General features: G+C 43.8%; 46 protein-coding genes. 3 read left to right on the top strand and 43 right to left on the bottom strand.

Annotated elements, in window-relative coordinates; all coding sequences use genetic code 11:
- Nucleotides 1-179: 179 nt before the first annotated feature.
- From AC25Y6_RS17040 to AC25Y6_RS17010, 7 genes are all read right to left on the bottom strand, one after another.
- Nucleotides 180-1397: a polysaccharide deacetylase family protein gene (locus AC25Y6_RS17040; protein WP_488143858.1), complete on the bottom strand. Its 1218-nt coding sequence runs from the start codon at nt 1395-1397 to the stop codon at nt 180-182.
- 88 nt (nt 1398-1485) lie between these two features.
- On the bottom strand, nt 1486-2103 hold the full coding sequence (locus AC25Y6_RS17035; RefSeq protein ID WP_488143857.1) for a 3'-5' exonuclease: 618 nt from the start codon (nt 2101-2103) through the stop codon (nt 1486-1488).
- Between the two features lie 450 nt (nt 2104-2553).
- Nucleotides 2554-6429 carry a S8 family serine peptidase gene (locus AC25Y6_RS17030; protein WP_488143856.1) on the bottom strand — a complete coding sequence of 1292 codons (3876 nt, stop codon included), beginning with the start codon at nt 6427-6429 and terminating at the stop codon, nt 2554-2556.
- 880 nt (nt 6430-7309) lie between these two features.
- A complete protein-coding gene (locus tag AC25Y6_RS17025) occupies nt 7310-7780 on the bottom strand; it encodes a general stress protein (protein WP_482104298.1) in 471 nt (156 codons plus the stop codon).
- A gap of 166 nt (nt 7781-7946) precedes the next feature.
- Entirely contained in the window at nt 7947-9245 is a 1299-nt protein-coding gene (locus AC25Y6_RS17020) for a permuted SH3 domain-containing protein (RefSeq protein ID WP_488143855.1), read from the bottom strand.
- Complete coding sequence (locus AC25Y6_RS17015) at nt 9238-9933, bottom strand: hypothetical protein (RefSeq protein ID WP_488139045.1); 696 nt, start codon at nt 9931-9933, stop codon at nt 9238-9240. Before AC25Y6_RS17015 ends, AC25Y6_RS17020 begins: the two co-directional genes overlap by 8 nt.
- A gap of 421 nt (nt 9934-10354) precedes the next feature.
- Nucleotides 10355-10810, bottom strand: coding sequence for a transcriptional regulator (locus AC25Y6_RS17010; RefSeq protein ID WP_482101096.1), 456 nt, complete (start codon nt 10808-10810; stop codon nt 10355-10357).
- Between the two features lie 377 nt (nt 10811-11187).
- Between AC25Y6_RS17010 and AC25Y6_RS17005 the strand changes: the two genes are divergently transcribed.
- The gene (locus AC25Y6_RS17005) at nt 11188-12768 is read left to right on the top strand and encodes an SWIM zinc finger family protein (protein ID WP_488143854.1); all 1581 of its coding nucleotides are present in this window, start codon (nt 11188-11190) and stop codon (nt 12766-12768) included.
- Complete coding sequence (locus tag AC25Y6_RS17000) at nt 12765-15509, top strand: DEAD/DEAH box helicase (protein ID WP_488143853.1); 2745 nt, start codon at nt 12765-12767, stop codon at nt 15507-15509. The genes AC25Y6_RS17005 and AC25Y6_RS17000 overlap by 4 nt, the downstream gene beginning before the upstream one ends.
- Nucleotides 15510-15566: 57 nt before the next feature.
- Here AC25Y6_RS17000 and AC25Y6_RS16995 read toward each other — a convergent pair whose 3' ends face one another.
- Both AC25Y6_RS16995 and AC25Y6_RS16990 read right to left on the bottom strand, forming a co-directional pair.
- On the bottom strand, nt 15567-15749 hold the full coding sequence (locus AC25Y6_RS16995; protein ID WP_482101099.1) for a hypothetical protein: 183 nt from the start codon (nt 15747-15749) through the stop codon (nt 15567-15569).
- Between the two features lie 395 nt (nt 15750-16144).
- Nucleotides 16145-16585: a single-stranded DNA-binding protein gene (locus AC25Y6_RS16990; RefSeq protein WP_488143852.1), complete on the bottom strand. Its 441-nt coding sequence runs from the start codon at nt 16583-16585 to the stop codon at nt 16145-16147.
- A 264-nt stretch (nt 16586-16849) separates the two neighbouring features.
- On the opposite strand from AC25Y6_RS16990, the gene AC25Y6_RS16985 reads away from it, so the two are divergent.
- Nucleotides 16850-17299: a YwpF family protein gene (locus AC25Y6_RS16985; RefSeq protein ID WP_488143862.1), complete on the top strand. Its 450-nt coding sequence runs from the start codon at nt 16850-16852 to the stop codon at nt 17297-17299.
- 160 nt (nt 17300-17459) lie between these two features.
- Here the strand turns inward: AC25Y6_RS16985 and AC25Y6_RS16980 are convergent, their stop codons facing one another.
- The 34 genes from AC25Y6_RS16980 to rpmE form a co-directional block, all read right to left on the bottom strand.
- On the bottom strand, nt 17460-17828 hold the full coding sequence (locus tag AC25Y6_RS16980; protein WP_488143851.1) for a hypothetical protein: 369 nt from the start codon (nt 17826-17828) through the stop codon (nt 17460-17462).
- A 94-nt stretch (nt 17829-17922) separates the two neighbouring features.
- The gene (locus tag AC25Y6_RS16975) at nt 17923-18312 is read right to left on the bottom strand and encodes a hypothetical protein (RefSeq protein ID WP_488143850.1); all 390 of its coding nucleotides are present in this window, start codon (nt 18310-18312) and stop codon (nt 17923-17925) included.
- A gap of 81 nt (nt 18313-18393) precedes the next feature.
- Complete coding sequence (fabZ, locus tag AC25Y6_RS16970; protein ID WP_488143861.1) at nt 18394-18840, bottom strand: 3-hydroxyacyl-ACP dehydratase FabZ; 447 nt, start codon at nt 18838-18840, stop codon at nt 18394-18396.
- 48 nt (nt 18841-18888) lie between these two features.
- A complete protein-coding gene (locus AC25Y6_RS16965) occupies nt 18889-19218 on the bottom strand; it encodes a DNA-directed RNA polymerase subunit beta (RefSeq protein ID WP_482101103.1) in 330 nt (109 codons plus the stop codon).
- Between the two features lie 51 nt (nt 19219-19269).
- Nucleotides 19270-20106, bottom strand: coding sequence for a flagellar hook-basal body protein (locus AC25Y6_RS16960; protein ID WP_488143849.1), 837 nt, complete (start codon nt 20104-20106; stop codon nt 19270-19272).
- A gap of 30 nt (nt 20107-20136) precedes the next feature.
- Complete coding sequence (locus tag AC25Y6_RS16955) at nt 20137-20976, bottom strand: flagellar hook-basal body protein (protein ID WP_488143848.1); 840 nt, start codon at nt 20974-20976, stop codon at nt 20137-20139.
- A 31-nt stretch (nt 20977-21007) separates the two neighbouring features.
- The gene (gene mreB / locus AC25Y6_RS16950; RefSeq protein ID WP_488143860.1) at nt 21008-22000 is read right to left on the bottom strand and encodes a rod shape-determining protein MreB; all 993 of its coding nucleotides are present in this window, start codon (nt 21998-22000) and stop codon (nt 21008-21010) included.
- A gap of 184 nt (nt 22001-22184) precedes the next feature.
- Nucleotides 22185-22454, bottom strand: coding sequence for a sporulation transcriptional regulator SpoIIID (locus AC25Y6_RS16945; protein WP_482101106.1), 270 nt, complete (start codon nt 22452-22454; stop codon nt 22185-22187).
- Nucleotides 22455-22820: 366 nt separating this feature from the next.
- Nucleotides 22821-23480 (bottom strand): peptidoglycan DD-metalloendopeptidase family protein, encoded by a 660-nt coding sequence (locus AC25Y6_RS16940; RefSeq protein WP_482104311.1) that lies wholly within the window; start codon nt 23478-23480, stop codon nt 22821-22823.
- 10 nt (nt 23481-23490) lie between these two features.
- Nucleotides 23491-24459 (bottom strand): stage II sporulation protein D, encoded by a 969-nt coding sequence (spoIID, locus tag AC25Y6_RS16935; protein WP_482101108.1) that lies wholly within the window; start codon nt 24457-24459, stop codon nt 23491-23493.
- A 144-nt stretch (nt 24460-24603) separates the two neighbouring features.
- Complete coding sequence (murA, locus tag AC25Y6_RS16930) at nt 24604-25902, bottom strand: UDP-N-acetylglucosamine 1-carboxyvinyltransferase (RefSeq protein ID WP_488143847.1); 1299 nt, start codon at nt 25900-25902, stop codon at nt 24604-24606.
- A gap of 392 nt (nt 25903-26294) precedes the next feature.
- Nucleotides 26295-26519: a DUF1146 family protein gene (locus AC25Y6_RS16925; protein WP_488139255.1), complete on the bottom strand. Its 225-nt coding sequence runs from the start codon at nt 26517-26519 to the stop codon at nt 26295-26297.
- An 82-nt stretch (nt 26520-26601) separates the two neighbouring features.
- A complete protein-coding gene (locus AC25Y6_RS16920) occupies nt 26602-27009 on the bottom strand; it encodes a F0F1 ATP synthase subunit epsilon (protein ID WP_488143846.1) in 408 nt (135 codons plus the stop codon).
- 150 nt (nt 27010-27159) lie between these two features.
- Complete coding sequence (gene atpD, locus AC25Y6_RS16915; RefSeq protein ID WP_488139057.1) at nt 27160-28575, bottom strand: F0F1 ATP synthase subunit beta; 1416 nt, start codon at nt 28573-28575, stop codon at nt 27160-27162.
- A gap of 44 nt (nt 28576-28619) precedes the next feature.
- Complete coding sequence (gene atpG, locus AC25Y6_RS16910) at nt 28620-29477, bottom strand: ATP synthase F1 subunit gamma (protein WP_488143845.1); 858 nt, start codon at nt 29475-29477, stop codon at nt 28620-28622.
- Nucleotides 29478-29520: 43 nt separating this feature from the next.
- Nucleotides 29521-31029, bottom strand: a complete 1509-nt coding sequence (gene atpA / locus AC25Y6_RS16905) for a F0F1 ATP synthase subunit alpha (protein WP_482104314.1) — start codon at nt 31027-31029, stop codon at nt 29521-29523.
- Between the two features lie 25 nt (nt 31030-31054).
- Complete coding sequence (locus AC25Y6_RS16900) at nt 31055-31594, bottom strand: F0F1 ATP synthase subunit delta (RefSeq protein WP_488143844.1); 540 nt, start codon at nt 31592-31594, stop codon at nt 31055-31057.
- Nucleotides 31591-32145 (bottom strand): F0F1 ATP synthase subunit B, encoded by a 555-nt coding sequence (gene atpF / locus AC25Y6_RS16895; RefSeq protein WP_482101115.1) that lies wholly within the window; start codon nt 32143-32145, stop codon nt 31591-31593. Before atpF ends, AC25Y6_RS16900 begins: the two co-directional genes overlap by 4 nt.
- Before the next feature lie 146 nt (nt 32146-32291).
- The gene (gene atpE, locus AC25Y6_RS16890) at nt 32292-32516 is read right to left on the bottom strand and encodes a F0F1 ATP synthase subunit C (RefSeq protein ID WP_149581150.1); all 225 of its coding nucleotides are present in this window, start codon (nt 32514-32516) and stop codon (nt 32292-32294) included.
- A 65-nt stretch (nt 32517-32581) separates the two neighbouring features.
- The gene (gene atpB / locus AC25Y6_RS16885) at nt 32582-33307 is read right to left on the bottom strand and encodes a F0F1 ATP synthase subunit A (protein WP_482104317.1); all 726 of its coding nucleotides are present in this window, start codon (nt 33305-33307) and stop codon (nt 32582-32584) included.
- A 139-nt stretch (nt 33308-33446) separates the two neighbouring features.
- Entirely contained in the window at nt 33447-33818 is a 372-nt protein-coding gene (locus tag AC25Y6_RS16880; protein WP_482104318.1) for an ATP synthase subunit I, read from the bottom strand.
- 596 nt (nt 33819-34414) lie between these two features.
- The gene (wecB, locus tag AC25Y6_RS16875) at nt 34415-35533 is read right to left on the bottom strand and encodes a non-hydrolyzing UDP-N-acetylglucosamine 2-epimerase (protein ID WP_488143859.1); all 1119 of its coding nucleotides are present in this window, start codon (nt 35531-35533) and stop codon (nt 34415-34417) included.
- A 19-nt stretch (nt 35534-35552) separates the two neighbouring features.
- A complete protein-coding gene (upp, locus tag AC25Y6_RS16870) occupies nt 35553-36182 on the bottom strand; it encodes a uracil phosphoribosyltransferase (RefSeq protein ID WP_488143843.1) in 630 nt (209 codons plus the stop codon).
- A gap of 211 nt (nt 36183-36393) precedes the next feature.
- Nucleotides 36394-37644 (bottom strand): serine hydroxymethyltransferase, encoded by a 1251-nt coding sequence (glyA, locus tag AC25Y6_RS16865; RefSeq protein ID WP_488139062.1) that lies wholly within the window; start codon nt 37642-37644, stop codon nt 36394-36396.
- A gap of 64 nt (nt 37645-37708) precedes the next feature.
- Nucleotides 37709-38254 (bottom strand): TIGR01440 family protein, encoded by a 546-nt coding sequence (locus AC25Y6_RS16860; RefSeq protein ID WP_488143842.1) that lies wholly within the window; start codon nt 38252-38254, stop codon nt 37709-37711.
- 317 nt (nt 38255-38571) lie between these two features.
- Entirely contained in the window at nt 38572-39009 is a 438-nt protein-coding gene (gene rpiB / locus AC25Y6_RS16855) for a ribose 5-phosphate isomerase B (RefSeq protein ID WP_482101123.1), read from the bottom strand.
- A 216-nt stretch (nt 39010-39225) separates the two neighbouring features.
- Nucleotides 39226-39666 (bottom strand): low molecular weight protein arginine phosphatase, encoded by a 441-nt coding sequence (locus AC25Y6_RS16850; protein ID WP_488143841.1) that lies wholly within the window; start codon nt 39664-39666, stop codon nt 39226-39228.
- A gap of 58 nt (nt 39667-39724) precedes the next feature.
- Nucleotides 39725-40228 carry a manganese efflux pump MntP gene (locus tag AC25Y6_RS16845; RefSeq protein WP_488143840.1) on the bottom strand — a complete coding sequence of 168 codons (504 nt, stop codon included), beginning with the start codon at nt 40226-40228 and terminating at the stop codon, nt 39725-39727.
- 68 nt (nt 40229-40296) lie between these two features.
- Nucleotides 40297-41325, bottom strand: a complete 1029-nt coding sequence (locus AC25Y6_RS16840; protein WP_488143839.1) for an L-threonylcarbamoyladenylate synthase — start codon at nt 41323-41325, stop codon at nt 40297-40299.
- A gap of 60 nt (nt 41326-41385) precedes the next feature.
- On the bottom strand, nt 41386-41970 hold the full coding sequence (locus tag AC25Y6_RS16835; protein WP_488143838.1) for a stage II sporulation protein R: 585 nt from the start codon (nt 41968-41970) through the stop codon (nt 41386-41388).
- Between the two features lie 44 nt (nt 41971-42014).
- Nucleotides 42015-42869: a peptide chain release factor N(5)-glutamine methyltransferase gene (prmC, locus tag AC25Y6_RS16830; RefSeq protein WP_488143837.1), complete on the bottom strand. Its 855-nt coding sequence runs from the start codon at nt 42867-42869 to the stop codon at nt 42015-42017.
- Nucleotides 42862-43938 (bottom strand): peptide chain release factor 1, encoded by a 1077-nt coding sequence (gene prfA / locus AC25Y6_RS16825; protein WP_488143836.1) that lies wholly within the window; start codon nt 43936-43938, stop codon nt 42862-42864. Before prfA ends, prmC begins: the two co-directional genes overlap by 8 nt.
- A gap of 388 nt (nt 43939-44326) precedes the next feature.
- Nucleotides 44327-44932 (bottom strand): thymidine kinase, encoded by a 606-nt coding sequence (locus AC25Y6_RS16820; protein WP_482104328.1) that lies wholly within the window; start codon nt 44930-44932, stop codon nt 44327-44329.
- 190 nt (nt 44933-45122) lie between these two features.
- The gene (gene rpmE, locus AC25Y6_RS16815; RefSeq protein ID WP_482101132.1) at nt 45123-45353 is read right to left on the bottom strand and encodes a 50S ribosomal protein L31; all 231 of its coding nucleotides are present in this window, start codon (nt 45351-45353) and stop codon (nt 45123-45125) included.
- Between the last annotated feature and the right edge of the window lie 289 nt (nt 45354-45642).

Raw genomic sequence — 45642 nt, 5'->3', positions numbered from 1 at the left:
TGTTCCTCAGACCGGAGGTTTGCCGCTCGCTTCCTTCAGATTCCACGTCGCCATGGACACCCTTGCGTTAAACTAACTGTTACTTCTGCCTTCACAGTTCGGGACTTGCACCCTACAGACTACGCCCATGCTGGGCGCACCCAAACAAACACCGCCTCGTGATGCGAGGCGGTGTTTGTTTAAAGTGATGTGTCTTGTAGGAAGTTTTGGATGATGTGGTGGTCGGGTTCGTATTTTTTCAGGGTGTAGCCTTCCTTTTTCAGCCATTCGATGATTTGCGGGAGTGCCTTTGTTGTTTGGCTGCGATCGTGCATTAAAATGATGATGTTGCGGTCGCCGGATTTATAGGCTTTTTCGACGCCGGTGCGGACGTTTTTGATGATGGTGTTTGTTTCTTTGTCTGTGTATTTCCAATCTAAGGAGTCGACGTCCCAGTCCCACATTTTGTATCCGAATTTGTTCAGTTGTTTTTGCATGGCGGGTGTGACGTGTGGTTTGCTGCCATATGGGACGCGGAGCAGTTTGGCATTGCGTCCGGTGATTTTGTGGATGAGTTTCGTGCCTTCGTTCATTTCACCGATGAATGCTTTTGGTGTTTTGTATACTTTTTTGGCGTCGTGCGTCATGCTGTGCGCGCCGATATAGTTTTCGTTTTTGGCGACGGCTTTAACAATGGTTTCATTGTCAATCATCTTTTTTCCTAGGAAGAAGAATGAACCTTGTGTGTTGTATTTTTTCAGTGTGGCGTTATTGATAGTGGTGAATTTGTTGGGGCCGTCGTCAAAGGTTAAGTAGACATTTGTTTCCGATTTTGCGGGTTGTTTGATAGGTGTTTTGACTACTGGCAATTTTACTGGTGGTTTACTTGGCGTTTTGACTACTGGCGGTTTTGCTGGTGGTTTGACTTTGTGTTTTTCATCCAACAACTTTTTAATGTGTATTTCGTAAGTTTCAGCGTTCATGTGCTTGTAGTCGTCTCGATAAATGCGCAGGGTCTGCAGGTTGGGGAAGTATTGTACTTTGAATCCAAATTCGCGGGCGATGTTTTTGACGCTGATGAAGAGCTCGCCGTCGACGTTTACAATGGGTGTAAATTTGAGTTCTATGCCGTTTTTCGTTGTTTTTTTCATGGTGTCGTCATAGCTGAGTTCGATGCCGTTCTTTCGGATGTGGGTGATGTCTGATTCTTGTTCCACTGTAAGATATAGCACTTTTGCGATGTCTTTCAGTGGTACTTTCATGTCATTGTCGATGACGCGGACGTCTTGAAAGTCGAGTAATCGGTCATGGAGTCCTACATGGCGGGTTGGCTTTTTGACTGCTGCCTCTCCCATAGGTATGCCGAAAACCAAACTCAACACGAGCGCTGTACAGATGGCAAATACAGTTTTTTTCATCGCACTGCCCCATTTCTTTATGCATATTTTCATCATAGCAAAACCTGCTAACCGTTATTGCTGATTTAGCAGATTATGCGGGGGATTATTATAAATGACTTTGCGTGCAGTATTGGTAGATTGCGGCGGTGGCGAGACAGTCGCCGATTGCGTCATGTGCATCGTGTTCGAGCTGCAAGAATTCGGTCAATGTTGTTAGTTTGTGGTTTTGTGTTTGTGTTATTTTTTTCCGGGCTAGTTTCACGGTATCGATGACGGTGAACGTCGGGATTGTGATGCCCTCTATGCTGTCTAGTGCATACAGGAAACCCATATCGAAAGAGGCATTGTGGGCGATAATCGGAAGGTCTCCGATGAATTCGAGCAGTTCGTCAATTGTTTGTTCTATGCTTGGCGCCCGTTGAACTGATTCATTTGAAATGCCTGTAAGGTGTGTAACTGCTAGTGGTATGTGGCGGTATGGATTAATGAATGTATTGAACATGTCTTTCATTTCATGATCAATGTATTTTATGGCGCCGATTTGAATGATTTTGTCCGCACCTGCTCTTAATCCTGTCGTTTCAAAGTCGAGTACGATGTAATTATTTACGGAGGCTGATGATGTTATATACTTCTTATCCTTTGCCGCTCTTCTAGCGCCCCAGTTTTGTTGTTTCGGCTTTCTTTCGAGTAATTCGAATGCTTTTGTATTCCAGTCAGCCATATAGGCACATCCTTTTCAGTAGTTTCCTTTTCTGATTAATAGTAATTCTACTTATACTACTTAATACCCTTTTTTTCAATGGTTACTCATTAATTTATTGGAAATAAAAAAGCGAGATTCCGATACGATGAATTGGAATCTCACTTTCTTAAAACGATATTGTAATAAGATGAATTTAAGAATTTAACCTATGATACGGGCTGTTGTTTCCGTTCCAGCACTCGCTTTCCGCGGGCGTTGCCTCAGCCTCCTCGTCGCTCATTACGTGCTCCCAACGCTAACGCTTTTGGTCGCAAAAGCCGTTCTGCGTTACGGCTTTTCCTGCGGGGTCTTCACCTAACGCTTTTCCCGCAGGAGTCTCGCGCTTGCACTCCAAGCAACTGCAGCTACTTAATTGGAAAGCATACAGCAAAGATTTATGTGCAATTCTTTGGAAGGTGTATTACATAGTTAGTCATTGACTACTACGAAGCTACCCGCACCTTTTGTTTCGAATTCGAGTTTATTGTTTTTGTATTTTGCTTTATATCTTTCATTCGAATTAAGGTTGAGGACAGCCACTTTGTTTGTCTTTTTCACTTTGGTTTCGTCGATTGGAAGGTTGATTTCGATTTTTTCATTGAAATGAGTCAATGCGAACCGATTCTCTCCGCTCCCGCCTTCTAGACCAAGTGTGAAGTTTTCGGATACTGCATCTGCGATTGATGACGCGTCAGCCGTGTTGAGTGTGATTGTCACGTCACCGCCAGCTTCTTTCCCTAGTTTTCCGATCGCTTTTTTCGATAATTTGTATGAAGCTTCGCCTTTTGTAATGACTAGGTTTTTACCGGATTTTTCAATCGTTTGCCAGATTGCAGCACTGAATTCGATTGTGGATTCCTGTTCGGACGGCGAAACTATAATTTGGATTTCTTTTGCCTTTTTATCATTTACTTGACCCGCGATTTCATCTTCCGTTACTAAGTGTTTTGGAACTTCCGTTAATGCCGCTACTTCAACAGCAATCGTTGCAGTAAATTCTTTGTAGCTGACTGTGATGTCTGTTGTACCTGCACCGATTGCTGTAACGATACCATTTTCGACGGTCGCTACGGTTTCATCGGCAGACGTGAATGTTGCACCTTGCGTGACGTCTTTGTCTTCTTTAGTTCCGTCCGGTTTTGTTGTCGTTTCAGTTACTGTTACTTGTTCCGTCGCACCGATTTCAAGTGCTAGGCTTTCTTTGTTGACAGCGACTGTGACTACATCAGATGTGACGCCGTCGAGCAGTTTTTCACCGCTATTTCCTGCTGCATCATTAATTACTACTTTAAGTGAATCTGTTGTCTCATTAAATGCAGGTACAGGGAATGAATACGACCCGTCTGCTGCCAGTTTGAATTCAACAGGCTCACCTGTTACGCCATTTTGAGTTAAGACATAAGATGCTTTTAGTTTTGTATTAATTTCATAGTTTAGACCATGTTTTGCGAGTTCCGGATTATAATCCAGGTATTTGTCCGTCACTTGCCCAGTTGCTAGTCCATTTGTAACCGAACCTGCAATTTCTGGATCAGTTGTTTTTACGACAATCGGTCCGACGTAACCGCCGACGGTAGGTGGTGTACCTGAAACCGTTAGTGCTGAGAAGTCAAATGTGTATAATCCATCGGGTATTTTTGTAAGCACTGCGCCCGGAGTCCAAGGCATATACTGCCCTTTCACTCCAAGCTGGTATGAACCTGCTGGTAGTGATGTCCCCGAATAGAGGTAACCGATATAACCGTCACCGTAAAAGCCGCCATTTGGATTCATGATATCCCAAATTTCTAGGTAGTTCGTTTTGAGATTGCCTGTTACGGTGAAGTAAAGCATTGCTTCATCTTGCACGCCGTCCCCGTCAAATGACAAGTCCGTTTCCGTAATTTCAAAGTCTTTGAATTCTACGGCAGCTACCCCGCTGAAGTCCGCTGCGAATGGCAATGACATTTCAGTGTCTCCGCCTGTGATCTGGATATAACCAAGCAGTTCAGAACCTGCTGTTGCATTTGCTTGTCGAGAAGCTGTCAATGTAACTGTCAGTAATTGCTCATTATTCAATGTGAATGAAGATTTGTCGACTGTTACTTGTGCATCTGCGAAGGATTTCGTAACATCTACTGCTACATTGTACGTTCCACTGCTGCCTTTCACGTCTTTCACAAGAATCTGTTTTGTCACGGAAATGTTGCCGTCTTTAATGGATTGAGGACCGAATGTGACTGTCCCTTTTTTGTTTTCGACCACTGCATTGCTATTGTCGAGTACCGCTGTATCAATTGCATAAGCAAGTGCAGATGGATGTGCTGCCGCGTAAGCGTCTACACGCCCCGCGCCTTGCGCCATGACATCATACTTAGCTGTGTCCAAAACTTTTGCTGTGTTGGATAAAGCAACTTTCACGTCAAACGCGTTCCAAGAAGGATTCGCTTGTTTAACTAGTGCTGCGATACCCGCGATATGCGGTGTTGCCATCGAAGTACCTGTTTTACGTGAAAATGCTTGGTCATAATTTGCTGTTGGGTTGTCGTCTTTGTACATTGGAATTGTTGACATGATATTCGTTCCAGGTGCACTGACGTCCGGTTTAATATCAAAGTTCGGCGTTGACGGACCACGTGAACTAGATGCGTTTACCTCGTCACCGATTGTCATGGTTTTATTGAAACCTGAGAATGTTACTGTGCCTTGTCCATTCGTAAGCGCAGCGCGAATTGCTTCGCCGTCTGTTTGGGACAAGTCATACGTTGGGATGAATTCAAATGCATCACCTAGGAATGTACCTGAAGCCTGTGGCGCATTTGAACCGCCTGTAAAGTTATGAATCAGGACTGCAATTGCACCTGCTTCTTTTGCTGCATCAATTTTGTCCACAAAGGCAATTTCTCCACGTGAGACAAGTGCTACTTTTCCTTTTACATCTAAGCCAGCATAATTGGCTTTTGTACCCATTCCGGGTATTCCTACGACTTCGTACTCATCTGCTAATTGCGAAGCTAGATCTACTTCGAATGTCGTTCCCATTAGGTTCATTGTTTTTGATAGTTTGTAGTCCCCAACAGTTACTGTTACATTGCTGTCGAAATGCGCTTCAGGATTTGTTGTATTGCCGACTGCAATTCCAAGTCGCGCTGTTGCAGGTGTCCCCATTGTCCCGCGATTCGGTCCAGAATTTCCTGTTGCGATTACTGAAATTGTTCCGGCCATCATTGCGTTATTGATGGCAAATGAGCCTGAATCTGTTTCAGAGTTTGCTCCGCCACCTAATGATAGATTGATAACATCCATCTCCTGAATCACTGCTTCTTCAATGGCTGCAACGATACCTGACGTAGATCCGCTCCCGTACGCACCCAGAACGCGGTATGCGTATAAATCTACTTTCGGTGCAATCCCTTTAACATTGTATGGATTGTCTCCGATTGCAGCAATTGTACCCGCTACGTGCGTACCGTGAGACGTATAGAAAGCGCTTCCATTCGCATTGAATTCAGGCGTTCCTGCAGGACGTTCAGACGGTAATGTTTCTGATGCGTCGTCCGCTGCACGCGTTTTCGTATATGTGGAAGAGTTCGGAATAAAGTTCTTGCCACCTTTATAAATTCCAGCGAAATCCGGATGGTCTTTGTCGATGCCTGTGTCGAGCACCGCGACTTTAATGCCTTGCCCTTCAATGCCTTCATCCCATAGTTTTTCGATTCCGAGGAATGAAATGCTTGTATCCATTGCTGCATCGACTGTTCCGGATACAGGTGTGACTGTTTCTTCGAGTGCATGTACTTCCGTATCCGGCTCGATTAGCGTAACGCCGGTAAGGTCGAGCATCTTTTCGAGGTCTTCGGCTTTAACTGTTGCAGCGAAACCGTTTAGGACCGTATCATAGGCGAATTTCTCGTTGATTTTAATGTTTTTAATTTGAGCTTCTTTTTTCACCATTGCTTGTTGGTTTTTCACTTTTGATTTTATTGTTGCTTTTTCTGTTGCTGTTAGTTTTTTCCCTTTTAGCTCTTTGATCCCCTTTTCGAGGGCTACGGGTTTTTCGGATAGGTGAACAATAATGGCTATTTGCTCACTTCCTGTTAATCCTTGTAGGTCTTTGTGCAGCTTGGAACCGCCTTCAAGTGTGTTTAGTTGTTCCGCGATGGCCGCTTTTTGTTGCATGATGCTTTCATTAGCATTTTCTGGCTTGAATGGCAGTGCACTTGCTGTTTCTGCATTTGCTGACGCTGAAAACGGTGTCAGTAATGATAGAATCATTGCGATAGCCAAGAAAGCACTGAACCGCTTTGTGAACGTGTTCTTCTTCAAATTTGAGTCCCCCTTCGCCAAATTAGTCAGAATAGTGTAACACCATTAATTTACCATAAGTTTACTAGTGTGGTAATGATACAAAATACACTTTGTGATAAATCGTTCAAAGGGACTTTGTGGAGTGGAGATTGTGCTGATATTGCTTCGGCATGGGATGGAGTTAGAGATTCTGCTAATACCGCTTCTGCGCTTTGTGGATGCCTCCCGCGATAAGCCAGAAAGGAAATCTCTTTCAGTCTTATCGCTCCGGCTACCACGAAGTCGCGCCTTCGCTGGAAGGTCTATGTAAGAAAGCCCATTACGTTATTGGGAAGTAGATTTGCAATCTGAAGTGTGTCTTCCTTCAATGAAATTAGTATCTAATAGTACTCACATTATATCTCAATCCATACATCTAAAAATCACTCTCACGAAAATGAACAACCCCAGCGAAGGCGCGGCAAAGGGGTCGCCGAAGCCGTGAGACTGGATGCGAAGTGCCTATCCAGGCTCAGGGCGAAAGGCATCGAGGGCACTGAAAAAGTTCTTTTTTATAGTAAGAACTAGTTGATTGTAGTGAAGAGCGGCGACTCCAGCGGGAAAAGCGCGAGCTGAAGACCCCACAGGAACGCAGTGACGAGGAGGCTGAAGCCGTGCCCGCGGAAAGCGTCCGCTCGGAACGGAAATCAACGGGATTGTAGGAATTCGGACTTTTTCGGTGGCTGCAAAGGCATCCCCAAAGCGCCAAGCGATCTAAAATGTGCACTCTAAATCACAACTCTCTCAATAAGGAAACAATGAAAAAGATGCGATATGTCGCCATTAATTGACGACACATCGCATCTATTTTGATAGCTGTTTCAGAGATTTGAAAAAAAGCTAAAGTTTATATTCCTAGTTAGATAAGTGGGCGATATGGATCGTCCGGACGGGTGTAATCGCCGTCTACTAACACGAGAATTTTGCCTTCATTGAAATAATCGTTGTATCGTGTCGCTTCTTCTTCAGGGATACCCATACCAATAAGTGCGCCGGCAAGTCCCCCGACTCCCGCTCCAGCAGCTGCACCAGTGATACCAGCTACAATTGGTCCGGCTGCAATGATTGGACCGATTCCTGGAATGGCGAGTGCACCGATTCCAGCAAGAACACCACCGAGTCCGCCAAGAATTCCACCGGTTGCCGCTCCTGTTGCTGCACCGTCAGCTGCATGTGTACCTGTTTCATCTGCAATGGCTTCAACGTCTTCTGAATGTTTACTCATGACCGATATCTCATCTGATCCATAACCCTGTCTTTTCAAATCTTCAATTGCTGCAATTGCTTCAGCCTCAGTATGATAATGTCCCACTACATGTCTTGTAACCATTTCATAACGCCTCCTAGAATTTTGTGAAAAGCTAATTGGCTTGCTAGTCTAGAAAATACCCCTTCACTCACATCTGAAACATGTAAACTGTTACAAACAGATTACAGTTTGTGAATCTATGTGTTTTAAACAAAGAAAAAACCCCGCAAATTGCGAGGTTCGTACTTCATCGAATTAGTATATATTTCACGTAATTTCTCCATCCGAATGCTCTCCATTCTTTCTTTGAAGGCAAGTCGGTAGGTATCGGTAGAAACACTTTTGGTTCGTATACATACTCCACCAGCGATGGTTCCTCGAGTACTACATCACCAAGTGTTAGACCTTCCGTCACAACCGCACGTGTTTCCCACGCAAACGGGGTTTTTACATCTCTCTTTTCGGCACGTCCTTCTTTGTTAATCATCCATACAGACGCACTTTCTTTATACAAGTCATTTAGCCATTTTTCTTTTACAGAGATGGCATCCGTGGCTTCATTGACGATAACAACTGCGTTGATGTTGGATCCGTACGGAACAGATTCTACTGCCTCGTCCGTTAAAATACGAACTTCATAATAGCTTAGCGGATTCTTAACCTGTGTATCGTCAAGTGCCTTATATGCATTTAGCCATTCATTGTCCAAAGCAGGTGCTTGTGAAACGGATAGCACAGTTCCTTCCACAGCATTTTCGAAGCCAGCACCTTGAATGATTACTGGGTCACCATTTTTAATTTTTAGCCATTCTTCGTTTTTCGTATACGTGACAATCGCTTTTTGTGAACTGAAAATATCGACGGCAAGCGTGGAACCGACACGGGTCACTTTTGAAACGACACCGTCCACAGGACTAATCAATGCGGGCCTGTCCGGATTTTGGGCCAGCTGTGCTTCGATAACCGTTTGCTGACGATCAATTTCTGCCAAATCCTGTTCAGCGGCTGCAATTGCTTGCGCAAATGAACCATCCTGTTTCACATCAACGTTGACATCCACGTTCAAACCTACTTCAAGCTTGGTGTCTTCTGCACCTTCTGAGACATTGTCTTGTCGATTGACGTTCGATGAACTATCGGATTGCGCTTCTTGGCGTTCGGACTCCAAAGTGGAAATCATGCTTTGTACCGAATAGTACTGCTGTAGAAGCGCATCACGTTCTGCTTCCCAGACAGCACGTTGACCTTCTGCACGCTCTGTTTGCAAAATCGCGATTTCATCCCCGACCGTGACAGGGTCACCTTCTTTTACGAGCCATGAATCGACTGTATCTTCTCCGTCAATGTAGACCGTATACGTTTCAACTGGCGCAACAAATCCTTCTTTTGGTAGTTTCTCCTGGTAATCACTGCTTGTCATTCGTTCAAATTGATCAACATAGACTGATTTGGTGATGACGCTTTTATCAGAAAAGAGCAGATAGAAGTTTGCTGCCAAAAACGAGCTGATTGCAACGGTTACAGCAATATTCTTTACTTTACTCATTGCCGACACCCCTTTCTATGAGGGAATGGAATAAGTCTTCCAGCGGGATAAATCCAACAGCTGCTACGATGAGTGCCATTGCTACATGAATTCCTATCAGAACCCAGAAAAACCCTTTACGTTCAATACCGCCCGTATATGAACGGATGAATTGATATTGAAGTGCGATAATAATCGCGGTCGTCACTGTCAATTGATTGAGGAAAAGAATGATGTACCAGTTATTAAGAAAAGTTGCTGCAAGCGGTCCGAAAGATAGAAACGACACACTTGTTGCCGCCCCTTTCATTGTGAACACAAAGAAAATAACCGCTTTCTCGAGCAAGAGAATACCTGTTACAAGCAATTGCAAGGGCATTAATTTTTTAAATGGAATCGCAGTTAATCGACTTAGTATGTATGCAAACCCGAAGAAATGAAATCCCATATAGATAAGTGCCCATATTATTGCACCGAGCAGTGAAACATATCTTGCAATTGTATAATCGGTTGTAGTCATCGTCGAAAGGAGCGAGGTAATAGACTCCGTATTCATGCCCCATATATCACGTAGTGCGAATAAGAGGAATCCGATAAAGAATACGAATAAGAAACGCCTTTTAAAACCGCGCATCTTCGAATTTTGAAGTTGGTCCGCCAATTTATACGGATTCGTCAAGAATTGCCAAAACTTAAAATCAAAAAACATTGCGGTAATCCCCTTCTGCTAACTATGGCTGAATTTGTTGAAGTCAAAATTCTCCTATGCTTACTTTAGCAAAAATTGAGAGATTTGCAATGTTTGAGGGCTTAAAATTATGTCCTGTTTACTAGTTTAGGGAATTGCAAGTGACGGAAACCTCTCTTTCACTGTTTAAGAAACGAACTTTTTGTCTATCCTTCTATAAAAGGGCACTGTAAAAAAAAATTATGGGAAATGTTGTTTCGCTTATTTCCCGGGAAATCGACAATGGTCGAATTGTTGTTTCTGAAGGAGCTTATCCCTTTTCATTCAGTTTGACAGGTTTGTTATTGTAATAGAGCGAGAGAATAGATAACACTTGGGATTGAAGACAAAAAAAACACCTACCGTTAACGTCTAACGACAGGTGTGTTTCAAGTTTCATTTTTCAATTTTGCTGCAGTCCTTCCGTCAGTTCATCGAATAATTGTATGTCATCTGTTTCGAGCGCATAATCAATCATACGCGTTCTGTTTTCCGCCTCTAAATGTTCTATAATCGCTGCAGCTTCAAGTGATATCACTTCCGGCATTTTTTCTTGTGATTCGATCCCCATCTTCCCTTCTAGGATTACTGTTAGATGCATGTGAAGATCCGAAATAAGAAGCAACTGGTAGAGTGGCAAGCGTATAAAGCGATTCCCACGTTGAAAAACAAATACTTCTCCTAGATTTTCAACTTGCAAACTTCTCATATTGACAACGATTTCTTTTCCTTCCGATGGAATGAATTGAAATACGTCTCCTCCTTTTATGATGGAGAAATACTGGTAGGCAAATACGAGACGGAGACGGTAATCTTCTTGGCTTGTGAAAAAGGGTGTCATCCTTTGTACTGATAGCATCTTTCTCCCTCCCTTTTATTGTATATTCTACTTATTATCAGTCTACCACATCTGCGTTTGTTTTGTGAATGTTTTGTTAACTTTTCATCTTTACATTAATCTATTATATTCCGCTTGTATATATGCTGTTACTTGCTAATACTTTTTTATTCTTTGGATGTTTGAGGCTTGAGCTAATACAAACAATTTTGTCCTAGCGAGCAACTATTCAATTCTCCCTTGTTGACTGAAATGACCGGATTCTTTGCGAAACCGAGCAAAACGATTAGAAGGATGATAAATAAATGTGCAAAAGAACAAGATATGGATAACATCATTTCCGCTCGCTGCTAAAAAGCGGTATAATAGAAGGAATGCTTTTCTTAGGGAGTGATCCGTTGAATATAACTGTCGAACGTGTATCCTACTTGCACGAAAACGAAATAGATGAATATATGAATGGCATTAAACATGCACTGCGGCCTGGGGTAGATGCCGAAGCACTCGTAGTTAGACGTGCAGTCGCACTCGTCCGAAATGGCGCAACCGATTCATATGTATACGACCCATCTGAAAACACAGTGGTTGCAAGTCTCTTTGGTGTGGATTCGGAACAAGTCCGCCTTCTTTTTAATAATGAAAGTTCCCAATGTACATGCGGCTATTCCGGCTGGTGTTCCCACCGGATCGCCGTTATATTCCACTTATATTCACAGCAGAATTCTCTGACTGAATGGCTCCACGAATGGCGCAGAACCGACTCGCAACAGATGGTACTTTCCATATCTGAACGCACACCTGAAGCATGGATTCATGTACTGAAGCGCCTAACCATTCCACTTCGCACGATTGAGCCAGCTGAAAATCCGGGTGTGTTCATCCATGAAACGTCCTTGATTGATCAAAAAGCGGCTCCGTTAATTCCTTTTGAGTATGAGTGGAAACCTCTATTTGAACTTTACTATCGATTGCATGTTCTGGATGCCGGGTGGTCGTATGTTAACGCCCATTTAGGCGGTGAACCGACCTCATTCTTCTACGGTAAGTGGTACGTACAAAACTGGCTAACTGAGCAACTGGGTAAACTGAATGATAGCGTTTCAGCCATTGGTGCGAAACCAAAACTATTTGAAGCAGACGCTTTTCATGAACAAGTGAAAGAGCTAGTCCGGACATTTGCGCTTGGACATTCGGGTTTGTTCAACGAAAGGTTTCATGTTTACCGTCTTTTTTGGGAGAACCTCTTCCCCTATCAAGCCGCGCGAAGCGTTGAGTTGGAAATTCTTGCGAAAGAAAACTCGGAGGAATCTCGAACTTTTATCGCCTTTTTCCATCTAACGGAAGGAAAACATGAAGAATTGGCGGAAATGGTCAGCAATGTAACAGCTGATAATGTGATTACATGGCTGCCTCTTGCAAAACTTGCCGAAAGTTATGATGAAGTAGAATCACTGTCTATTATTATGCATGCAATGCTCCCCTATATTGGTGACTACGTTAACGAATCTGTCTCTTCGGCTGGCCGACCTGCATTTGTGCGCACAATCGACGGTTTATTTGAAGCCGCTGATTTTTCGGAAGAGCTCCGTGAAGGCATGTTTGCCCAATACGGGGAACCGGGCGTCGATGTGTATGCAGATTTCCTTGTTGAACGTGAACGTTTTGCCGAATGGGCAGCGCTAATGCACAGATACGGTGTTCCTTATGACGGGGCGGAAGCAGGCGGCTTGAAATTGGCACTGAGTACAGATCCAGCAGCTGTCTTACCACTCCTTCATACGTTTGCCATGGGTTTCATAAAAGAAAAGAACCGACATAGTTATCGGCGAGCCGTCAAATTGTTTAAACAAATGAAAGCCGGTTCGAAAAAAAGTGGCAAAATCGACTTTTGGAATCAATACATTGATACAGTGCGTGAAAAAAACCGCAGACTTCGCGCATTGATGGAAGAAATGGAGAAAGGGAATTTAAATTTATGACCGGAACATTTACATTAAATCGCCTATTCCGCTTGAGCATTCGCTTACTGGAAGATGGACTATTTTCCATTGCCGCGGAAGAAGGCAATGGGTTGAAGATTGAACCGGACGAACTTGTTTCCTTCCTGTTCTTTAACAATGAACGTGCGCTTTTTGGACTCCTTATCAATACAGACGCAGACTTTGCTTACGTGCAAGCAGACAAGCTACTGCCTATTTTTTCAGCGATGCACCCCTACATTACCTTCGAAGGGCTTACCGCTGAAGACGACGCGTTACTTACGTCCGTTCGGGAAGCTGCAAATTCATGGAGCGACCCCGACTTATGGAACTATGCGGAAGTAGACGGCACTAGTATTCGTTTTGATAGCAAGAAAGCAGGTATTTCCGAAGGTGCAGCTGCCGTAATCGCTCATGCTGTGAGTAGTAAGCTTTCAACATCTGGCATTAATCCTGAACTGCTTGCTTCATTGTTACCCCATTTACGGACATACGGCTGGCCGGGTGAAACCGTTTCGACAATGCCGGTCAATCTTGCATTCCGCTTGACTGAACCAGCAGTCGAGACTACTGACACGGAATGGCTTCTTGAATCGGTTATTGTAGGAGAACGCGGGGCACATTGGTCTCCTGCTATGCGGAAAGTGAATGCACCTGCCGTAGAAGCGCTTCCTGCCAAGTGGAAGCCATACGCGGATGACATTGTGAAGAAGCAATCTGAAATGACATCTTTCCTAGGTTCAGTGGACATTGTTCCTAGTGAAAGTTTCTTAGCAACACCGATGTCTGATCCTGAAGTACGAATGTTCATCCAGGATGACTTGCCTTTGCTTCAATCATTCGGATACCCCGTCATCCTACCAGCATGGCTGAAATCAGTGACAGAATCCAAATTGAGAATACGGACCAATGCGGGTGTGCAATCGTATAAATCAGCTACCGGTTTAGACGAAGTGCTGTCTTTCGATTGGAACTTCTCACTTGCCGGTAATACGATCGGTCGCGAGGATTTCCGTAAACTTGTCGATGAAAACCGTGAATACATTCGCTCCGGCGATGAATGGTTCCATATCGATCCATTGTGGCTGAGAAAAATTCGCGATCTGATGGACCGTGCGGACGCTGGGGAATGGACTGTTAAAGACTTACTTTTCCAAGACATTCCTGAAGAAATAGTCCCTCTTGAAGAGGATGAAGATTTAGATGATCCATTATTTGCTTTTACGATGCAGAAATCACTTCTTGGTTATATGGAAATGCTGTCCGATAAAAAAGGTCTTCCTGCTGCCGGCATTTCAAAAGATTTACTTGCTGAACTGCGGCCATATCAGGAAGACGGATACAACTGGCTGACTTTCATGCGTGATAATAGCTTCGGTGCATGTCTGGCAGATGATATGGGGCTTGGAAAGACTGTTCAACTCATTACTTATCTGCTTAACATTCATGCAAGACCCGATACAAATACGCCATCACTCATCGTTTGTCCGACAAGTGTACTTGGCAACTGGCAAAAAGAACTTGAACGGTTTGCACCTTCTCTTTCAGTCCATGCCCATTACGGTCCGATGCGAGCGAAAGACGAGAACTTTAAAGAACTCATTCACCAGTTGCAGCCTGACGTCGTACTGACGACGTATGGTACGGCTTCACAGGACGGTGAAATGCTAGCGGAGACAGAATTTGCGAGCATTACGCTTGATGAAGCGCAAAATATCAAGAACATGCAGACAAAGCAATCCCGCGTTATACGAAAACTTCGAGGTAGGCACCATATTGCCTTGACGGGTACACCAATTGAAAACCGTTTATCTGAACTGTGGGCAATTTTCGACTTCATTCACAAAGGGTATTTTGGCAGTTTCCGAAAATTTACTGATAACTACATTATCCCGATTGAGCGTGACGATTCAGAAGCGGATAAACGGAAGTTAAGAGCTAAAATTCGTCCATTCCTATTGCGCAGAACGAAGAGTGATCCTGATCTGCAGCTCAATCTTCCGAAAAAGCTTGAGCAGAATGAATACTGTCCTTTAACAACTGAACAGGCCGCCTTGTATGAAAGTTTTCTTGAAGAAACGAAATTCAAGTTGCAGACACTTACCGGTTTTGAAAAGAAAGGTCTCATTTTAAAAATGCTCAGCCGATTGAAACAACTATGTAACCATCCAGCGCTCTTCTTAAAGGAGCCACAAGCTCCTGCTGAGCAAATGATGTCAAGGTCTAATAAACTGGATTTGATCGTCTCAATGGCGGCTGACATCGCAAATAACAAAGAGCAATGCCTGATCTTCACTCAATACATTGGCATGGGGCAACTCATCCGTCAATGCTTGTCGGAACTGCATGGCATTGACGTTCCCTTCTTAACTGGCAGCATGCCGAAGGGTCAACGTGACCGACTGGTGGAGGCTTTCCAGGAAGGTGAATTCCCTATTTTCATCCTGTCGTTGAAAGCTGGCGGAACTGGCTTGAACTTAACGGGTGCAAATCACGTATTGCATGCAGATAGATGGTGGAACCCCGCTGTTGAAAACCAAGCAACCGACCGTGCTTACCGTATCGGCCAGACAAAGTTCGTCCACGTCCATAAATTTGTGACGATCGGGACGATTGAAGAGAAAATCGATAAGATGCTTGTGGAGAAAGCGGCACTATCCGCCGACTTAATCCAATCAAGTCAGTGGCTGTCGGATTTGTCCGACACGGAACTGGACGATTTGTTATCTTTCGAAAGCTAAAGAGCAGTATCATTTAAGTGTAGGACTCCCGTGCCGCAGTTGGCACTGGAGTCCTTTTTAGTTTTTTGCATAAATCCCATCAGACGCATCCGCGTACGGAATTTTACGTATTGTTACGAGTCTATTTTTCCTATCGCCATCTTCTATCCGATTCAATCGCTTGTTTTGATTGGCTACTATGCTAATCAGTTGTTCAATTTGCATTTCCATCCTCTGCAGATCTTTAGTAAGTGTCTCCAAAATTCTCACTTCCCTCTCTAGTGATTCCACTTATCCGAATCCTGGAAACAAGCGCAGAACACGATTCCAGGATTCTTAAGTGGTTATTATTAGGCGTAAGAATCCGACCCCCATCGGATTTCTACTATGCAACTAGATCCGCTTTGTACGGATGACCCTGAGAAATCCGCACGCGTATCTTTACTCACTCAAACTGGACATGGTTAGAACCCCTTCTGTACATGTCCAGTATTTCTTTTTCTCACATTTACCTTCTACTAGTGTATCGGGCATTACTCACTATCTATCCTTTTTAGTTGTCATTGCGGCCCCGGATTGTTGCCCGGTTGCAGTCCTCCTTTTTGCCACGACAGATTCGCGGCATGATATGTAGTATTGCGCCTGAATCATTCAAGTTAAAAAATCGGTAATCCTTCTGCTTCTCTACTCGGCAGATTGAAATGCTCAGCATCCTCTTTTTCCGCTATCGACTGTGGCGTACTTATTACATGTTCACTGTACAGGTTGTCATTGGCACGCTTTTTCGTTAAAATAAAACGAACATCTTCACAAATCACCTCTGTTAAATAGACTCGACTCTTATCCTCCCTTTCATATGACCTGGATTGAATACGTCCGCCTACACCGATCAATGAACCTTTTCCACAATGTTTTGCAGTATTTTCCGCCGGTCTCCCCCACATTGTACAAAGCACAAAATCTGTCTCCATTTCTCCTTTCTGGTTTTTGAAATTACGGTTTACGGCAAGGACAAAGCTGGTTTGCACCCTACTTTCTGAGATTCTTTTAAGTATTGGATCTTTCGTAATTCGCCCAACTAATGCAACCTGATTCAATTGAGTTCCTCCTCTCTTGGTTTCTGACTTCATCATACTCGGTCCGATTTAATAAGAGCAATCACATATATTTCAATTTTCAGTCATCTTTCGACATCAAATTCCTTTTTTGCTCGACTTTATTTGCGGCATGGATGATCGTAATTGAATAGCCCTAAGGAGTATCTGAATTTTCAGGTTTCATTGATAATTCAACTTTGGCATCTATCTAATTTCATTGGAATTTGCTCTTATGGTATACTATGAGGAAAAAGATTGGGGTGGATGATGATAAAAACTTTTAAAATGTTGTCAGTGGGCATAGTGCAAGATGATATCTTACGCGATTATCCGCTGAGTGACGGAATTATTATCAACCAGGAAAATAGTCATCATATGTGGATTTTAGAAATGTTCATCGATAAAGAACATCAGTCCGTTTTCGAAAAATGGAAAGCTGATGAGGATTTATTGGAAGTAAAAGTGGTTATTTCGTATCCTGAAAACGAACCTGCCGCATTCCGTGTTGCTGTCAAAGGCGTCAAACCAATTGGGGATAAAATCTCTGTATTGCTAAAAGGTCGTTTGAAGCGTGCGCGGGCTCAATATGCCGAACAGCTATTGGAGGAATTGATTGGTGAGGGGCTTGGAGGGGAAGATTTGTTACGTCGATTCGAATCAGATATGCGCTCTCGTCCGCGTTTAAAGGAAGATCAGGAAGATGCGGAAAGTTGAATGGTCTATGTTGTGCTGCCTAGCATTATAGGCAGTTTTTTGTGTTTTTATATGTAATTGTTTACGATTGGCTCATTTAGAGTAGAAAAACCGCCTCAAGTGTTATGAGGCGGTTCCCCGCACGGCTTGCGGTTAGCGATTAGCGATTAGCGGTTAGCGGTTATTTATTGTTATTGTTGTTATTATTGTTATTGTCGTTGTTCATTTCATTTCGCTTGTCCGAGTCTGTGTTGCCGTCATTCATAATGCCATTGTCCGGATTTGCATTGCCGCCATCATCATTGATGATGCCATTACGGTCTCCGTTGTTGTCATTAATGATGCCGTCATCAACTCCACCGTTGTCCAGACCATCCATATCCGGTCCTGTTTGTTCATTTACATCAGGCGTTATGTCTCTTGTGTTGTCCTCCAAGTTTTCCATCGGCGTTTCGTTGTTATTCGGTACGTCGTCGTTGTTGTTGTTGGTACCACAACCTGTTAGTACAAGTCCCGAGATTAGAACAAGTGGTATCGCTTTTTTGAACATGAATAAATTCCCTCCTCTCCACAAGCCGTCTATCACACAAACAAGTATGATACTTCGTAGCTTAGCCAGAAATGAGGGAACTATCCGTTTTTATTTATGAAGATGCTAAATGTTTTTTCAGCAATGTATCGACGTATACTGCTTCCGCTTTACAGTTATACTCGTAGTGCGTATTCAGCTCTTCCTGCATGATCTGAATTTCAACAATTTGTTCTTCGGATGGCGGTTCACTGAGGATACGTGCGATAATTTTATTGATGCGTTGCGCAAGATCTTCATGGAATCCCGGATCAAGTTTTACTTCGTCTGGAATTTTAGTGTACCAAAGCGCTTTTACCGTAATGTACTCGCGCCAACTGGCAAAATAATCATCGATACTAAATCGCTCACCGGACCATTCAATATCGCTCATGTATTGTTCGAATGTCTGTGTAATCGATCTCGTTATGCTGCTTTTTAAATTTGGAGAAAGATCTTTAAACATATTGATGTGAAACCTCCCACTTTGTGCTATCTAACAGCACTGTATTGACCATTGTATCGAAACTTCCATTTATTAGCGAAATTAGTTTTTTCCAGTTTCTACAACTGGACCAAGTGCAAATGTAATTTCTGTCTCGCATGCAATTTCACCATCGACTGTAGCAACCGCTTTGCCTTTGCCGATTGTTCCACGAAGTCGTGTGATTTCCACTTCCAGACGCAATGTATCTCCAGGTGTCACTTGTCTTTTAAAACGGCAGTTATCGATTCCCGCGAAAAAAGCAAGACGTCCTTTATTCTCTTCTTTTTGCAACAAAGCGACAGCGCCTACTTGTGCGAGCGCTTCCACGATTAGAACGCCTGGCATAACCGGGTATCCTGGAAAATGTCCATTGAAGAAATCTTCATTAATTGTAACGTTTTTTATGCCTACTGCACGTTTACCTTCTTCAACCTCAAGAATCCGGTCTACCATAAGAAAAGGATAACGATGCGGTAAAATGGCTTGTATCTGTTCTGCTGTTAGCATGTCCATCACCTACCACTTTACTATGTATTTTAAAAGATAAAAAAGCTGTTATTTTTGTTTTCCGGCAATGATATCCAGAATGTGCGTCCATGTTTCTTTTTTAAAAACATCGCTTGGATTGCCGTCTCCGAGAGTGCCATAGCCAATCATCGCTCCGAGCGCAGCCGCTCCGACAAGAAGCAACAGGACCAGTATTATACGAACCCAAATAGGAAGTAGACGTATTTGTACCCAGATTTGCTTTTTCGGTGCAGTTTCCTCGACTTTTTTTTCAGGCCGTCCAATTGCTTTCCGGCTTGATCGTAGTAAAGGTTGGGCATCTTCTTGCTTCTTCTCTGGTTGCTCGGTTTTTAACTTGATTTTTTTTTCTTCTGTCATAGTCAGTACTCCCTTAATAGTCCAGGCTCCAGACGTCATTCTAGTAGGATTTCATCGAATACCATTAATTAAGCCGAGCATTTGATCCGCAAGTGTCACTGCACGCGCGTTGAATTGATAAGAGCGCTGGATACCGATGAGGTCCGTCATTTCTTTTTGGTAGTTCACATTCGATGCTTCGAGCGCCTGGCCTTCCATTCCAATACTACTACGAGCAGCACCTTGTAGCTCAGTTAAGACATCCGCTTCTGTGACACCGAGGTCTGCCAAGTTTTCGGGCAGGCCAAAGTTCGTTCCAGATAGCCGCACCATCAGATTCGGACGTTCCATCACTGTCACAGCCAACTCAACAAACTCAGTCGTTCCATTCGAATGCGTGAGCTCTAGGTCGCCGCCCGGTTTGACTGTGTATTTTTTTATGTCATCCGAGAATGTTACAGGCAATCCTGCACTGTCAGCGACCGGATATCCTTCAGCGTTGACGAGCATCACTTGTCCATTGGCAATAGGTGACACGTAAAAGTTGCCCTGACGCGTGTAGACAGTTTGCTCGCCGCCTCCGTCAGGCATGAGGATATTAAAATACTGTTTTGGCGTTGTCAGTGCGAAGTCAAGTTCACGGCCAGTCATTTGCAGGGTGCCAGCTTTCCAATTCATCTGTGTTTGACCAAGCATCGCCCCAGAACCGTAACGGATACCATTCGGAGATTGACGCGGTGCTGTGTCCGCCTTATCGTTATTGAATTGCTGAACCAACATTTCACGAAAACTTGCATCACTCGATTTATAGCCGTGTGTTGAGACATTCGCAAGGTTATTTCCGATGATGTCGATTTGGTTTTGCAATTGACTCAGCGTATTTGTTGCTGTTGTCATGGTGCGTATCATGCATCCCCGCTCCTTTCAGATGGCGTGTCATCAGTTGACACGACCGACTTCCGTTACCGTTTTTTCCATGCTGCGGTCGTAGGCTTGAAGAATTTTTTGATTGGCCTCGAATGCACGGTACGCAGTTAGCATGTCCGTCATTGTCCGGGCCGCATCGACGTTCGATCCTTCCAGATAGCCTTGCTGCATTGAATAAGTAACGCCAGCCATGTCATTTCCTGCAACCAGGTTTTCGCCGTCCATAGTTACAAACATGCCATCGCCTTGTTTTTGAAGCGTATCAGGTCGCTGTGAAAATGAAACACCAAGCGTTGCGACGGCTGTTTCACCTTCCATAATGACGCCTTCGTCAGTTATGCGGAAGTCATCGTTTTGCACTTCAATTCGCTGTTCGTTGCTATCAAGCACAAAATCCCCAGCCGAACTCGTTAAATAACCATTCGCGTCAAGTGTGAAATTACCGTTTTTTGTATATTGTTCTCGACCGCCTTCATTTTCAAGTCTGAAGAATATGGCGCCCGCTGTTCCCGTGGCTTCCTCAATCGGTAAGCGGCCATCGATGAGCGCTACGTCCGTTGTCAGCTCCGTTTCACGTAATTGCCCCTGCGCAAATAACGGCAGCGTCTCCTGCATGTAGACACCCGTTGAAATCCCACCAACTGGCGATAATCCCTTCATCTGAAAGCCGTTTTCCGTCGGTATTCTTGCTGTTTCAATACTCGACATATACATTTCCGGAAATGAACGAATTACTGCTTGTTCCGCCTTATAACCAGGCGTATTGGCGTTTGCCATATTGTTCGCAAGCATCTCCGTTTTTCGTTGTTGCGCAATCATACCTGACCCAACTGTATAAAATCCACGGAACATGTGCTCACTTCTCCTAACTTTTTAAAAATGATTATCGGCTGGATAACTTATGTATATTATCCAATAAAACGCCTGTCCCAATCGCAACACAGTCGAGCGGATTATCTGAAATGAATACAGGAACCTTCAGCTCTTGTGCGAGTAATTGGTCGATGCCGTGCAGTAGTGCTCCGCCGCCTGTCAGGAAGACACCGCGATCGATGATATCCGCTGATAATTCGGGAGGAGTTTTTTCCAAGACGTTTTTCGCTGCTTGAACAATCATAAAAACGGATTCTCTTAGTGCCATTCCAATTTCATCGGAATGTATCGTAATTGTACGAGGAAGCCCTGACGCCATATCGCGCCCCCGAATATCTATTTCTTCTTTTCGGCCAACTGAAAAAACAGTTCCAACTTTGAATTTAATAGCTTCAGCAGTTCGTTCACCGATATATAATTTATATTTGTGTTTAATGTAGAGTGTAATGTCGTTATCAAATGTATTACCGGCGGTCGTGATAGACCGAGATGTAACAATGTCTCCCATTGATAGTACGGCTACGCCCGTCGTTCCCCCACCAATATCGACGACCATATTACCACTTGGTTGGAAAATATCCATACCCGCGCCAATTGCTGCAACTTTCGGTTCTTCTTCCAGGTACACTTTCTTGCCACCTGATTTTTCGGCAGCCTGCTGGATGGCTTTCTGTTCGACACTTGTAATGTTTGTCGGGCAACAGATTAAAATTCGTGGTTTGGATAAGAATCCTTTGACATCCAGTTTATTGATAAAATGACTTAGCATCGCTTCCGTAACATCAAAGTCAGCGATGACTCCGTCTTTCATGGGTCTAGTTGCAATTATATTAGCGGGTGTTCTGCCAACCATTTGTCTCGCTTCTTCCCCGACTGCTAGTACCTTATTGGTATTCTTATCCATCGCAACTACGGATGGTTCATTCAGTACAATCCCTTTACCTTTAACGTGTATCAAGACGTTAGCTGTACCGAGGTCTATGCCGATATCTTTTGCAAACATTGTTTCTGTTTCCCCTTCCACCCGCATCATTGGATATTCCCGTGTATGTATACGCTTCTGACTACACATTTTACCATAAAAGGTTGATAAATAATATACTTAAGGGTTGTTTTCGTGAAAGAACTCTATTTATTGCAACAGCAAAAAACGGATCGCGATGTGGATGCGATACCGCCTTCTATTTCTAACTGTTTCCGACTCTTTTCGTTTCGTTCATCCACTTAATTCTTGTCGCCTCGCCGCCCCGCAAATGTCTGACTGACTTATGATAGGCAAGTATTTTCGCGACTTCTTCTGACAGGGCCACATCGACGTTTGGTAAGCGTTCCGTCAAGTCTTTGTGAACCGTGCTTTTCGAATAGCCTGTCGCTTTTGCCAACGCACGTACCGTAAGTCCAGTTTCCAGTAACATATTGCCGAGGCGCACGCATCGCCTCCGTATTTGCTCGTGCACGCCCTCTTCCTTTCCTCTGAGGTCCGAATCTTCCTTTATCCTATGCGGTTGTTGAGTGGGATATGCGGGCGGTTGTCGGGAGTGGGTGGGGTTTGGGTGGTTATGGGGATTTTCTGGGCGGTTGTTTGCGTTTTTGGGGTGGTTATTTGTGGGATTTTGGCGGTCGGGCGCAGGATTCGGGCGGTCGCTCGGGGATTTCGAGCTGTCATGCGCGGGATTTGGGCGGTCCCACGTAATTTTTGAGCGGTCGCTAAAAGTTTTCGGGCGGTTCCCCGCTGTTTTCGAGCGGTCTCAAAGCCGACCACCCTATTTACCCCAAAGAAAAAGCCACTCCGGATTGGCTCTGGAATGGCTGGAAACTTGCTATTAAAATGCTAGAAAAGTGCTTGGATTTACGGCTATCCCATCTTGTTGGATTTCGAAATGAAGATGGTTGCCTGCCGTCGGATTCCATTCATTTTCTGTTGTTGTGGCGAGTGGTTGTCCTTGAACCACTTCTTCACCTTTTTTAACGAGAATACCTGTGACGGATCGATAGATTGTTTTTAACCCATCGGCATGAGAAAGTATGATTTCATCACCTTTAAACGGGTCTAGCAAGATGTCTTCTACTGTACCGCTGAGTGAAGAAACAACTTCAAATTCCTTGCCTTGAATCGCAATCGATATGCCTGTGTTTGTTACATACGTCTGGCTGGAGACGAGTAACGCGTTTTCACGCACGGCGGGCTCTGCATTTACGTCATAAAAATCTTGCAGAATCGCTACTTCGTCGATAGACTCTTCAGCAAATGGGTATTTGAGTGTTTCGTTTGCTGCGTTCGTCTCGACGACCAATCCATCTTGCGGGTCCTTCGCTGCATCGTTGGCTAAACCTGGGGCATCTTCTTTCATGTATGCATTGTAACCCCAGATCATACCAACGAAGACGATTGCGATACCCGAATAGACTACAGGCCAAAACCAGCTTTTTGCCTTTGCACTTTTGTTCTTCTGAGAAGGGGCTTTCGGTTTTTCTTCTCGCATTGTCATCACCTCACTCGCTATTATCTGCAAGTGAGAGAGTTTTTAAACATTCCGAATCAAGTAAAGTGAATTTTTTTATTTTTGTCCCCGAATAATAGTGTAAAAGAATTTTTTCGGCGGTCCATCCTTTCTGAGCAAATGCTTCCGCCCCGTATTGGCTCATCCCTACACCGTGGCCATAGCCATTCGTTGTAACATGAACAATACTATTCGTTACGTCGAATGCGATATCAAAATCCGTAGATGCTAGTCCCAGCAAATCTCGCATTTCCCTGCCACTCGCTTGAAATTCTGTAGAGAGGACTTTCTGAACACGACCTGTATCATTTCTAACGAGTTGAAGTGATTTGAATCGATCAGCGCTCCACTTGCTTCCTATCTTTTTATTCCACTCAGTGAGTTTCAATTCGGTTTTCCTTTCTACGTTTGCAGCAACGTCCCCCTCCCCGGGACTATCCACGCTTTGTAAGTAAGGTACGTCATTGCCACTGAAATTTTGCGCTGTCTCAGTCTGTCCATTCGATGTAGAAAAAAACATTGCAGCTATCATTTCGTCTCCATAAGTAATAATATCCCCTGCAGTCGCCTCCACCGCTGCACGTACTTTTCGTTCATTGCGTTTGAATTCTTTCCCCCAACGCTCTTTCCGTTTCTTTTCGGAGGAATAGACTTGTGCAGATACATCTGCGGCGATTGGTTTTTTGCCGTTCTCGGTCGTTCGGAGTGCGTATGTCCGTGCGGCAACTGCTTGTGCCTTTAAAGCCTCTTCACTGAATGTGACAGGCATTTCAGCTGCGACGACACCTACTACATACTCTTCAAGTGGGATCGGCTTGTCTACGCCGGTAACGATGATCTCCACGTAGCAAAGCTGTGCCTCCGGTTCTTCAACTTCTTTTGTGATTTGCGGAGTTTGTTTTAATAGGATAGGGATGAAAAATAAAAGGATGATGAGGAACGCTGTTAGTAGTTTGTCCATAATTGATTATATGAAAAACGAGACGTATTATTCATGTTTTTTTGGACATACTAGCAAAGGAGCATTTTGAGTCTTCATATATGTGAAGACAAAAAAGGCCGTAGTCTCTACACTACAGCCCTTTCAAGTACTTATGGAATGAAATTAAACGTGTTGTACCGTTTTTTCAGTTTTCATCTCAGGGGATACACGTACGATATCCGCACCGAGTGCCGCAAGTTTTCCGTGGAAGTTCACATATCCGCGGTCAAGATGCGATAGTTCCGTAACACGGGTAACACCTTCTGCAACCAGTCCTCCTAGAATGAGGGCTGCTGCCGCACGAAGGTCCGTTGCTGCTACTTCAGCACCTTGTAGTTTTGAAGGTCCATTTATGATGACTGATCTTCCTTCAATTTTGAGGGAAGCATTCATCCGACGGAATTCTTCAACGTGCATGAAGCGATTTTCGAAAACGGTTTCGGTCAAAATACCTGTACCCGATGATGTCAGCATAAGTGCCATCATTTGGGATTGCATATCTGTTGGAAAACCAGGATGAGGCATTGTTTTTAAATCTACGGATTTCAAAGGTAGTTTTGCTGTAACGCGGACACCTTCATCCAGTTCAGTAATGACTACACCCATTTCCGTTAACTTGGAAATAAGTGCTGCGTTGTGCTCTGGAACTGCATTTTCAATAATGACATTTCCGCCCGTAATTGCAGCTGCTACCATGAAAGTACCTGTTTCGATACGATCCGGTATAATGTGATGCGTTGTGCCAACTAATTTTTGGACGCCTTCAATTCGAATTGTGTCCGTACCCGCTCCGACAACTTTACCGCCCATTTCATTGATAAAGTTCGCTAGGTCAACGATTTCGGGTTCTTTTGCTGAGTTCTCGATGATTGTTGTACCAGCCGCCAAAGCCGCTGCAGTCATGATATTTTCAGTTGCGCCGACGCTTGGAAAGTCGAGATAGATTTTAGCGCCTTTTAAACCGTTTTCAGCTTTCGCTTCAACGTGTCCGTGGCCGAAAGTAATTTCCGCACCCATTGCTTCAAAGCCCTTTAGATGTTGGTCAATCGGACGTGATCCGATTGCACAGCCGCCTGGAAGTGCAATTCGTGCAAAGCCATTACGTGCGAGAAGCGGTCCCATTACAAGAATTGACGCACGCATTTTCCGTACATATTCGAACTGTGCTTCAGTTGAAAGTGTATCCGAAGAATCTATGACGACTTCATTCATTATTGGGAAGTGGTCCACTTTTGCATTCAAGCTTTTAAGAACTGAGTTTATTGTTCCAACGTCCGAAAGATTGGGTACGTCGCGTATTACGTTGACACCTTCTGATGCAAGCAATGCAGCAGCAAGTATAGGCAACACAGCATTTTTAGCGCCTTCGACTCGGACAGTACCATTAAGTACACGTCCGCCAGTGATAATAATTTTATCCAAAATAAGTCCCTCCGACTCCTAATTTATAGCAATTCATGTTATTTTTCATTTTATATATTCGATTTTTTTAGTCATACATTCATCTTCAAAACATATACTATTTTACACTGACGTTCCCCTTATAACAAGTAACGTCTGGGCTATTTTACCGACTAAGTACTTAAGTAGTCTATATTATGTACACTATTGACGTTTTGTGTCATAATATCTCTCCACCTGTAGTATCAGTTCCCTCTAAATCGGCACAGCAAACCTAAGCTCAAAAAAATTGATGAATTTCATGTCATCGCCTTAAATACGAGATGTTTTTCGCATACAAGGCGATAACATGTAGCTGATCAAATTGCTGCTCAAATCACCCTTTTTTTTTTGCATCAAAAATGGTTATTAAGTTAGCCGAACATGAACGGAAGCCTTCCGGACCAATAGGATAATTCTAAAAAGAAATTCGACACGGACCATCCGATCGTGATACTTAATAAAATGAACAATAACTGTGCTTGAAAGACACGGTTTTTTTTTATGATTTTTTCTGGCATGATCGCTTGCAATGCAAAAAAGGCAACGGCTATGAAAACAGTATGTGAAACGATTGACAGTAACGGTTGATAGCCCATTATAGCATCCAAAGTAGGGTCCTCCCTTAATAAATGAAAAGGCGAACAGAAGAATTGTTCTTCTGCCCGCCAACTCAACAACTCATTTATTTCTTGTTTCGTAGACATTGATACGATTGAGGGCACGTTTTAAATCCAGTTCCGCTAAGTCGTGTTCTCTGCCTTCTTTTTTTGCCTGAAGTGTTTCTTCTGCTAGTTTCGCCGCTTTTTTTGCACGGTCGATATCAATAGAAGAAGCCAGTTCCGCACTTTGAGCCAAAACAGTGACAACATCCGGACGGACTTCGATAAAACCACCGTGAACGGCGATATGTTCAGTCGAGTCTTCCTTTTGTAGGCGAAGCCCACCGATTTGAAGCGGCGCAACCATCGCGATGTGGCCGGGAAGAATCCCGATTTCGCCTGTTTCGGTAGCTGCGATGATAATGTTCGCTTCGGTTTCAACAACAGGGCCGTCGGGAGTGACGATATTGACTTTAATTGTCTTCATTTTTTCCCCTCCTGGTCCCTTAAAATCAAATTCACATCGGCGAATTGGGCGCAGACTTTTATCGAGCAAGTCTCGATAACTCCCCTAAAAAAATCTACGCTATTCACCGGAAGCTTTTATTTGATTTGGCAGGGATTTGAATCCTGCTGATTAAACTTCAACACCCATACCTTTTGCTTTTGCAATAGCGTCTTCAATCGTTCCGACAAGTCGGAATGCATCTTCTGGAAGGTGATCGTACTTACCTGCAAGAATTTCGCTGAAGCCTTTAATTGTTTCGGCAACTTGTACGTATGATCCTTTTTGTCCTGTGAACTGCTCAGCTACGTGGAAGTTTTGTGACAGGAAGTTTTGAACACGACGAGCGCGTCCAACTAGCTGCTTGTCTTCTTCTCCAAGTTCATCCATCCCTAGGATTGCGATGATATCTTGAAGTTCACGGTAACGCTGAAGCGTTTGTTGTACTTGACGCGCAATTTCGTAATGCTCTTCGCCGACGATTTCAGGGCTTAGTGCACGTGAAGTTGAAGCAAGTGGGTCAACCGCAGGGTAAATACCCATTTCAGAAAGTTTACGCTCAAGGTTCGTCGTTGCATCAAGGTGAGCGAACGTTGTAGCAGGAGCCGGGTCAGTATAGTCATCCGCTGGTACATAGATTGCTTGGATAGACGTAACTGAACCAGCATTTGTAGACGTGATACGTTCTTGAAGTGTACCCATTTCCGTTGCCAGTGTCGGTTGGTAACCAACTGCTGATGGCATACGGCCAAGTAGTGCTGAAACTTCAGAACCTGCTTGTGTAAAGCGGAAAATATTATCGATGAACAGAAGTACGTCCGCGCCTTGTACGTCACGGAAATGTTCTGCCATTGTAAGTCCAGATAAAGCAACACGCATACGTGCGCCAGGTGGCTCATTCATTTGACCGAAGACCATTGCCGTTTTCTTAATAACGCCGGAATCTGTCATTTCGTAGAATAAGTCGTTCCCTTCACGAGTACGTTCTCCAACGCCTGCGAATACGGAAATACCACCGTGTTCTTGTGCGATGTTATTGATCAATTCTTGAATTAGAACTGTTTTACCTACACCTGCACCACCGAAGAGGCCGATTTTACCACCTTTAATGTATGGAGCAAGTAAGTCAACAACTTTAATACCTGTTACAAGAATTTCAACTTCAGTTGAAAGTTCTTCGAATACTGGAGCTAACCGGTGAATCGGGTCGCGGCGTTCTGAAGCCGGGATTTCCTCACCAAGGTCAATAATCTCTCCAAGTACGTTAAATACACGTCCCAGTGTAACGTCACCAACTGGAACCGAAATTGCAGAACCCATATCATCAACGATTGCTCCGCGTTGCAGACCATCTGTTGAAGACATTGCAATTGTACGTACAGAATCATCTCCGAGGTGAAGCGCGACTTCAAGTGTCAACGTTTCAGGCTCGGTGTTTGGACGTTCAATCTGAACTTTCAAAGCGTTATAGATATTAGGAAGCTGACCGTCTTCGAACTTGATGTCAACAACCGGACCCATAACCTGAAGAACATGTCCTTTATTCATACTTATTCCCTCCTGTCTTACTCTTTGCCGTACAGTGCCCGCTCCTATTCAAGAGCTGCGACGCCGCCAACGATCTCCGTAATTTGTTGCGTGATCGCAGCTTGTCGTGCACGGTTGAATGAAAGTGTTAAAGAATCTATCAAATCAGCTGCATTATCCGTAGCAGTTTTCATCGCTGTCATACTGGAAGCATGTTCACTCGCTTTTCCGTCAATTACAGCTCCGTAAATGAGACTTTCCGCGTATTGCGGAAGAAGCACTTCAAGGATTGCTTCACCTGAAGGCTCAAACTCATACGAAGTTGTTGCGGAAGTCGATGTGATGTCAGTGAGCGGAAGCAATTTCTTTTCCGTCACTTCACTTGCGATGGCGGAGACGAAGTGATTGTAATACAAATAGACTTCGTCATACTCGCCTTCTGTGAACATGCCAACAGCACGCTTCGCGATATCTTTTATCTCATTGAAAGAGGGATGATCCGATAGACCAATCCGACTTTCAACGATATCGAAACCAAGTCGATCGAAAAAGTCGTAACCCTTTTGGCCGATTGCAAGGATGCTCACTTCTTCTACTGAAGAGTGGCGTTTTTCAATCGCATTTTTTGCAATGCGCAAGATGTTGGCGTTGTACCCTCCAACAAGTCCACGGTCCGATGTAATAACGATATATCCAGTCTTTTTAACGGGCCGGGATACCATCATCGGGTGACTCAAGTCGCTTGTTCCAGCTGCGATTGATCCGACGACTTCCTGAATTTTTTCCATGTACGGGATGAACGCTTTCGCATTCAGTTCGGCACGGCTCAATTTAGAAGCGGAGACCATTTGCATGGCTTTCGTAATTTGACTTGTCTTTTTCGTCGATTTAATACGGTTTTCTATGTCGCGTAAAGATGCCATTGGCAATTCTCACCACCTTTTGTTTTTTTAATTCTAAAAAGAATTATTCAGAACGTGCGAAAGTTTTCTTGAATGCGTTGAGTGCTCCTGCCATCAAATCATCAGCCGGAAGATCTTTCGTCGTACGAATTTGATCTAAAACATCAGTATGGTTCGTTTGTAGCCAGCTTAACAGTTCGCTTTCGAAACGCAGAATATCTTTAACTTCAATATCGTCAAGGAAACCACGTGTCAATGCATAAAGAACCATAACTTGCTGTTCCACTTTAAATGGTTTATTCAAATCCTGCTTCAAGATTTCAACTGTACGCGCTCCGCGGTCAAGTTTCGCCTGTGTTGCAGAATCAAGGTTAGAACCGAATTGCGAGAATGCTTCAAGCTCACGGTAAGCCGCAAGGTCAAGACGCAAAGTACCCGCAACTTTTTTCATTGCTTTAATTTGCGCTGAACCACCAACACGGGAAACGGAAAGACCGGCGTTAATCGCTGGACGTACACCCGAGAAGAATAGGTCAGATTGAAGGAATATTTGTCCATCAGTGATGGAGATTACGTTTGTTGGAATATAAGCGGAGATATCTCCTGCTTGTGTTTCAACGAATGGTAGTGCCGTGATCGAACCAGCACCAAGTGTATCATTCAACTTCGCTGCACGTTCAAGTAAACGTGAGTGAATATAGAATACATCGCCAGGGTAAGCTTCACGGCCCGGAGGACGACGAAGTAGCAAAGAAAGTTCACGGTATGCCGCTGCTTGTTTCGTTAAATCATCATAAACAATTAGAACGTGCTTACCTTGGAACATGAATTCTTCAGCCATTGATATACCTGTGTAAGGTGCAAGATATAGTAGTGGAGCCGGTTGTGAAGCAGAAGCCGTTACGACGATTGTGTAATCAAGTGCGCCATTTTTACGGAGCGTTTCAACAACTCCACGAACTGTTGATTCTTTTTGACCGATTGCTACATAGATACAAATCATATCTTGGTCAGCTTGGTTTAGGATTGTATCAATCGCAACTGTCGTTTTACCTGTTTGACGGTCTCCGATGATCAATTCACGCTGTCCGCGTCCGATTGGTACTAGTGCATCAATCGCTTTGATGCCGGTTTGTAGTGGTTCATGAACGGATTTACGCGCCATAACCCCTTGTGCCGGGCTTTCGATTGGACGTGTTTTTGTTGTTGCAATCGGACCTAATCCATCAACTGGTTGCCCAAGTGGATTTACAACGCGTCCGATTAATTCTTCACCAACAGGAACTTCCATAATACGGCCTGTTCGACGTACTTCATCGCCTTCTTTGATGTCCGTGTATGGCCCTAGGATAATGATACCAACGTTGTTCGCTTCCAAGTTTTGAGCCAGACCCAAGACGCCAGTAGAGAACTCTAAAAGTTCCCCAGCCATGGCGTTGTCGAGGCCATGAACACGTGCGATACCGTCACCAATTGAGATAACTGTACCTACCTCGCTCACTTTCATCTCAGATTGATAATTTTCAATCTGCTGTTTTATGAGAACACTGATTTCCTCAGCTTTGATGCTCATGCATGTCACCCCTCAAATTTCTGATTTATGAACCGATAAGATCCTGTTTCAGTCGCTCGAGCTTAGCGCTCACGCTGCTGTCGTAGATATTATTACCAATTTGGAGACGAATGCCTCCGATTAGGCTCGGATCGATGATATTTTCAATACGTAATGCTTGCTTACCGATTTTTTTCGCAAATGCTGTCGAAATTGCAAGGCTTTCATCCGCAGTAAGCAGTCGTGTAGAATACACTTTTGCTTCAGCAATTCCAGCTGCTTCATTCGTTAATGCGGTAAACTCGTTTATAAGGTTTACAACTTCGTTTATGCGTTGTTTGTCGAGCATTAGGTTCAATGTATTCAAAATGAGCTGGTTCGCTCCTTTAAATGAATCAGCCATAAGCTCTTTCTTTTTTGCAGCTTTCAATCTCGGTGTTTCAAGTAACTGACCGAGCTCTTTATTTGCTAGGAAAACTTTTTTCAATTCAAGAAGTTCTTCTTGAATCGGTCCAGTTTGTCCGTTTTGTTGTGCTAATTCGAACAATGCTAGTGCATAGCGTTGTGCAACAACCGATTGGCTCATCGCCCTTCGCCTGCCTTCTCAATCGTTTCTTCGATCAATGCGCGATTATCTTCCTCGGAAATTTCTTTACCGAGTACTTTAGATGCTGCAAGGATAGAAAGAGATACGAATTCTCCGCGAACTGCCGCGACCGCTTTGTCTTTTTCTGAAGCAATTTCAAGCGTTGCTTCTTCTTTCATACGAACCACTTCTGAACGAGCCGCTGTGATGATTTCTGCACGTTGCGTTTCGCCTTGCTTACGGGCATTTTCGACAATCTCTTGAGCGTTGTTACGCGCTTCGTTCAAAAGGTTGCGCTGTTCTTCAAGAATCTGTTGTGATTCTGCACGGCTCTTTTCAGCCGATTCAATTTCATTTGCGATCAACTCAGCACGTTGATCCATGATACCCATAAGTGGGCCCCAAGCAACTTTCTTCAAAAGAAGCATGAGAATCGTGAAGAATAAGACTGTGACGATAATATCGCCAAGGTTCAACTTGCCATTCAATTGCGCCAATCCTTTAACGGCCTCACCATCTGCTGCCAATAGGACGAAGGTATCCATAAACACGATTAATTCACTCCCTTCAAGAGCTTACGTTTCTTTAAACTATGGAAAACGTTCATTATTTTCAAAATAAGATTTTCCTACTACATAAAAGAATGGCGAAGAACTTCAGACTACTCTCTTCGCCATTTAGTAAATATTTCTTATACTTACTTGTTCATTACGATAAATGCAATAACTGCTGCGAAAATCGGAACAACTTCAACAAGTGCAACACCGACGAACATGTTTGTTTGAAGAATACCGCGTGCTTCTGGTTGACGAGCGATTCCTTCTTGTGTTTTTGAAACGACTAGACCTGCACCTAGACCTGCACCTAGTGCACCTAAACCAATTGCGATTGCTGCTGCTAATAGACCAACTGAACCTACCATTATTGTTTCCTCCTAATATTCCCTGTTTTTTTGTTCTATCGCCCGGTTATCCGGGCATTATATGCTTAATGGTCTGTTGCCACTTTGTGTGACATGTAGACCATAGACAACATAACGAAGATAAATGATTGAATCGCCCCGACGAAAATCGAGAAGCCCATCCAAGCAAGTGACGGTACGACCGCTCCAAACAACCCGAGCATACCTGATGTTGCGAGTCCAGCCAGGAGTCCTAGAAGGACTTCACCGGCATAGATGTTACCATAAAGACGCAAACCGAGTGTCAGCGTGTTTGTAAATTCCTCAATGACTTTAAGCGGTGCAAGGAAAGGAAGTGGCTTAAGATAACCTTTTCCGTATTCTTTCAGCCCTGACATCTTAATGCCGTAATAGTGTGTGAGAGCAATGACCAAAACTGCTAGTGTCATTGTAATTACAGGGTCTGCTGTCGGTGATTTCCACCAAAGATCCCCATCCCAATAGATTGCTAATGGAATCCCTAATACGTTCGATACAAAGAGGAACATGATAAGGGTAATCCCCAACACGTGAAATCTACCACCTGTTTTCCAGTCCATGTTACTCTTGATGATTCCTTTAACGAAATCCATGACCCATTCAAAGAAGTTTTGCATGCCTGTCGGTTTCAACTGTAAACGACGTGTAGCGAAAAACGCGATTAGGAATACAATTGCACATGTGATGAAAAGCATTAAAACGTTTGAAAGATTGAATGTCATTTCAAATAATGTACCTTCGAAAGCCGTGTATAACGGATTTCCATGTTCCATTTTCGTTCACCTCCCTTTTGCAACCAGAATTAAGTCAAGCTATTTCTGCATCACTTCGCAGATAATACAGAATAGAAGTGCAGTAAGCTTTTTTCATAACGACTTGCATTAGAGAAAAGTCCTGCTGACGAAAAAAGCTTTACTGATGTCTAGCGTGGTATATGATCCTCTCAACTAGTAGAAGAACATAAGGTATCGCAAAGCCGATAATCGTACTGATTAGGTCAAAATATTCCGGCATCGCTGTTGCAACTGCAGCCGCACCTACACCAGAAGCGAAACGTATAAATGTCCCGAGCGAAGTACCATTTTTCCCTTGTGCAAATTTCCGTTCATAGTTTTCCATTTTACGGACAAGGATCCAAAAATTATACAATCCGAAAAGAGATCCGAGAATCAATCCTGCGAAAATCAATTTTAAGTCAGTAAATGCCCACCCCAGTACGAACAATGCGAGCAAAAAAAATAGAGCTCTTTTTTGCCTACTATAAATTTCTTGCAATGTTTGCATGGTTAGTTAATCTCCTGATTCGTATTTCCGGATTGGATGGAGCCTTGCAACTTCGACTTAGATAAGGCGTAGTTGAAAGCAATTTCACAAGGAATAGCGGGGTGTTCCGTTTCGCTGTCTAGCCAGTTATTTGTCCAATCTAAGCAGGACGCTTACATTAATGATGGCAAGACACTGAAAAGGATGGAACCTGTTATTTAGTAGCGAGTATTGTCGAATGAAAGGCAGTTCGGCAAATGCTACATCTTATCAAATGCATGATACTATTTAGGCCTCTGCATATCCGTCAAAAAGCGATAGATAATTACAAAGCCTTAACATTCACATTTAGTTGCCGTTTCAAATAAGAAAACCCTATCATTCTAACCCTTTGTAAGCATACAATAGGCATATTTTGATGTCAATTGATTACAGTGAAATTTTTCACAAAGACTTCACTTTGTCAAACATTCGTCAAATTTGGCGTTTATTTCGCGAATCGTATTTTTCACGAAAATCATATTAGGGTTTTGCTTAATGTGTCGTGTCGAGCCATGAAGGCCCTGTCTAAAAAAAAGACGGCCCTTTTATTCGGCCGTCATTCTTATACCTTTTGCTTAAATGGAGGATAAGTATTTTTTCAGTGCTTCAACAATTCGTTCAGAAGCATGGCCATCACCATATGGATTCGATGCTTTAGCCATTTTATTGTATTCCACTTCGTCGGACAAAAGTGTATCCGTTAAATTGAAGATTGTTTCTTCATCCGTACCGGCCAGTTTTAGTGTACCGGCTTCGATTCCTTCCGGACGTTCGGTTGTATCACGCAATACGATAACGGGCTTTCCAAGTGATGGTGCTTCTTCTTGAATACCGCCCGAGTCCGTCAAGATAATGTGTGAACGCGCCGCAAAGTTATGGAAGTCGAGAACTTCAAGTGGTTCAATCAGATGAACGCGATCATTGTCACCAAAAAGTTCATCAGCTACTTCGCGCACTGCCGGATTCATATGAACAGGATAGATAACTTGGATATCGTCATGCTTAACAAGCAACCGGTTAATGGCTCGGAACATATTGCGCATCGGTTCGCCCAGATTTTCACGGCGGTGTGCTGTTAACAATATAAGCCTGTCCGTTCCGATTTTGTCGAGAACTGGATGGGAGTATTCTTCACGCACTGTCGTTTGAAGTGCGTCGATTGCAGTATTACCTGTTATATAAATACGATCTTCCGACTTGCCTTCTTCAATAAGGTTGCGAGCGGATTGCTCTGTTGGCGAGAAATGCAGATCAGCAATGACACCTGTTAACTGCCGGTTCATCTCCTCCGGGTACGGTGAGTATTTATTCCACGTGCGAAGTCCTGCTTCTACATGTCCAACTGCAATTCGATTATAAAAAGCAGCTAAGCTACCGATGAAAGTAGTCGACGTATCTCCGTGAACAAGTACGATATCCGGTTGAGCTTCTTTCATGATGCGGTCAAGTCCTTCAAGACCGCGAGTTGCAACGTCAATGAGTGTTTGACGGTCTTTCATGATATTTAGATCATAATCAGGGATGATACCGAATGTGTGTAGCACCTGATCCAGCATTTCACGGTGCTGAGCCGTAACCGTTACGATTGATTCGATATCGTTCGAATGCTTTTGCAATTCTAGTACAAGCGGTGCCATTTTAATGGCTTCAGGACGCGTACCAAAAATCGTCATAACTTTCCATTTCTTAGTCAATGTATTCACGCCTTCCAACTCATTTTGTTCCGAATAGACGATCGCCTGCATCGCCAAGTCCTGGGACGATGTAGCCTTTTTTATCCAATTTTTCATCAAGTGCAGCGATGAAAATATCTACATCAGGATGTGCATCTGTCATTGCTTTTACACCTTCAGGCGCGGCAATCAGACACATGAATGTAATGTGTTTTGCTCCACGGCTTTTCAATGAATTGGCCGCTGCAATTGCGGATCCGCCTGTTGCAAGCATAGGATCGACAAGGATGAAGTTACGTTCTGATACGTCTGAAGGCAGTTTCACATAGTATTCAACCGGCTGTAATGTTTCAGGATCACGGTAAAGTCCGATATGCCCTACTTTTGCTGCCGGAATCAGTTTAAGGATGCCATCCACCATTCCGATTCCTGCACGCAAAATCGGTACGATACCGAGTTTTTTACCTGCAAGAACGTTCGATTTGGACTTACAAACCGGTGTTTGAATTTCCACTTCATGAACCGGAAGGTCGCGCGTAATTTCATATGCCATAAGTGTTGCCACTTCGTCGACGAGTTCACGGAATTCTTTTGTTCCTGTGTTGATGTCACGTATGTACGTTAGTTTATGCTGAATAAGCGGATGATCAAATACATGTATTTTCGGCATTGGTTTTCGCCCCTTTTCGGAATGTCCTGTTCATTATAACAGAAATGTTCTCGTTCTGGGATGCCTAACAACCGACTGCTAAATGTCTAACTATTCGGCAAGCAATCGGTCGACTTCTAGCAGTGGCATCGGCTTGTAATAATAGAACCCCTGTCCTATTTTGCATAAAACAAGCCGCCATCAAATAGATAGCGGCTTGACTATTATACGATTATGCGTAAAGAGGGAATTTATCCGTCAATGCCGCAACGCGTTCTAGAGCTTCTTTTTTCACAGCTTCGTCTTCGTGGTTTTTCAAGACTTTAGCCATGATAGATGCGATTTCCTTCATTTCTTCTTCTTTGAAACCGCGTGTTGTAACCGCAGGAGTACCAAGACGGACACCTGAAGTAACGAATGGGCTTTCTGTATCGAATGGAATCGTGTTTTTGTTCACAGTAATGCCGACTTCATCCAATACTTTCTCCGCAATTTTACCTGTGATTTCAAGTGAACGCAGGTTAAGCAATACCAAATGGTTGTCTGTTCCGCCAGATACGATATCGACGCCTTCAGCGATAAGTGCTGCTGCAAGTGCTTTTGCATTACTTTTCACTTGTTGGATATACGTTTTGAATTCTGGTTTCTGTGCTTCTCCAAATGCAACCGCTTTTGCAGCGATAACGTGCATCAATGGACCGCCTTGAACGCCTGGGAAGATTGATTTGTTAAGTTTTTTCTCGAATTCTTGTGTAGAAAGGATAAGTCCACCACGCGGTCCGCGCAATGTTTTATGTGTTGTTGAAGTAACAAAGTGTGCATGTGGAACTGGGTTTTGGTGTTCGCCCACTGCAACAAGTCCTGCGATGTGCGCCATATCAACGAATAGATATGCACCGACTTCATCTGCAATTTGACGGAACCTTGCAAAGTCAATTTCACGTGGGTATGCACTTGCACCCGCAACGATCATTTTCGGTTTGTGCTCAAGCGCTTTTTGACGGACATCGTCGTAGTCAATTAGCTCGTCCTCTTTGCCCACGCCGTAATCGACGAAGTTGTACAATTCGCCTGAGAAGTTAACCGGGCTTCCGTGCGTCAAGTGACCGCCGTGTGAAAGATTCATACCAAGAACTGTATCTCCAGGCTCAAGAACAGCAAAATAAACAGCCATATTCGCTTGTGCACCAGAGTGTGGCTGAACGTTTGCGTATTCCGCACCGAAAATTTCTTTTACTCGGTCGCGTGCAATGTTTTCAACAACGTCGACGTGTTCGCAACCGCCATAGTAACGTTTGCCTGGGTAGCCTTCTGCGTATTTGTTTGTCAAATATGATCCTTGTGCTTCCATAACTGCTTCTGTTACGAAGTTTTCGGATGCGATCAATTCGATATTAGATTGTTGACGCTTTTTCTCCGCCATAATTGCATCGTATACTGCTACGTCTTCACGTTGTACGTTACCCAATTTGTTCAATTCCATTTTTTCATTCCCCTTCACTATCATCTATTTTTTATTCGGTCTACAGTGGCCAGATGTAAACGCTTTATTCATACATTGCTCTAGTTCCACCAATCAACTTTGGCCGAGTTGTGGCTACCGACACAATTGCATTTCCAACAGTTCGGATGGATGTACGCAATGGAACAGCTACTTGTTTCAAATGCATGCCGATCAGCGTTTGTCCTATATCGATGCCAGCACTTGCGCTAATCTGCTCCACGACAACTGGATCATTCATATGCTGATAGGCATAGGCAGACATGGAACCACCTGCATGGATGACCGGAATGACTGAGACCGGTTCAAGCATGAACTTTTCAGCGACATGACGTTCAATTGTCAAAGCTCTATTAATGTGTTCGCATCCTTGGAATGCAAGAAATAATTTGTGTTTCTCAGCAAAGTCTTTCAGAGGTCCATATAGCGCTTCTCCGATTTCAAGCGCTCCTCCTGTACCAATTCGTTTGCCGGCAACTTCAGAAGTCGAACACCCTACGACGAATAGCGTGCCTGAACGAAATTGCGTTTGTTCAGACATTTCCGCTAACAATTGTTCCAGTTGAAGCTTCCATAAATTCAAAGCATCCACTTTTACCACCTGCTTTCTTGTGGTATTTAGACTGTCCAGCGCTGTTGAGGGCTAAACGGCCACCTGCGCTTTTTAGTATGGCCAGCTCCGGCGGCTAGACGCTCGGGTCATAAGTCAATCCTGCTGTGCGGCAAAGGACGCCACTTCGCAGGCTTGTCTTATGCCTGTCGCGTCTATACGGCCGCCTCCGCTTTTCAGGATGTCTAGCTTCGGCGCCTAGCCCCTCGAGTCGCTTCAGACCTTCCGATAAAGGCAAAGTACGCCTTTTTCGGTAGGTCCTCCAGCGCTGGTCGGGGCTGAACAGGCGCCTCCGCTTTTCAGGATTCTAATTCCATAAGTTTGCCGATTCTTCGTTCGTGTCTTCCGCCTTCGAATTGTGTATCTAGCCAAGCCGCAGCTACTTCTCTGGCATGTCCTGGGCCGATGACGCGTTCGCCCATCGCGAGGATGTTTGAATCGTTATGTTGCCTTGTCGCTTTGGCACTGAAGACGTCATGGACAAGTGCACATCGAATTCCTTTTACTTTATTTGCTGCAATAGACATCCCGATGCCCGTTCCGCAAATAAGAATACCACGGTCAAATTCTCCCGATGCTACTCCATTTGCGACTGGTGCTGCAAAATCGGGGTAGTCCACGGATTCATCTGATTTGGGACCAAAATCTACAAACTCTAATGATAACTCTGACATTAATTTAATAATTTCATGTCGAAGATTGTTTCCGCCATGGTCTGAAGAAATCGCAATTTTCACAGGATCCCCCTTTTCATAATATACTCACAACTTATTCTATCAGATTTCCACAAAAAAACACACCCCTCATGAAAATGGGCTGTATTTTTTAGTTGATATAGCATTCCGCCAAATGCACATGAAAGTTCCGGTATTATTTTGTACAATCGAAGCGGCTTATTACATCATATAGTTCCTCCGTAAGCCGAATTGCTTTTTTCCTTTTTCAGCCATACCCTATTCCCCCGTCAGTTTGTGTTCGAGCACATCGATGATTTTCGACAACTCATTGAATGCCTGTCGGTAGGTTTCAAGATCGCCTCCAAATGGATCTTGAACGTCCCCCGTCAATGCCGATTTCGCATATCCTTTTATTGTAAATACCTTATCGCCTATTTCCGGATAAGAATTTAATAGGTTCTCCTTGTGCGATTGCGTCATCGTCAAAACAATATCTGCCCATTCCAGATTTTCTTCTGTTACTTCCTCCGAGACTGGTGTATAAGGCATGTCCGCTGATTCAATGAGCGTTTTCGCATTCAATGAAATCGGCCAGCCATCGCGTGCATAAACGCCAGCCGAGCGAACAGACACATTGTTAATTGCTTTTGATCGAAGAATCGCTTCCGCCATTGGGCTTCTGCATGTATTTCCTGTACATATAAAATAAACATTCACTTCTATTACCTTCTCTCTTTAGATTAGCTGATTCTTGTGAATAAAGAAACTGTGAATTTCAACGAAAACATGATATTATCCCTAAAACTAGTAAAGCCAAACCTGCTATTCGTCTCAGTACTTTTCCATTTTTTAGACCCATATGCCCCTTTATCCGCAGAGCTGCATATGAAAAGACAAACGTGAAAAAACCAGATGCAAGTATGAACAGTGTTTTATCCATCTGAAGCATACCAAATGAAACACTGACTGAAAAGGCATCTACACTCACTGCAAATGCGATAAACAATGGCGGAATTTGTTGAGAAGAGGATTTTTTTTCATCCGCTTGCAACAGCATATGTATGCCGATCAAACTGAGCATAACGCCTGATAAAATGCTGCTCCAGACTGTAAATATATGCGCTGACAGTTCTCCCGTTATAAACCCTAGAAAAGGAAATACCATATTAAGAAATGATGTCCATAGCGCTAAAACAAATTTCCCTTTTTTAATTTGTAGGAAAGAATAGATTACAATAACGTCCAAGGTTGTTATTCCAGCCGCGAAAACTTCTTCCAAAGTAAAACCTCCCCTAAATCAGCATCAGTCAATCTTATGCGGATTTAAGGGAGGTCATTCGTAAGCATTCAGTTGATATATCTTTTACCTTCGGCGGCTTTCATTAACCGATTCATAACAGCAGCACCTACTCCAGACATGTCCGTCTCGACAGCAAGAATAATATCCGCATCGGTCAAATCACATTTACGGAGTGCTGCGTACAAATTTGTCGCCATTGCTTCATTATCCTGCGCGGGACCGACTGAAAAAAACCAATCCGCACCCAAGGCACCTAGATCATCATGCCCGATAAACGCGACTTTCTTGCCTTCAGCCTGAAGGGTATCGACTGCTTTACTAATGTCTTCAGCTTCGTTGTTGATAATGTACAGAGGTGCTTCAGGTGCATAGTGCAAATACTTCATGCCGGGTGAACGCGGCGCTTGTTCACCGACGACTGTATTCTCCGATACTACTGGACCAATGATGCTTTCTATCATTTCCTGTGTAATACCACCTGGCCGTAGAATTGTAGGCGGAACTGTCGTCATGTCCAGTACTGTCGATTCAACTCCGACACCGGTTTGACCACCATCTAAAATGAGGGGAATGAGACCGTTCAAATCTTTGTAAACGTGAGCTGCCTCTGTTGGACTCGGTTTTCCGCTTCGATTGGCACTTGGTGCTGCTAACGGTTCTCCGAGCGCACGTAAGAGTTCCAGTGCAACGGGATGATCAGGCATACGGATTGCGACTGTTTCAACACCTGGAGTTACATTCGCGGCTATCACACCGGGAATTTTACGAAACACAAGTGTCAGCGGACCAGGCCAATAAGCATCCATCAGTTTTTCTGCATTTCCTGCAATAGCCGATGCATAGGTGTGAACTTGTTCTTTTTGACCAATATGTACGATTAGCGGATTGTCTGATGGCCTTCCTTTTGCTTCGAAGATTCTCTGTACGGCTTGTTCATCAGTTGCCATCGCACCTAAGCCATATACCGTCTCCGTCGGGAACGCAACGACACCGCCATTTTTCAATATATCCACAGCCTGTTCATAGTTTTTTTTGTTATCCAGAATGTTATCCACTGAAGTTAAAATCGTTTTCATACACTAATCCTCCACTTATACACATTTCCCTGAGTTTATCCACAAAAATAGTTGATAACTTTATGCAAAAATACTTTTTATCCACTCCCAAACAAAGAAAGTGACTTTTTCCTCTTCTTCCTCTTTTACTTCTACTTCTACTGCTTTATCGGGTTTATCGGGAAAACAGATTTTCGGAAATAACTCACACCACCAATTATCCCCACGTCCACTGCCAATCGTCAAAATGTATGCATCATATTCCGCTTGTGGAGCAATCATTAGCCCTGAGCGTTTAGGTGGAAACAAAGCATTTTTACGAATCAATGAAACATTTGCCCCATTTGACATCGAATTGGCAATGTCTAGAATTGTGATTTCAAGTGCTGCTAAGTTATCCCCAAGCTCTTGTTTCGTTCGTGACTTATTTACAGCCTCTTCGATAAGCGGCTGAATTTTTTGTTGAATATCTCTTTTCACTTGCTGGTCGGCTGGTGCATTGGAATCAGCCAACAACCTAAATCGAATTGATTGTTCATCGTCGCCTGCTTCAGCGAACACCGTTATAAAAGACTGAATAATAATGAGCACAATAATGAATTCAATATAAGGGAGCACTTTTTGACCTATTGTTTTCGTTCTCCTAATCTCATAGTCTGGTAACATCGCTATCCCCTCCTACTCTGCATTGTTGCCAGAGTTAGGGAGATTTATTCACGAGTCTCGCAAAATATGATTCGGTCTTTGCCGTTGATATCTTTTACCGTCTCCACTGTCGCTTTCGGAAATGCTACTTTAAATAGATTGTGCACAGCAGGTCCTTGCAGATAACCGATTTCAACTGCAATGAGAAAAGGTGTATTCATAAGCGGCGGTAAGCTTTCAGCAAGTCTTCTGTAAAAGTAGAGGCCGTCTTCATCCGCAAACAAAGCATTATGCGGCTCGTGGTTGAGCACGTTGCCAGACATGGACGCGGCTTCCTCATGTGCAATGTAAGGCGGATTCGATAAGACGACATCCCACTTTTCTCCTGCAATCGGCGCAGTTAAATCGCCATGCAGGAAAGTAACGGCGGCATCATTCGCATTTGCGTTATGCTCAGCAATTGTTAGTGCTTCTTTACTGATGTCTGTTGCTGTAACGCTTGCTTCTGGCCATTCTTTTTTGAATGAAACTGCAATAGCGCCGCTGCCGGTTCCAATATCAGCAACGTTGATTGTTTTACTGTTGAAGATTTTACGCGCTTTAGCGAGTGCACCATAAACGAGTTCTTCCGTTTCAGGTCGAGGGATTAAAACATTTTCATTTACTTTAAATGTGTAACCGTAAAAACCTTCTTCACCAATTACATATTGAACAGGTTTTCCTTCGAGCAGTTCGGCAGTTTTATCCCAAAATGCAGAATGCTGGTCGACTGTAAGTTGTTGTTGTATATCGGCAAATAAAGTAGCTCTGGATTTTTGCGTAACAAATTCCATTAGAAGTTGTGCAGCATGCGGTTCGAGTCCAGTTTCCTCCAATAAAGAAGAAGCCCGCTGGAGAGCTTCATAAATTTTTTCAGTCATTGCGATCCAAACTTTCCAGACGAAATGCTTGTTCTTCCATGATCAATGCGTCGATTACTTCATCCAGTTTGCCTTCAATAATCTGATCGAGTTTCTGAATCGTCAGGCCGATGCGATGATCGGTCACTCGGTTTTGCGGGAAGTTGTACGTGCGGATTCGCTCTGAACGATCCCCTGTACCCACTGCAGATTTTCTCTTTTCATCGTACTCATCTTGTATTTCGCGTGTGAATTTATCGGAAACACGAGCTCGTAATACTTTCATTGCTTTTTCTTTATTTTTAATTTGTGATTTTTCATCTTGAATGGATACTGTAATTCCTGTCGGTAAATGCGTAAGTCGAACCGCGGACATTGTTGTATTGACGGACTGGCCTCCAGGACCGGATGATGCGAATGTATCGGTTCTGATGTCTTTTTCATGGATGACGATTTCGACTTCTTCCGCTTCTGGAAGACATGCGACGGTTGCGGTCGATGTATGAGTCCGCCCGCCCGATTCAGTTTCCGGTACCCGCTGTACGCGGTGTGCCCCGTTTTCATATTTCAACTTCGAATAGGCACCATTGCCATTAATGAGGAAAATAATTTCTTTAAAGCCGCCAAGTTCTGTCGGGGAAGAATCCAAGACGTCCACTTTCCAGTGATTCATCTCCGCGTAGCGGCTGTACATACGGAATAAGCTACCCGCAAAAAGTGCTGCTTCGTCGCCTCCAGCTGCCCCTCGGATTTCCATAATAACGTTTTTCTTGTCATTCGGATCTGTCGGAACGAGCAATAGCTTTAACTTTTCTTCATAAGACTCAATTTGATCATCCAGCTCGGAAATCTCCATTTTGACAAGTTCTTTCATGTCATCGTCAAGATGCTCATTCAACATTTCTTTGGCACTTTTATGTTCTGCAACTGCATGTTTATACGAGCGATACGTCTCGACCTTTTCCTGTAGACCGGATTGTTCAATCGAATACTCACGGAGCTTGGTCATGTCGCTCACTACCTCTGGATCACTAAGCATTTCATTCAGCTGGTCGTATCTATCTTCTACTGCTTGAAGCCTATCAAACATTATGGACACCTCATTTTCAGGACTGATTTGTACGTTCATTGTACGGGAATTCTTGGTTTAAATACAGTTATTTCACTGGAACTATAGGTTCGTTGAAGGTTTGGATGAAGTTCTAATTGTAGACCCTTCTTTTAAAGGTTACGGCAATGCACAAGACATCAATTACGCCTCGGCGTAATTGCGTCCAGATTTTGAATCGTGCTTGCTCGATTGACTCCTTTCAAAATCTGTGACATCCGCCGGAGGCTTTATCTTTTTTCAGCGGGCGTTTGGACACCCGCTGAACAGGAAAATAAAACCGCATTCATCTCCCACCTATGGAAGTGAGAGATGAATGCTGAATAAAGATAAAAGCCCGCCCGATACTACCGGACGGGCATACTCGCTATTATCCTTTTACAATCGCTGCAGCTGTAACACCATTTGGTACTTCGTGGTGTTGGCGACATCTTGGCTCGTACGCTTCCGAAGCTCCCACCAGAATGACAGGATCGTCGTAGCCGGCGGGCGTGCCGTTGATGAGCCGCTGGGTTCTACTGGAAGGCGAACCACATACCGTGCAAACCGCTTGCAGCTTGGTCACGTGTTCAGCCACTGCCATTAGACGCGGCATAGGTCCGAATGGTTCACCGCGGAAATCCTGGTCGAGTCCGGCAACAATGACGCGGAATCCTCGATCAGCCAATCCCATTACCAAGTCAACGATTCCTTCGTCGAAAAATTGTGCTTCATCGATAGCAATCACATCGTAGTCATCTGAGACGAACTCTTTGATGTGGTTTGAGTCGGCAACGGGGTTCGCGATGACGGTTGTCCCATCATGGCTGACAACCGCTTCTTCACTATAGCGGTCATCGATTTCCGGTTTGAATACTGCTATTTTCTGTTTGGCGAATTGCGATCTTCTTATGCGCCTTATGAGTTCCTCGGATTTCCCTGAGAACATGCTGCCGCAAATTACTTCAATCCAACCACCTTGCATAGTTACGTACATGTGAATCTCCTTCCGGTTTTGCATCTATGTAGTGCTTACTAAAATGTCTTTGGACTATTTATCATACCCTAAAAGAAGTTCAACTTGACGTCTTTTTTTAACGTTGGGATGTGTTAGAGGATTTTTATATGTTTTTCTCAAAAGAAATACCCGCCCGGCGCATGTGCACCTGACGGGTATTGAGCAGATCTTACTCTTGGCCTTCTTCTTCGCGGCCTTCTTCTTTGAGACCATATTTTTTGTTGAAGCGGTCGACACGTCCGTCCGCTTGAGCAAATTTCTGGCGTCCAGTGTAGAATGGGTGGCATTCATTACAAACTTCAATGCGGATGTCTTCTCTTACAGAACCTGTTTCAAATGTGTTACCACATGAACAAGTAACAGTTGCTACTTTATAAGCTGGGTGAATTGCTGCTTTCATCAATCTCTCTCCTTTCGCCCTGAACCATCTGGAACAGAGTTGTATTATAAGACTGATGCCTTACGCGGCCCGTGTTCGTCAACCGCATATGCACGCAGATATTATTTAAGTTACCTCAGATATTATAACAAGTTTTTTTTGCAGATGCAACTATTTTTAATTAGATGATATGTGTTGAAATAAAGAATCTTGTTGAATTCGCCTGTGCATGGTTAATGCCTCACACTCTATGCGAGACCACTGCAAAAGTCCGATTTCCTTCAATCCCGTTGATTTCCGTTCCGAGCGG

It is taken from the genome of Sporosarcina sp. Y1004 (assembly GCF_057669665.1).
The sequence above is the reverse complement of the archived record's forward strand: the minus strand, read 5'-3'. Positions and strand labels throughout refer to the sequence as shown.

Coding starts and splice junctions, on each gene's coding strand:
- atpE (WP_149581150.1), bottom strand. CDS start 32,516: ATGGTAGGTTCAGTTGGTCTATTAGCAGCAGCAATCGCAATTGGTTTA.
- AC25Y6_RS17010 (WP_482101096.1), bottom strand. CDS start 10,810: ATGCTATCAGTACAAAGGATGACACCCTTTTTCACAAGCCAAGAAGAT.
- AC25Y6_RS16965 (WP_482101103.1), bottom strand. CDS start 19,218: ATGACAGAAGAAAAAAAAATCAAGTTAAAAACCGAGCAACCAGAGAAG.
- AC25Y6_RS16960 (WP_488143849.1), bottom strand. CDS start 20,106: ATGATACGCACCATGACAACAGCAACAAATACGCTGAGTCAATTGCAA.
- AC25Y6_RS17020 (WP_488143855.1), bottom strand. CDS start 9,245: ATGAGTAAAGTAAAGAATATTGCTGTAACCGTTGCAATCAGCTCGTTT.
- spoIID (WP_482101108.1), bottom strand. CDS start 24,459: ATGGACAAACTACTAACAGCGTTCCTCATCATCCTTTTATTTTTCATC.
- AC25Y6_RS16980 (WP_488143851.1), bottom strand. CDS start 17,828: ATGTTCAAAAAAGCGATACCACTTGTTCTAATCTCGGGACTTGTACTA.
- AC25Y6_RS17040 (WP_488143858.1), bottom strand. CDS start 1,397: ATGAAAAAAACTGTATTTGCCATCTGTACAGCGCTCGTGTTGAGTTTG.
- AC25Y6_RS16985 (WP_488143862.1), top strand. CDS start 16,850: ATGATGATAAAAACTTTTAAAATGTTGTCAGTGGGCATAGTGCAAGAT.
- AC25Y6_RS16925 (WP_488139255.1), bottom strand. CDS start 26,519: ATGGGCTATCAACCGTTACTGTCAATCGTTTCACATACTGTTTTCATA.
- AC25Y6_RS16820 (WP_482104328.1), bottom strand. CDS start 44,932: ATGTACGTAACTATGCAAGGTGGTTGGATTGAAGTAATTTGCGGCAGC.
- AC25Y6_RS16880 (WP_482104318.1), bottom strand. CDS start 33,818: ATGCAAACATTGCAAGAAATTTATAGTAGGCAAAAAAGAGCTCTATTT.
- atpG (WP_488143845.1), bottom strand. CDS start 29,477: ATGGCATCTTTACGCGACATAGAAAACCGTATTAAATCGACGAAAAAG.
- fabZ (WP_488143861.1), bottom strand. CDS start 18,840: ATGCTAACAGCAGAACAGATACAAGCCATTTTACCGCATCGTTATCCT.
- upp (WP_488143843.1), bottom strand. CDS start 36,182: ATGCCGAAAATACATGTATTTGATCATCCGCTTATTCAGCATAAACTA.
- AC25Y6_RS16975 (WP_488143850.1), bottom strand. CDS start 18,312: ATGTTTAAAGATCTTTCTCCAAATTTAAAAAGCAGCATAACGAGATCG.
- AC25Y6_RS16955 (WP_488143848.1), bottom strand. CDS start 20,976: ATGTTCCGTGGATTTTATACAGTTGGGTCAGGTATGATTGCGCAACAA.
- AC25Y6_RS16840 (WP_488143839.1), bottom strand. CDS start 41,325: ATGAAAACGATTTTAACTTCAGTGGATAACATTCTGGATAACAAAAAA.
- mreB (WP_488143860.1), bottom strand. CDS start 22,000: ATGTTTGCAAAAGATATCGGCATAGACCTCGGTACAGCTAACGTCTTG.
- AC25Y6_RS17015 (WP_488139045.1), bottom strand. CDS start 9,933: ATGTTTTTTGATTTTAAGTTTTGGCAATTCTTGACGAATCCGTATAAA.
- AC25Y6_RS16835 (WP_488143838.1), bottom strand. CDS start 41,970: ATGTTACCAGACTATGAGATTAGGAGAACGAAAACAATAGGTCAAAAA.
- AC25Y6_RS17025 (WP_482104298.1), bottom strand. CDS start 7,780: ATGGTTACAAGACATGTAGTGGGACATTATCATACTGAGGCTGAAGCA.
- AC25Y6_RS16900 (WP_488143844.1), bottom strand. CDS start 31,594: ATGAGCCAATCGGTTGTTGCACAACGCTATGCACTAGCATTGTTCGAA.
- atpD (WP_488139057.1), bottom strand. CDS start 28,575: ATGAATAAAGGACATGTTCTTCAGGTTATGGGTCCGGTTGTTGACATC.
- AC25Y6_RS17035 (WP_488143857.1), bottom strand. CDS start 2,103: ATGGCTGACTGGAATACAAAAGCATTCGAATTACTCGAAAGAAAGCCG.
- AC25Y6_RS17000 (WP_488143853.1), top strand. CDS start 12,765: ATGACCGGAACATTTACATTAAATCGCCTATTCCGCTTGAGCATTCGC.
- AC25Y6_RS16940 (WP_482104311.1), bottom strand. CDS start 23,480: ATGCGAGAAGAAAAACCGAAAGCCCCTTCTCAGAAGAACAAAAGTGCA.
- prfA (WP_488143836.1), bottom strand. CDS start 43,938: ATGTTTGATAGGCTTCAAGCAGTAGAAGATAGATACGACCAGCTGAAT.
- rpmE (WP_482101132.1), bottom strand. CDS start 45,353: ATGAAAGCAGCAATTCACCCAGCTTATAAAGTAGCAACTGTTACTTGT.
- AC25Y6_RS16920 (WP_488143846.1), bottom strand. CDS start 27,009: ATGAAGACAATTAAAGTCAATATCGTCACTCCCGACGGCCCTGTTGTT.
- atpA (WP_482104314.1), bottom strand. CDS start 31,029: ATGAGCATCAAAGCTGAGGAAATCAGTGTTCTCATAAAACAGCAGATT.
- prmC (WP_488143837.1), bottom strand. CDS start 42,869: ATGACTGAAAAAATTTATGAAGCTCTCCAGCGGGCTTCTTCTTTATTG.
- glyA (WP_488139062.1), bottom strand. CDS start 37,644: ATGGAATTGAACAAATTGGGTAACGTACAACGTGAAGACGTAGCAGTA.
- atpB (WP_482104317.1), bottom strand. CDS start 33,307: ATGGAACATGGAAATCCGTTATACACGGCTTTCGAAGGTACATTATTT.